Annotated in this window: 53 protein-coding genes and 1 pseudogene (2 of these 54 cut by a window edge); 27 read left to right on the forward strand and 27 right to left on the reverse strand. The window is 65.5% G+C overall.

Annotated elements, in window-relative coordinates:
* Positions 1–63, forward strand: the 3' portion of a protein-coding gene (locus BC1002_RS04345) for an aldehyde dehydrogenase family protein (RefSeq protein ID WP_013088861.1). It extends 1,374 nt beyond the left edge of the window; only the last 63 of its 1,437 coding nucleotides appear in the window; the start codon falls outside the window, past its left edge; it ends in the stop codon at positions 61–63.
* A gap of 340 nt (positions 64–403) precedes the next feature.
* Positions 404–1,858 carry a DEAD/DEAH box helicase gene (locus BC1002_RS04350; protein ID WP_013088862.1) on the forward strand — a complete coding sequence of 485 codons (1,455 nt, stop codon included), beginning with the start codon at positions 404–406 and terminating at the stop codon, positions 1,856–1,858.
* Between the two features lie 107 nt (positions 1,859–1,965).
* Here BC1002_RS04350 and gluQRS read toward each other — a convergent pair whose 3' ends face one another.
* Positions 1,966–2,856 (reverse strand): tRNA glutamyl-Q(34) synthetase GluQRS, encoded by an 891-nt coding sequence (gluQRS, locus tag BC1002_RS04355; RefSeq protein WP_013088863.1) that lies wholly within the window; start codon positions 2,854–2,856, stop codon positions 1,966–1,968.
* 52 nt (positions 2,857–2,908) lie between these two features.
* The gene (locus BC1002_RS04360) at positions 2,909–3,772 is read right to left on the reverse strand and encodes a sulfurtransferase (protein WP_013088864.1); all 864 of its coding nucleotides are present in this window, start codon (positions 3,770–3,772) and stop codon (positions 2,909–2,911) included.
* A gap of 304 nt (positions 3,773–4,076) precedes the next feature.
* On the opposite strand from BC1002_RS04360, the gene dnaE reads away from it, so the two are divergent.
* Positions 4,077–7,667, forward strand: coding sequence for a DNA polymerase III subunit alpha (gene dnaE / locus BC1002_RS04365; protein WP_013088865.1), 3,591 nt, complete (start codon positions 4,077–4,079; stop codon positions 7,665–7,667).
* 58 nt (positions 7,668–7,725) lie between these two features.
* Here dnaE and BC1002_RS04370 read toward each other — a convergent pair whose 3' ends face one another.
* A complete protein-coding gene (locus BC1002_RS04370) occupies positions 7,726–8,487 on the reverse strand; it encodes a glycosyltransferase family 2 protein (RefSeq protein ID WP_013088866.1) in 762 nt (253 codons plus the stop codon).
* 244 nt (positions 8,488–8,731) lie between these two features.
* On the opposite strand from BC1002_RS04370, the gene msbA reads away from it, so the two are divergent.
* Positions 8,732–10,525: a lipid A export permease/ATP-binding protein MsbA gene (msbA, locus tag BC1002_RS04375; protein ID WP_041734305.1), complete on the forward strand. Its 1,794-nt coding sequence runs from the start codon at positions 8,732–8,734 to the stop codon at positions 10,523–10,525.
* Positions 10,526–10,676: 151 nt separating this feature from the next.
* Positions 10,677–11,726, forward strand: coding sequence for a glycosyltransferase family 2 protein (locus tag BC1002_RS04380; RefSeq protein ID WP_041734587.1), 1,050 nt, complete (start codon positions 10,677–10,679; stop codon positions 11,724–11,726).
* Positions 11,727–11,774: 48 nt separating this feature from the next.
* On the opposite strand, the gene BC1002_RS04385 is transcribed toward BC1002_RS04380, so the two are convergent.
* The gene (locus BC1002_RS04385) at positions 11,775–12,800 is read right to left on the reverse strand and encodes a glycosyltransferase family 2 protein (RefSeq protein ID WP_013088869.1); all 1,026 of its coding nucleotides are present in this window, start codon (positions 12,798–12,800) and stop codon (positions 11,775–11,777) included.
* Between the two features lie 181 nt (positions 12,801–12,981).
* On the opposite strand from BC1002_RS04385, the gene BC1002_RS04390 reads away from it, so the two are divergent.
* On the forward strand, positions 12,982–14,076 hold the full coding sequence (locus BC1002_RS04390) for a glycosyltransferase family 4 protein (RefSeq protein ID WP_013088870.1): 1,095 nt from the start codon (positions 12,982–12,984) through the stop codon (positions 14,074–14,076).
* 45 nt (positions 14,077–14,121) lie between these two features.
* Here BC1002_RS04390 and BC1002_RS04395 read toward each other — a convergent pair whose 3' ends face one another.
* Positions 14,122–15,423, reverse strand: coding sequence for an O-antigen ligase family protein (locus BC1002_RS04395; protein WP_013088871.1), 1,302 nt, complete (start codon positions 15,421–15,423; stop codon positions 14,122–14,124).
* A gap of 288 nt (positions 15,424–15,711) precedes the next feature.
* Between BC1002_RS04395 and BC1002_RS04400 the strand changes: the two genes are divergently transcribed.
* On the forward strand, positions 15,712–16,557 hold the full coding sequence (locus BC1002_RS04400) for a glycosyltransferase family 2 protein (RefSeq protein ID WP_013088872.1): 846 nt from the start codon (positions 15,712–15,714) through the stop codon (positions 16,555–16,557).
* Between the two features lie 42 nt (positions 16,558–16,599).
* Here the strand turns inward: BC1002_RS04400 and BC1002_RS04405 are convergent, their stop codons facing one another.
* The 3 genes from BC1002_RS04405 to BC1002_RS37600 form a co-directional block, all read right to left on the reverse strand.
* Positions 16,600–16,926 carry a hypothetical protein gene (locus BC1002_RS04405; protein ID WP_013088873.1) on the reverse strand — a complete coding sequence of 109 codons (327 nt, stop codon included), beginning with the start codon at positions 16,924–16,926 and terminating at the stop codon, positions 16,600–16,602.
* Positions 16,927–17,023: 97 nt separating this feature from the next.
* Complete coding sequence (locus BC1002_RS04410; protein WP_013088874.1) at positions 17,024–17,584, reverse strand: ester cyclase; 561 nt, start codon at positions 17,582–17,584, stop codon at positions 17,024–17,026.
* A gap of 17 nt (positions 17,585–17,601) precedes the next feature.
* Positions 17,602–17,778, reverse strand: a complete 177-nt coding sequence (locus BC1002_RS37600) for a hypothetical protein (protein WP_157874647.1) — start codon at positions 17,776–17,778, stop codon at positions 17,602–17,604.
* Between BC1002_RS37600 and BC1002_RS04415 the strand changes: the two genes are divergently transcribed.
* Positions 17,777–18,709: a recombination-associated protein RdgC gene (locus BC1002_RS04415; RefSeq protein WP_013088875.1), complete on the forward strand. Its 933-nt coding sequence runs from the start codon at positions 17,777–17,779 to the stop codon at positions 18,707–18,709. The two genes, BC1002_RS37600 and BC1002_RS04415, sit on opposite strands and share 2 nt — an antisense overlap.
* Positions 18,710–18,712: 3 nt before the next feature.
* On the opposite strand, the gene BC1002_RS04420 is transcribed toward BC1002_RS04415, so the two are convergent.
* The 5 genes from BC1002_RS04420 to BC1002_RS04440 all read right to left on the reverse strand — a co-directional run bounded on the left by BC1002_RS04420 (position 18,713) and on the right by BC1002_RS04440 (position 23,669).
* A complete protein-coding gene (locus tag BC1002_RS04420; protein ID WP_238537917.1) occupies positions 18,713–19,363 on the reverse strand; it encodes a FecR family protein in 651 nt (216 codons plus the stop codon).
* A 260-nt stretch (positions 19,364–19,623) separates the two neighbouring features.
* Positions 19,624–20,844: an MFS transporter gene (locus BC1002_RS04425; protein ID WP_013088877.1), complete on the reverse strand. Its 1,221-nt coding sequence runs from the start codon at positions 20,842–20,844 to the stop codon at positions 19,624–19,626.
* 87 nt (positions 20,845–20,931) lie between these two features.
* Positions 20,932–21,405 carry a VOC family protein gene (locus BC1002_RS04430; RefSeq protein ID WP_013088878.1) on the reverse strand — a complete coding sequence of 158 codons (474 nt, stop codon included), beginning with the start codon at positions 21,403–21,405 and terminating at the stop codon, positions 20,932–20,934.
* Positions 21,406–21,472: 67 nt separating this feature from the next.
* On the reverse strand, positions 21,473–21,958 hold the full coding sequence (locus BC1002_RS04435; RefSeq protein ID WP_013088879.1) for a VOC family protein: 486 nt from the start codon (positions 21,956–21,958) through the stop codon (positions 21,473–21,475).
* A gap of 148 nt (positions 21,959–22,106) precedes the next feature.
* Entirely contained in the window at positions 22,107–23,669 is a 1,563-nt protein-coding gene (locus BC1002_RS04440) for an SH3 domain-containing C40 family peptidase (RefSeq protein WP_238537918.1), read from the reverse strand.
* Between the two features lie 158 nt (positions 23,670–23,827).
* Between BC1002_RS04440 and BC1002_RS04445 the strand changes: the two genes are divergently transcribed.
* Positions 23,828–24,253, forward strand: a complete 426-nt coding sequence (locus BC1002_RS04445) for a TOBE domain-containing protein (protein WP_013088881.1) — start codon at positions 23,828–23,830, stop codon at positions 24,251–24,253.
* A 37-nt stretch (positions 24,254–24,290) separates the two neighbouring features.
* Here BC1002_RS04445 and BC1002_RS04450 read toward each other — a convergent pair whose 3' ends face one another.
* The gene (locus BC1002_RS04450; protein ID WP_013088882.1) at positions 24,291–24,728 is read right to left on the reverse strand and encodes a hypothetical protein; all 438 of its coding nucleotides are present in this window, start codon (positions 24,726–24,728) and stop codon (positions 24,291–24,293) included.
* Between the two features lie 534 nt (positions 24,729–25,262).
* On the opposite strand from BC1002_RS04450, the gene BC1002_RS04455 reads away from it, so the two are divergent.
* Positions 25,263–25,763 carry a GAF domain-containing protein gene (locus tag BC1002_RS04455; RefSeq protein WP_013088883.1) on the forward strand — a complete coding sequence of 167 codons (501 nt, stop codon included), beginning with the start codon at positions 25,263–25,265 and terminating at the stop codon, positions 25,761–25,763.
* Positions 25,764–25,945: 182 nt separating this feature from the next.
* Positions 25,946–26,649, forward strand: a pseudogene (locus BC1002_RS04460) (mechanosensitive ion channel family protein); the annotation flags it as partial.
* An 86-nt stretch (positions 26,650–26,735) separates the two neighbouring features.
* Here the strand turns inward: BC1002_RS04460 and BC1002_RS04465 are convergent.
* Together BC1002_RS04465 and BC1002_RS37605 are read right to left on the reverse strand one after the other, a co-directional pair.
* Positions 26,736–27,149, reverse strand: a complete 414-nt coding sequence (locus tag BC1002_RS04465) for a VOC family protein (protein ID WP_013088885.1) — start codon at positions 27,147–27,149, stop codon at positions 26,736–26,738.
* 248 nt (positions 27,150–27,397) lie between these two features.
* Positions 27,398–27,694 carry a hypothetical protein gene (locus BC1002_RS37605; protein ID WP_162094066.1) on the reverse strand — a complete coding sequence of 99 codons (297 nt, stop codon included), beginning with the start codon at positions 27,692–27,694 and terminating at the stop codon, positions 27,398–27,400.
* Between BC1002_RS37605 and BC1002_RS04470 the strand changes: the two genes are divergently transcribed.
* Positions 27,687–28,226, forward strand: a complete 540-nt coding sequence (locus BC1002_RS04470; RefSeq protein WP_238537920.1) for a hypothetical protein — start codon at positions 27,687–27,689, stop codon at positions 28,224–28,226. The two genes, BC1002_RS37605 and BC1002_RS04470, sit on opposite strands and share 8 nt — an antisense overlap.
* Positions 28,227–28,448: 222 nt before the next feature.
* Here BC1002_RS04470 and rng read toward each other — a convergent pair whose 3' ends face one another.
* From rng to upp, 9 genes are all read right to left on the reverse strand, one after another.
* On the reverse strand, positions 28,449–29,918 hold the full coding sequence (gene rng / locus BC1002_RS04475; RefSeq protein WP_013088887.1) for a ribonuclease G: 1,470 nt from the start codon (positions 29,916–29,918) through the stop codon (positions 28,449–28,451).
* Between the two features lie 9 nt (positions 29,919–29,927).
* Entirely contained in the window at positions 29,928–30,557 is a 630-nt protein-coding gene (locus BC1002_RS04480; protein WP_013088888.1) for a Maf family protein, read from the reverse strand.
* Between the two features lie 255 nt (positions 30,558–30,812).
* Positions 30,813–31,283, reverse strand: a complete 471-nt coding sequence (rlmH, locus tag BC1002_RS04485) for a 23S rRNA (pseudouridine(1915)-N(3))-methyltransferase RlmH (protein WP_013088889.1) — start codon at positions 31,281–31,283, stop codon at positions 30,813–30,815.
* A 36-nt stretch (positions 31,284–31,319) separates the two neighbouring features.
* On the reverse strand, positions 31,320–31,769 hold the full coding sequence (gene rsfS, locus BC1002_RS04490; protein WP_013088890.1) for a ribosome silencing factor: 450 nt from the start codon (positions 31,767–31,769) through the stop codon (positions 31,320–31,322).
* 4 nt (positions 31,770–31,773) lie between these two features.
* Positions 31,774–32,529 carry a nicotinate-nucleotide adenylyltransferase gene (locus tag BC1002_RS04495; RefSeq protein WP_013088891.1) on the reverse strand — a complete coding sequence of 252 codons (756 nt, stop codon included), beginning with the start codon at positions 32,527–32,529 and terminating at the stop codon, positions 31,774–31,776.
* 10 nt (positions 32,530–32,539) lie between these two features.
* Entirely contained in the window at positions 32,540–33,463 is a 924-nt protein-coding gene (hemF, locus tag BC1002_RS04500; RefSeq protein ID WP_013088892.1) for an oxygen-dependent coproporphyrinogen oxidase, read from the reverse strand.
* 286 nt (positions 33,464–33,749) lie between these two features.
* Positions 33,750–35,033 carry a phosphoribosylamine--glycine ligase gene (gene purD, locus BC1002_RS04505; RefSeq protein ID WP_013088893.1) on the reverse strand — a complete coding sequence of 428 codons (1,284 nt, stop codon included), beginning with the start codon at positions 35,031–35,033 and terminating at the stop codon, positions 33,750–33,752.
* Between the two features lie 104 nt (positions 35,034–35,137).
* On the reverse strand, positions 35,138–35,866 hold the full coding sequence (locus tag BC1002_RS04510; RefSeq protein ID WP_013088894.1) for a YebC/PmpR family DNA-binding transcriptional regulator: 729 nt from the start codon (positions 35,864–35,866) through the stop codon (positions 35,138–35,140).
* A 605-nt stretch (positions 35,867–36,471) separates the two neighbouring features.
* The gene (gene upp, locus BC1002_RS04515) at positions 36,472–37,122 is read right to left on the reverse strand and encodes a uracil phosphoribosyltransferase (protein WP_013088896.1); all 651 of its coding nucleotides are present in this window, start codon (positions 37,120–37,122) and stop codon (positions 36,472–36,474) included.
* A 216-nt stretch (positions 37,123–37,338) separates the two neighbouring features.
* Here upp and BC1002_RS04520 point away from each other — a divergent pair, with 216 nt between their 5' ends.
* The 15 genes from BC1002_RS04520 to BC1002_RS04590 all read left to right on the forward strand — a co-directional run bounded on the left by BC1002_RS04520 (position 37,339) and on the right by BC1002_RS04590 (position 53,252).
* Complete coding sequence (locus tag BC1002_RS04520) at positions 37,339–38,118, forward strand: SDR family oxidoreductase (RefSeq protein WP_013088897.1); 780 nt, start codon at positions 37,339–37,341, stop codon at positions 38,116–38,118.
* Positions 38,119–38,169: 51 nt separating this feature from the next.
* Positions 38,170–38,559, forward strand: a complete 390-nt coding sequence (locus BC1002_RS04525; RefSeq protein WP_013088898.1) for a methylglyoxal synthase — start codon at positions 38,170–38,172, stop codon at positions 38,557–38,559.
* Positions 38,560–38,605: 46 nt separating this feature from the next.
* Positions 38,606–39,580: a quinone oxidoreductase family protein gene (locus tag BC1002_RS04530; RefSeq protein ID WP_013088899.1), complete on the forward strand. Its 975-nt coding sequence runs from the start codon at positions 38,606–38,608 to the stop codon at positions 39,578–39,580.
* A gap of 177 nt (positions 39,581–39,757) precedes the next feature.
* On the forward strand, positions 39,758–39,868 hold the full coding sequence (locus BC1002_RS04535) for a hypothetical protein (protein ID WP_013088900.1): 111 nt from the start codon (positions 39,758–39,760) through the stop codon (positions 39,866–39,868).
* A complete protein-coding gene (kdpF, locus tag BC1002_RS04540; RefSeq protein WP_013088901.1) occupies positions 39,868–39,960 on the forward strand; it encodes a K(+)-transporting ATPase subunit F in 93 nt (30 codons plus the stop codon). Before BC1002_RS04535 ends, kdpF begins: the two co-directional genes overlap by 1 nt.
* Positions 39,957–41,762, forward strand: coding sequence for a potassium-transporting ATPase subunit KdpA (gene kdpA, locus BC1002_RS04545; RefSeq protein ID WP_013088902.1), 1,806 nt, complete (start codon positions 39,957–39,959; stop codon positions 41,760–41,762). Before kdpF ends, kdpA begins: the two co-directional genes overlap by 4 nt.
* Before the next feature lie 87 nt (positions 41,763–41,849).
* Positions 41,850–43,973 (forward strand): potassium-transporting ATPase subunit KdpB, encoded by a 2,124-nt coding sequence (gene kdpB, locus BC1002_RS04550; RefSeq protein ID WP_013088903.1) that lies wholly within the window; start codon positions 41,850–41,852, stop codon positions 43,971–43,973.
* A 58-nt stretch (positions 43,974–44,031) separates the two neighbouring features.
* Positions 44,032–44,610, forward strand: a complete 579-nt coding sequence (gene kdpC / locus BC1002_RS04555) for a potassium-transporting ATPase subunit KdpC (protein ID WP_013088904.1) — start codon at positions 44,032–44,034, stop codon at positions 44,608–44,610.
* A 148-nt stretch (positions 44,611–44,758) separates the two neighbouring features.
* Complete coding sequence (locus BC1002_RS04560) at positions 44,759–47,614, forward strand: DUF4118 domain-containing protein (RefSeq protein ID WP_013088905.1); 2,856 nt, start codon at positions 44,759–44,761, stop codon at positions 47,612–47,614.
* A complete protein-coding gene (gene kdpE / locus BC1002_RS04565) occupies positions 47,607–48,305 on the forward strand; it encodes a two-component system response regulator KdpE (protein WP_013088906.1) in 699 nt (232 codons plus the stop codon). Before BC1002_RS04560 ends, kdpE begins: the two co-directional genes overlap by 8 nt.
* Positions 48,306–48,407: 102 nt before the next feature.
* A complete protein-coding gene (sugE, locus tag BC1002_RS04570) occupies positions 48,408–48,728 on the forward strand; it encodes a quaternary ammonium compound efflux SMR transporter SugE (RefSeq protein WP_013088907.1) in 321 nt (106 codons plus the stop codon).
* A gap of 233 nt (positions 48,729–48,961) precedes the next feature.
* Positions 48,962–49,573 (forward strand): DUF4126 domain-containing protein, encoded by a 612-nt coding sequence (locus BC1002_RS04575; RefSeq protein ID WP_013088908.1) that lies wholly within the window; start codon positions 48,962–48,964, stop codon positions 49,571–49,573.
* 101 nt (positions 49,574–49,674) lie between these two features.
* The gene (locus tag BC1002_RS04580) at positions 49,675–52,164 is read left to right on the forward strand and encodes an ABC transporter permease (RefSeq protein WP_085954262.1); all 2,490 of its coding nucleotides are present in this window, start codon (positions 49,675–49,677) and stop codon (positions 52,162–52,164) included.
* 37 nt (positions 52,165–52,201) lie between these two features.
* A complete protein-coding gene (locus BC1002_RS04585) occupies positions 52,202–52,615 on the forward strand; it encodes a group II truncated hemoglobin (protein WP_013088910.1) in 414 nt (137 codons plus the stop codon).
* Positions 52,608–53,252 carry a DUF924 family protein gene (locus BC1002_RS04590; RefSeq protein ID WP_013088911.1) on the forward strand — a complete coding sequence of 215 codons (645 nt, stop codon included), beginning with the start codon at positions 52,608–52,610 and terminating at the stop codon, positions 53,250–53,252. Before BC1002_RS04585 ends, BC1002_RS04590 begins: the two co-directional genes overlap by 8 nt.
* A gap of 54 nt (positions 53,253–53,306) precedes the next feature.
* On the opposite strand, the gene BC1002_RS04595 is transcribed toward BC1002_RS04590, so the two are convergent.
* Both BC1002_RS04595 and BC1002_RS04600 read right to left on the reverse strand, forming a co-directional pair.
* Positions 53,307–55,274, reverse strand: coding sequence for an ArnT family glycosyltransferase (locus BC1002_RS04595; protein ID WP_013088912.1), 1,968 nt, complete (start codon positions 55,272–55,274; stop codon positions 53,307–53,309).
* Between the two features lie 282 nt (positions 55,275–55,556).
* Positions 55,557–55,953: the 3' portion of an SDR family oxidoreductase gene (locus BC1002_RS04600; RefSeq protein ID WP_013088913.1), read on the reverse strand. 350 nt of this gene lie beyond the right edge of the window; the window shows 397 of its 747 coding nt (coding positions 351–747); the start codon falls outside the window, past its right edge — the gene reads right to left on this strand; it ends in the stop codon at positions 55,557–55,559.

Genomic DNA, 55,953 nt, shown 5'->3' on the forward strand with positions numbered 1-55,953 from the left:
GTGCGCTACGCGATCGAGGATATGACCGAGCTGCGGCTGATGGTGATGCGCGAGACGTGGTGAGCGGGGCGATTTGACGTTGGGCGGCGCGCGCGGTGGCCGACGAACGCCGCGCACCGCCCAGGCGCCCGGCTGTCATGCCACTGTCGTCTCTGCGCACTACGCCGGGACCGAAGCAACGGCCGCGAGCCGCCGGCCAGCCGGCCGTCGCGAGCGTTTTTGCTGAAGTGCTACAATACTGGGCTTTCGGCGGGTGTTTCCGCCAACCGGAGCCGGCCGCATTAACCGAACTCAGACGGGTCTCGCGCGGAACGACGTGGCTCCGCCTTCATCCTGATGCCCTCCGCGGCCCCGACCGCTGCCGCGCGCATCCGCGCCACGCGCCTTTTTAGCGAAAGCCACCATGTCCGACACAGCCGTCACGCCCAGCACCGAGACTTTTGATCAATTCGGCCTCGCGCCCGACATCCTGAAGGCCATCAAGGAATCGGGCTACACATCGCCCACGCCGATCCAGGCGAAGGCGATCCCGGTCGTGCTGGCGGGCCGTGACGTGATGGGCGCCGCGCAGACCGGTACCGGCAAGACTGCGAGCTTCTCGCTGCCGATCATCCAACGTCTGCTGCCGCAAGCCAATACGAGCGCATCGCCGGCACGCCATCCAGTGCGTGCGCTGATCCTCACGCCGACCCGCGAGCTCGCCGACCAGGTCGCCGCGAACGTGCAGGCCTACGCGAAGCACACGGCGCTGCGCAGCGCTGTCGTGTTCGGCGGCGTCGATATGAATCCGCAGTCGGACCAGCTGCGCCGCGGCGTCGAAATCCTGATCGCGACGCCGGGCCGTCTGCTCGATCACGTGCAGCAGAAAACCGCGAACCTGGGCCAGGTGCAGATGCTCGTGCTCGACGAAGCCGACCGCATGCTCGACATGGGCTTTCTGCCCGACCTGCAGCGCATCCTGAACCTGCTGCCGAAAGAGCGCCAGACGCTGCTGTTCTCCGCAACTTTCTCAGGCGAAATCAAGAAGCTCGCCGCGACCTATCTGCGCAACCCGCAGACCATCGAAGTCGCGCGCAGCAACTCGACCGCGACCAATGTCACGCAGGTCGTCTACGAAGTCGCCGAGGGCGACAAGACCGGCGCGGTCGTGCAACTGATCCGCGAGCGCGGCCTGAAGCAGGTGATCGTGTTCTGCAACAGCAAGATCGGCGCGAGCCGGCTCGCGCGCAGCCTCGAACGCGACGGCGTGGTCGCGACCGCGATTCACGGCGACCGCTCGCAAAGCGAGCGCATGCAGGCGCTCGACGCGTTCAAGCGCGGCGAAGTCGAGGCGCTGGTCGCGACCGATGTCGCCGCGCGCGGTCTCGATATCGCCGAACTGCCGGCGGTGATCAACTTCGACCTGCCGTTCAACGCCGAAGACTACGTGCACCGGATCGGCCGTACCGGCCGCGCGGGCGCATCGGGCGACGCGCTGTCGCTGTGCAGCCCGAACGAGCGCAAGCAACTGGCCGACATCGAGAAGCTGATCAAGCGTCCGCTCGACTTGCAGCGCCTGACCGTCGAGGCGCCGGTGCGCCATCATCACGATGATCGTTCGCTGCGCCGTGAGCGCAGCGAATCGCGCGACGAGCGCAGTCGCCGTCGCAGCGGCGGGGCGTCGGGTTCGTATGACCGTCCGCATCATCATCGCGCGCAGCCGATCGACGATTTCTTCCTGAAGCCGTACGAGCCGTCGCCGGCATCGGTGCGCAAGGTCGAGGAGACGGCTGCGCCGCAAAAGACGGCGCCGAAGCGGCAACTGGCTGCGTTGCTCGGTGGCTTCGGCATGCCGAGGAAGACGCCTTCGTCTTCGTAAGGCGGGCTGTTGGGTTCAGAGCTCGGGGTGCAACGCCTCGAGCTGAAAAGCGGTGGGGCCGTGCGGTTCGATGTCTCGAAAAGCGCAGCAGGCTCCGCGCATGCGCATCATCTCGATACGCGAATGTTCATCCGTTCTGCCCAGGCCGCGGTTGCGGCGCTATAGAACTGCTCCAGCGTTGCAGGCACCCCGTTTCCCAGTTCCAGTCCCAGATGCCGTGCCGCCGCGATTAACGCTTCGAGCGGCTTGTCGCTATCGAGCGCGGTCGCGCCGGTCTGTTTGCTCAGCTTCTCGCCGTGCTCGTTGGTGACGACCGGCACATGCAGATATTCGGGCGTCGCCACGCCCAGGCAACGCTGCAGATAAATCTGCCGCGCCGTCGAGTCCATCAGATCCGCGCCGCGCACGATGTGCGTGATGCCCGCGTCCGCATCGTCCACTACCACCGCCAGCTGATACGCCCATTGATCGTCCGCGCGGCGCAGCACGAAATCGCCGACCTCGGTCGCGAGGTTTTGCGTCTGCGGACCCTGCCAGCGGTCGTCGAACGTGATCACGGCGGGCTCGCCGTCGGGCACGCGCAGGCGCCACGCGCGCGCGGGCTTGCCGTGCAGACCGGTGCGGCAGGTGCCGGGGTAGGCGAGCGTCGTGTTGCGCGCGTGCGCGTGCAATAGAGAATCGGCGATTTCCTTGCGCGTGCAGCCGCAGGGATAGACGAGACCGGTCGATTTCAACCGCTCCAACGCCTGCTGATAGTGCGCGATGCGCTGGCTTTGCCAGACCGGCGTTTCGTCAGCACGCATGCCGAAGCGTTCGAGTGTCGCGAGGATGTCCTCGGCGGCACCGGGCACCGTGCGCGGTCCGTCGATATCTTCGACGCGCACGAGCCACGCGCCGCGCTGCGCGCGCGCGTCGAGCCAACTCGCGAGCGCGCTGACCAGCGAGCCGAAATGCAGCGGGCCGGTTGGCGACGGTGCGAAGCGTCCGCGATAGGTCATGGTGTGGGCACGACAGGTGAGGCGCCCGCGGCGCGGGGCACCTCGGCTGTCCTTACGCGGCGCACGCGGCCTTGCCGTCCGGATGGCACGCAGGGCAGGTCTTGCCCGCGACGTACATCGGCGATTGCTGTTGCTCGGGGGTGACCACCGCGCGGCAGCCGAAGCATTGCGCGGTCGCGGTCGGTTCGAGTTGCGGATTCAGCGCGGTGCGATAGTCGAACACGAAGCAGTCGCCGTGATAGTGCGCGCCGCCCACTTCCTCGAAGTATTTGAGGATGCCGCCTTCGAGCTGGTACACGTTCTCGATGCCGACGTCCTTCATATGGATCGCGGCCTTCTCGCAGCGGATGCCGCCCGTGCAGAACGACACGACCGTCTTGCCTTCGAGGTCGGCGCGGTTGTTCTCGATCACCTCGGGAAATTCGCTGAACTTCGTGATCCGATAGTCGAGCGCGTTGTCGAACGTGCCGACGTCGACTTCGAACGCGTTGCGCGTGTCGAGCATCACGACCGGACGGCCTTCGTCATCGTGACCGCGGTCGAGCCAGGTCTTCAGCGTGGGCGCGTCGACGAACGGTGCGCGGCCCAGCTCAGGGCGGATCGCCGGCTTTTTCATCGTGATGATTTCGCGCTTGAGCTTGACCAGCATGCGCGTGAACGGCTGCTTGTCCGACAGGCTTTCCTTGAACTGCAGATTCGCGAACTTGCCTTCGAACAGCGCGTCGTGGCGGATGTAGTCGATGAACGCGTCGGTGTTCTCGCGGGTGCCGGCGATGAACAGGTTGATGCCTTCCGGCGCGAGCAGGATGGTGCCGCGCAGACCGAGCGCATTGCAGCGTTCGGTGACGAACGGGCGCCAGGCGGCGGTGTCTTCGATGGTCGCGAATTGATACGCGGCGAGATTGACGATACTCATGTGTGTTCTGCGGTAAAGGTGGCCGGCGTGGCGAGGGGGCGGCGGGTCGTGCCGCCGCTGTTGCGCCCCGAATAAGACCCGGGGTTTGGCGCACGGTTTTGCGCGCGTTTGCCGCGCATCTGCCAGTTAAATGGCCAGGCCGAAACAGGCGAAACCTCTATTATCCCTCAACCCGGGATTTTCCCCGAGCTGGCCGAATGGCTAACGGGTTGCGCTAGCGCAAACAAGGTTCTCGCCGAGCTCGTCCTGGCCGGATGGCCAACGCGCCGTTTTGACCTGAAATCTGCGGAAGGGTGGGGTTACAATGTCGCCCATGTCAGATCCCCGCTTCGTCCATCTCCGCGTTCACTCCGAATTCTCGATTGCCGACGGCATCGTGCGTCTCGACGACATCGTCGCGGCGGCGGCCAAAGACGGTCAGGGCGCGCTCGCGCTCACCGACCTCGGCAACGCGTTCGGCCTCGTCCGTTTCTACAAGGAAGCGCGTGGCAAAGGGGTCAAACCCATTGCCGGCTGCGACGTCTGGATCACCAATCCGGACGACCGCGACAAGCCTTCCCGTCTGCTGCTGCTGGTCAAGGACCGCCGCGGTTACCTGAACCTCTGCGAATTGCTCAGCAAGGCCTCGCTGACGAATCAGTATCGCGGCCGCGCGGAAATCGAAGCCGGCTGGCTCGAAACCGGTTTGGGCGAAGGGCTGCTCGCGCTGTCGGGCGCGCAGCAGGGCGACATCGGTCTCGCGTTGGCGGCGGGCAATGAAGAGGCGGCGAAGCGCAATGCACGGCATTGGGCGAAGGTGTTTCCGGGCGGCTTTTATATCGAGCTGCAGCGCTACGGTCAGCCTGGCGGCGAGCAGTACGTGCAGCAGGCGGTCGCGCTCGCTGCATCGCTGAAACTGCCGGTCGTCGCGACGCACCCGATGCAGTTCATGACGCCGGACGACTTCACCGCGCACGAAGCGCGCGTGTGTATTTCCGAAGGCGATATTCTCGCGAATCCGCGTCGCCAGAAGCGCTTCACGTCCGAGCAGTATTTCCGCACGCAACAGGAAATGGCCACGCTGTTCGCGGACATTCCGTCCGCGCTCGCGAACACGGTACAGATCGCCAAGCGCTGCAATCTGACGCTCGAACTCGGCAAGCCGAAGCTGCCGCTCTTTCCGACGCCCGACGGCATGTCGCTCGACGACTACCTGGTGCAGCTGTCGAAAGAGGGCCTCGAAAAGCGGCTCGAACAGCTGTATCCGGACGAGGCCGAGCGCGACGCGCAACGCCCGACGTACTACCAGCGCCTCGAATTCGAGTGCGGCACGATCATCAAGATGGGCTTTCCGGGCTACTTCCTGATCGTTGCGGACTTCATCAACTGGGCAAAGAACAACGGCGTGCCGGTTGGCCCTGGCCGGGGTTCGGGCGCCGGTTCGCTAGTCGCCTACGCGCTCGGCGTGACCGATCTCGATCCGCTGCGCTACAACCTGCTGTTCGAGCGTTTCCTGAATCCGGAGCGGGTGTCGATGCCCGACTTCGATATCGACTTCTGCCAGCACGGCCGCGATCGCGTGATCCAGTACGTGAAGGAGAAGTACGGCGCGAACGCGGTGTCGCAGATCGCGACGTTCGGCACGATGGCGGCGAAGGCGGCGGTGCGCGACATCGGCCGCGTGCTCGATCTCGGCTACATGTTCACGGACGGCGTCGCGAAGCTGATCCCGTTCAAGCCGGGCAAGCACGTGACGATCGCCGACGCGATGAAGGAAGAGCCGCTGTTGCAGGAGCGCTTCGACAACGAAGACGAAGTGCATCAGCTGCTCGAACTCGCGCAGCGCGTGGAGGGCCTGACGCGTAACGTCGGTATGCATGCGGGCGGCGTGCTGATCGCGCCCGGCAAACTGACCGATTTCTGCCCGCTCTATACGCAGGGCGACGACAGCGGCGTCGTCAGCCAGTACGACAAGGACGACGTCGAAGCGGTCGGCCTCGTGAAGTTCGACTTTCTGGGCCTGACCACGCTGACCATTCTCGATTGGGCCGAGCGCTATATCCGCCGCCTCGATCCGTCGAAGCAGGACTGGTCGCTAGGCCAGGTGCCGCTCGACGACCCCGCGTCGTTCTCGATCCTGAAGAAAGCGAATACGGTCGCCGTGTTCCAGCTGGAAAGCCGCGGCATGCAGGGCATGCTGAAGGACGCGCAGCCCGACCGCTTCGAGGACATCATCGCGCTCGTCGCGTTGTATCGCCCGGGTCCGATGGACCTGATTCCGAGCTTTTGCGCGCGTAAGCACGGCCGCGAAGTGGTCGAGTACCCGGACCCGCGCGTCGAACCTGTTCTGAAAGAGACCTACGGCATCATGGTCTACCAGGAGCAGGTGATGCAGATGGCGCAGATCATCGGCGGCTACTCGCTGGGCGGCGCCGACCTGCTGCGTCGCGCGATGGGTAAGAAAAAACCCGAGGAGATGGCCCAGCACCGCGAGATTTTCGCGGAAGGCGCGGCCAGGAACGGCCTCACGCGCGAGAAGTCCGACGAAATCTTCGACCTGATGGAGAAATTCGCGGGCTACGGCTTTAACAAGTCGCACGCGGCTGCCTACGCGCTGCTCGCGTACTACACCGCGTGGCTAAAGGCGCACCATCCGGCCGAATTCATGGCGGCCAACATGTCGCTCGCGATGGACGACACGGACAAGGTCAAGATCCTGTTCGAAGACTGTCTCGCGAACAAGATGGCCGTGCTGCCGCCGGACGTGAACCTGTCCGCCTATCGGTTCGAGCCGGTCGCCGAAGCCGATGGCAAGCGCTCGCGCACGATCCGCTATGGTCTCGGCGCAATCAAGGGCAGCGGCCAGAACGCGATCGAAGAAATCCTGCGCGCGCGCGAGGACGGCCGCTTCATCGATATCTTCGATTTCTGCAATCGCGTCGATCGGCGCATCGTCAATCGACGCACGATCGAGGCGCTGATTCGCGCCGGCGCGTTCGACACATTGCATGCGAACCGCGCGCAGCTGATCGCTTCGGTGTCGCTGGCGATGGAAGCGGCCGAGCAGGCGGCGGCCAATGCGCTGCAGGCGGGTCTGTTCGACATGGGCGACGCGCCGTCGCAAGGCCACGAACTCGTCGACGAACCCGAGTGGCCGGAAAAGCGCAAGCTGCAGGAAGAAAAGGCCGCGCTCGGTTTCTACCTGTCGGGCCATCTGTTCGATGCGTACAAGGACGAAGTGCGCCGCTTCGTGCGTCAGAAGATCGGCGAGCTGAAGGAAGGGCGCGACAAGCTGGTCGCGGGCGTGATCGTGTCGCTGCGCACGCAGATGACCCAGCGCGGCAAGATGCTGATCGCGCTGCTCGACGACGGCACCGGCCAGTGCGAAGTGACGGTGTTCAACGAGGTCTTCGAAGAGCACAAGCAGCTGTTCAAGGAAGACGAACTGCTGGTCGTGCAGGGCCAGGCGCGTAACGACGCGTTCACGGGCGGCATCCGCTTCACTGTCGAAACGGTGATGGATCTCGGCCGCGCGCGTTGCCGCTACGCGGACTCGCTGAAGGTGCAGATGAACGGCAACGCGGACGCGCAGGCATTGCGCCGGGTGCTTGAAGCGCACACCGCCGGCAAGGACGAGCCGGCCGCGGCAACCGCGCCGGCGGCCGTCACACGTGGCAACGGCGGCGGCAACGGCGGCGGCAATGGCGGCGGCCGTGGCGGCTTCGGCGGCGACGGCGGCCGTCAGCGTCAGGCGGTGCAGATTCCGAACGGGCTTGCGGTGCAGGTGGTGTATCGCAGCGAGCATGCGCAAGGCGAAATGCGTCTGGGCGACGCGTGGCGCGTGAAGCCGACCGACGAACTGCTCGCCGCGCTGCGCGGCGAGTTTGCGGGAAGCTCGATCGAGATCGTGTATTGAGCGAGGTCCGCGGTGTGGGTCGGCCGGTGCCGTGGGTACCGGCTAATCCGAGCTCGGCTTATCGCCCGCCCGTTTTTTCCAGCCGCGCCAGCTTCAGAAACCGGTAGTACACCGTCTCCGCATTGAACAGCGCGATCATCAGCCCGGTGCGGCCGTCCAAAAAACCGCGTCGCAGCAGATAAGTCCGTACGAACGCCCACAGCCCGCGCCCGATCGCAAGACGAATGCTGCCTTTCTGCCCGGCCTCGTAACGCTGCCGTGCGCCGGCCGTCGAATACGCGTCGAGCTTGCGCAGCACGCCCTCGTAGTCCTCGTACGAGTAGTGCATCAGCTTGCCGGTCAGGCGTTGCGCGGGCGTATCGAACACGAGGCGCTCGTGCACGAGATCGTCGGAGAAGCGCGCGGTGCCGCGTTTGAAAAGGCGCGGAATCCAGTCCGGATACCAGCCGCTGTGATGGACCCATTGGCCGCAGAAGCTCGACAGACGGTCCACCGCATAGACGTCGGCGGTGGGCGCGGCGAGCGCCGCGCGGATCGATGCAGCAAGTTCCGGCGTGACGATTTCGTCGGCGTCGAGCGACAGGACCCAGCTGGTGGTCAGTGCCTCGACCGCACGATTCTTTTGCGGGCCGAAGCCCGGCCAGTCCGTTTGTTCGATCACGCGTGCGCCGTGCGCGCGGGCGATGTCGGCGGTGCCGTCGGTGCTGCCGCCGTCGATCACGACGATCTGGTCGGCGAAGGCCACGGCTTGCAGGCATTCGGCGAGCCGCGCCGCCGCGTTCCGGGTGATGATGGCAACGCCGAGAGTGGTTTCTTGCATACCTGAGTTGCGTGGAGGACGAAGTGACGGAGCGGGCCCCGCGACCCGGCAATCGAGCAGCGAGTATACACATCGCATCCGGCCTTACACCACTGCGCCGATCCGCCAAGGTGCTGCGCGCATGCCGTCGCGCGCCGAGCGCCGGCCGTCATCTGCAACCGATTACAATGCTCTTTTTTGATATTTCACGCGGCCGCCCAACCCTGCGCCGCGTGCTCGCCGTTCCGCATTTCCAGAGGATTCCTTGAGCGCGAAGCCAACGTTAAGCAAACCCATGGGTTCAGGCGATGCGTCGTCGCCGGCCGTCGTCCTGCGGCGCCTGTGGCCATTCATCAAGCCGCTACTGTGGGTCGTGCTCGGCGCGATCGTCGCGATGGCGGTGAGCGCCGGCACCGACGCCGCCATTCCCGCACTGCTCAAGCCACTGCTCGACAAGGGCTTCGGCTCGCACGCGGTCGACAAGACCAAGTGGCTCGTACCGATCGCGGTGATCGGCCTCGCGCTGATTCGCGGCGTGTCGCAGTACGCATCCGGCTATCTGCTCGCGTACGTGTCGAACAAGATCCTGCTGGAACTGCGTCTGAAGATGTTCGACCGCATGATCCACACGAGCGTCGCGTTCTTCCAGCGCGAAACCGCGAGCACGGTGATCAACGCGATCGTCTTCGAGGTCAACCAGATTCTGAACGTGCTGCTGAGCGTGATGGTTACGCTCGTGCGCGACTCGCTGACGGTGATCTTCCTGCTCGGCTATCTGTTCTATCTGAACTGGCGCCTGACGTTGATCGTCGCGGTACTGCTGCCGGGCATCGGCTGGCTGGTCGGCAAGATCAATCGCCGGCTGCGGCGCCTGAACCGCGAGCATCAGTTGCTCACGAACGAGCTGTCGTACATCGTCGAAGAGACGGTGGGCGGCTACAAGGTCGTCAAGGTGCATAACGGCGAGCAGTACGAGATGGACCGCTTCAACTCGATGAGCCGGCGCCTGCGCGGCTACGCGATGCGCATGACGGTATCCGGCGGCCTCGCGCAGCCGTTGACGCAGTTCCTCGCGTCGATCGCGCTCGCGGTCGTGATCACGATCGCGGTGGTGCAGTCGTCGTCGGATCAGACGACGGTTGGCGGCTTCGTCGCGTTCGTCACGTCGATGCTGCTGATCATCTCGCCGCTCAAACATCTGATGGACGTGAACCAGCCGTTGCAGCGCGGCATGACGGCGGCCGAGCTGATCTTCGGTCTGATCGACGAGCCGGCGGAGCCGAAAGGCGGCGGCAAGCCACTCGCGCGCGCGCGCGGCGAGGTCGAGTTCCGCGACGTGTCGTTCACCTACGGCACCAGCTCGACGCACAACCGTCACACGCTCGATCAGGTGTCGTTCAAGGTCGCCCCTGGCGAGATGGTCGCGCTTGCGGGTCCGTCGGGCAGCGGCAAAACCACGCTCGTGAACCTGCTGCCGCGTTTCTTCGATCCTACCGGCGGCGCGATTCTGGTCGACGGCGTCGCGCTGCCCGAGTACGACCTGCATGGGCTGCGCAGCCAGATCGCGATGGTGAGCCAGGACGTCGTGCTGTTCAACGACACCATCGCGCACAACGTCGCGTACGGCCAGGAGGTCGATGCGGAGAAGGTCAAGGCGGCGCTGCGGGCGGCGAACCTGTGGGACACCGTGCAGGCGATGCCGCAGGGCATCGAGACGCTCGTCGGCGACAACGGCATGATGCTTTCCGGCGGCCAGCGCCAGCGTCTCGCGATCGCGCGCGCGATCTACAAGGACGCGCCGATCCTGATTCTCGACGAAGCGACGTCGGCGCTCGATTCCGAGTCCGAGCGCCACGTGCAGGCGGCGCTCGAAACGCTGATGAAGGGCCGCACGACGCTCGTGATCGCGCACCGGCTGTCGACCATCGAGCGCGCCGACCGCATCCTCGTGATGGAAGCGGGGCGGATCGTCGAGCGTGGCAGCCATCGCGAGCTGCTCGAGCAGGACGGCTTGTACGCGCATCTGCATCGCATCCAGTTCCAGCAAAGCCCGGTTTGATCCGGCACATTGCGGCACCCAACCGCTGATTCGCCGATCCGGCCCATTGTCTGGGCCGGTGTTGCGTTTAAGTCTCAATTTATTGCGCTTTTTCGGCGCTAATCGCATGCTGGCGGGCAATCACGGTCCGCCTGGCGGAAATCGACTGCCCATGTTTGACGACGATCCGAGCAAGCCGCTCGTCTCCATCGCGCTCGCGACGTACAACGGCCGCACCTATCTGCCCGAGCTGCTGGCTTCGCTCGAAGCGCAGAGCTGGCCGCATCTCGAAGTCGTGGTATCCGATGACGCCTCCCGCGACGGCACCCGCGAACTGCTCGCATCCTATACGGGACGCGTGCCGGTGCGGCTCGTCGGCGATGGCACGCGGGCCGGCATCGTCGGCAATTTCGAGCGCGCGCTCGCCGGCTGCCGCGGCGACTACATCGCGCTTGCCGACCAGGACGACGTCTGGGCGCCCGAGAAAGTCGCCAATCTGATGCGGGAGGTGCGGCGCGCGGAAAGCGCGGGCGACGGCGCCGCCACGCCGGCGCTCGCGTTCTGCGACATCGAGCTAGTCGACTCGACGCTGTGCCGTCTGTCGCGCTCGCTGTTCGATATCACCGCGAAGTCGCGCTGCGCGACGCGCTTGCGCGATTTTCTGCTGAGCAACCATGTGCCCGGCTGCGCGATGCTTGTCAATCGCGCGGCGCTCGAACGCGCGCTGCCGTTCCCGCCCGGCATCGTGATGCACGACTGGTGGCTCGCGATGGTGGTCGCGTCGTTCGGCCAGATTCGCCACGTCGCGGCGCCGCATCTGAAGTATCGGCAGCATGACGGCAACGCGGTCGGCGCGAGCGCGACCAACGAGCGCGCGGTGCGTGATGAATGCGGCGCCGAGGCGGCACGGCGGCGCGGCGCGAGCCGGCGGCGGCAGATCGAGGCCATCGCGGATCAGGTGCGGGTGTTCGCGCGCCGCTTCGGCGCCGAGCTGCCCGTCGATGCGCGCCATGACATGTATGCGTTTTCGCGTGGTGTCGCGAGCTGGCGCGGCGCGTTCGAGTTCGTGATGATCAGTCACACCGGCGAGACCTTCGTGCGCTCGGTGAAGATGCTGCGGCGCTTGCGCGCGAGTGTGCTGAGCTTCGGCGTCGAGGTGCGACGGCCGAGTCTCACTCGACGCTTCCGGCAGCGGCGGGGCGAGTCGCGCCGACTTTCGTGAGCCGCCTCCCGTCGAGTCGCAAAGCGCTGTCAGACCATACCGTCGTTCTCAGGCCTTGGTGCTCCGCACGACTCGCTTGAGCCAGATGCCCGGTGCATAGACCACGGGGCAACTCGCATACAGGAACATCCGAATCCGCAGCCCGAGCTTCACGCCGGCGCTGCGCGTCACGAGGCCGATGCGTTCGCCGAGGGTGCGCGCTTCGAACATCGCGTGAATGAACTGCTCGCGCGCGAGCTTCGGCGCCATCGCTGCACGCATGCGTTCGCCGACACCGGCGATCTGAGCGTCGCGTTGCAATTGCGCGAGTTCCGCGAGTCCGTAGCGATTGCTCTGCCGCATCCGCGCGACCAGTTCGTCGACGGACTGGTAGCGGCGCTTGCGCGACAGCCCGCCGCGCCGGTAGCGCACCAGCGGCTCGCGCAGACTGATCGCGCCGCCCGACAGGATCGCGCGCAGCACCATGATCTGATCCTCGGCCGCCGCGCCCGGCAGCATCGGTCCGAAGCGCTCGATCAGGCGTCGCGACCACGTATGCGCGGCGCCGATCAGCCACGGACGCTCGACGAGCCAGTCGTCGAAGCTGTGATAGCGGTCGAGTTCGGTCGGGCTCACGCGCTCGTGCACGTGACCCGATTCGTCCATGTCGGCGAGATCCGTCGCGATCAGGTCGGGGCGGCGCCCGTGCGCGAGCCAGCAGTCGACGACGCGCTCGCAGCGCTCGGGCGCCGACATGTCGTCGCCGGCGGCGACGAACAGCAACTCTCCCTGTGCGAGCTGCGCGAGTTGCGACAGGTGCGCGCTGATGCCCTGGTTCGCGGTATTGCGCCGCGCGATCACGCGATGCGGCCCGCTGTAGCCGGCGAGCGCCGCCTCGATTGCGGCGTAGGTGGCGTCGGTGGACGCGTCGTCGGAAACGATGATTTCGAGCGGTTCGTAGGTTTGCGCGAGCGCGCTGCGCACAGCGTCGCCGATCTGCTCTGCCTGGTTGTAGGCGATCACGAGCATCGAGACGAGAGGGCGGGTGGTGTCGGCCGTTGCAGGGGTTGCGAGGTGCGGCAGGCTATCGGTCATGGAGTCGGGGCGAAGGCGATTGGCCTAGATTCTAGCCGCTGACGGCCACGCCGCGCGACGCACACGGCAATCCCGAACCCCGCGAGCTGAACGCGGCGAAACCCATCCTTTACAATTGCCGCTGCCCCGAAACTGCGCACCCACGGCCTCGCCCGCGCGTGCGCCTCACCGAGACCGATCCTTGTCAGAGCCGACCCTCGACCCGAACCGCCGGCCCCTCACCGACATCGCACTGACCGCCCAGGCACTGAAGAACAGCGGCGGCGCCGAGCGCTACACGCGCGACGTGATCGCCGGCCTGCATCGGCTCGGTCTGCGCCCGACGCTATTCGCGCGCGAGATCGACCAGGCGCTCCCCGAGGCCGCGTGGATCGATGCGCAGCCGCTCAACGTGCGCTGGGCGCCGCGCAAGCTGCGCAACCTCGCGTTCGACTGGCGTCTGAAGCAGCGTTTGAAGCGGCATCGTCCGGCGTGCGTGTTCTCGATCAATCACTCGACGCATGCCGACGTCGCGTTGTGCGGCGGCACGCATCCGGGTTCGCTCGAAGCCGCGGGCCGCACCGCGCGCCGCAGCGACGAATGGCAGATCGAGCTTGAGCGGCGCGTCTATACGCGGGCGCGCGCGATCGTCGCGCATTCGCAATTGATGAGCCGCGAGTTGCAGCGTTTCTATGACGTCGCGGCCGAGCGCATCGACGTGCTCTATCCGCCCGTCGATACCGCACGCTTCAAGCCGCTCGACGCCGCCGCGCGCGCGGCCGTGCGCCGCCAGCTCGGGGTGCCCGACGATCGCGTGATGTTCGCGTTCTCGTCGACGAGTCACGAGCGCAAGGGCTATCCGTTGCTCGAAGCGTTTTTCTCGCGCACGACGCTGCCGGTCTGCCTCGTCGTCGCGGGCCGCCCGGTGCCGAAAACCGGCGACACGATTCGTTACGCGGGTTACAGCAAAGAGATCGAGAAGTTGTTCGCGGCCGCCGATTTCACGGTCGTTGCGTCGGCGTACGAGCCGTTCGGGCTCGTCGGTGTCGAGTCGGTGATGTGCGGCACGCCGCTCGTGATCGCCGACAACGTCGGCTCGGCGGAGACCGTGACCGGCGCCGCGAAGATCGGGTTTTCGCGGCAGTCCGAGGGCAGTTTCGAGCGCGCGATCGGGCAGGCGGTCGAGCGCGTGAAGAGCGGCGCTGCGCGCATCGCGGCGCCGCGCGACAGCCTCGTGTACGACCCGAGCGTCGACGCACACGTCGCGGCGCTTTACGAGGTGTTCACGCGAGGATGAGGGCGGCGCTCCGTGCTCGGGCCGCCGCTTCTCGTCGAATCAAAATCAGTCGCGCGGCTGCGTTTCGCGCACGACTGCGGCGGGCGTCGGGTCGGCCCGCGTTTCGCTTCGCAACTCGCGCTTGCGTGCATCGATCATCGCCAGCAGCGTCGCGACCAGCAGCGCGAGCAGTACCGTCACCATGACCGGCACCAGCACGTCGATCGTGAGCCCGAAGATCACCGTGCTCGACGCGACCGCGAGACCCGAATACGACGCGGCGCGAATCGCCGGGTCGCTCGCATGCCGGTGTCGCCAGAAATACACCGTCATGCCGTAGTAGAACAGCAGCAGACAGATCACGCCGACCGCGCCCATCTCGGCGAGCGTCGAGAAGAAGTCGCTATGCGCGCGTTCGTTGACGATCTCGGCCTTCACCTCGCCGCGCTTGGCCATCGCGCCGAGCTCGTTGACCAGATGGCCCTTGCCGACGCCCCACACCGGATGCCGCTCGACGATTATCCGCGACGCGTTCCACAGTTGCAGGCGCAGACCGGTGGCCGTGAAGTCTTCGCCCTTTTGCATCATCGATACATCGTTCGGCACTTCGGCGAAGCGCTTCTGAACCCGTTCGGTCGACAACACTCCGCCCGCGCCGATCACGATCACGAGCGTCGCGACCAGCAGGCGCTTTTTCCGCGTGAACCAGTGGTACTGCATACCGAGCAGCACAACGAACACAGGCACCGCGAGCCAGCCGCCGCGCGTGCCCGACAGAAACGACGCATAGCCGCCCGACACCAGCGCGAGCACGCGCGGCACGAGCACGCGCCAGTCGCGCGGATTGTCCCAGCCGAGCGTGAACACGGACAGGAACGCGAGCAGCAGCGCGGTATCGCCGAACGGAATCGCGTTCGTGTACGAGTTGTTCAGCCGGTTCGCGTCGGTCCAGCCGCCGGGCGGCGGATTCAGGATCGCCCATGCGCCGACCGCGAGCGCGCCGGCGGCGCAGCCCCAGCCGATCATGCGCAGATTGCGCGACGGCAATTGGCGCAGCAGCAGGAACACCAGCAGCGCGAACACGAAGCGGGCGACCGAGTCGAATTCGCGTGGCAGCCAGTAGCCGAGCGCCAGCTGCTGCGCGCCGATCCCGACGACGAACGCGAGCATGCCGATCGTGTACCAGCGATAGGTTCGCAACGCGGAGAAATAGCCCGGCATGCGCCGGTTGACGATGGCTGCGCCGAGCGCGAGCGCGACGAGTGCGAAAAAGCAGTAGCCGGTGCCGCCGCGCCACATCAGATTGACCGCGGGCGCGAGAAACAGCAGAGCCGACGTGAGCCAGACCAGACTGGAAGCAAAAATCATAGGTCTAAGTTATCGATGAGCACACTACCGTTCCGGTGGTGAAATTGCAGGGGACGCCGGACCATTTGAGGTTTTCAAGACGGCAGAGCGATCCGGATTATAACCATGCGCTTCCTTGCGAAATGCTTGCTGCCGCACGCGGTAAGGTTCCGTCGGCCCGCGGTATGCGGCGTGGCGGCGGGGCGGCGCCTGTCGTGCGCTCAGGCGGGGGGCGGTACAATCGCGCGACATTCATGGCCGGGGCGCGGCGCATGCCGCGCCCCGCGCCCAGCTCAACGGACCGACTCGATGTTCTCAATCATCATCCCGACCTGGAACAACCTGCCTTATCTGCGCCTCGTGATCAAAAGCCTGCGCCGTCATTCGACGTATCCGCACCAGATCATCGTGCACGTCAACGACGGCTCGGACGGCACGCTCGCGTGGGTGCGCGACGAGGGCATCGAGCACACGGCGTCGCCCGGCAATATCGGCATCTGCCACGCGGTCAATATCGCGGCGGCGCGCGCGACGCAGGACTACATCGTCTACATGAACGACGACATGTACTGCTGTCCCGGCTGGGATGAAGCGCTCGTCAAGCGTCTCGCGCAGATGCCGGCCGACGGGCTGTTCATGCTGTCGGGCACGATGATCGAGCCGGTCGATTCGGGCAATCCGTGCGTGGTCGTGCGCGACTTCGGACGCGATGCGCAGGTGTTTCGCGTCGACGAACTGGTCGCTGCCGCGCCCAGCCTCGTGCGTGCCGACTGGCGCGGCGCGACGTGGCCGCCGACGCTCGTGCATCGCGACTGGTGGTTCAAGGTGGGCGGCTACAGCAGCGAGCTGAGCCCCGGCATGAGCAGCGACAACGATTTCTCGATGAAGCTGTGGGACGCGGGCTGCCGCGTGTTCGTCGGCGTCGGCGACAGTCTCGTCTATCACTTCCAGCAGAAGAGCACCGGCAAGATCGTGAAGAACGACGGGCGCCGCCAGTTCCTCAACAAGTGGGGGATGACGCAGGCGACGTTCGACCGTTATTACCTGCGCCGCGGCACTGCCATCGATGGCGCGCTCGCGGTCAGCGAGCCGGAGCGCAGCGGCCGGCTGCGTCGTGCGCTGCTGAAGTCGCGCATCAAGCGCGCGTTGGGCTGACCGGCGTCGAGCCGAAAACGGCTGCTCGACGCGCTGCGGGTATCAAACGCCGCCCGTCACGAGCGGCAGCACCGTCAAGTCCGGATGCGTGCCGTCGACGATGCTGCGTCCCACGTGCACCGCTTCGTAGAGCGCGTCGTCGACGCTCGCGAAGCTCTCCTCGCCATCCGCGTGAAATGGCACCGCATGGCCCGGAAGCTGAGGATTGGCGCCCGGATGGCAGACGTAGCCCAGATACGTGTAGCGGCTGTTTTGCGCGGCCGCGTCGGCGGCATGCGCCGGGTCGGGCGGGTCCTTCGGAACAGGCGATACGTGTATCTCGAAGCCCTCGTATTGCACTGTCTGCCAACTTGCGGTTTGGTCGGCCATGACCGCCTCCGTCTGGGTCTGTCCTGTCCAAAAGTCTAGGTGATTTGCCGCCAAAACGCGCGGACACGCGGCTACGGCAAAACCATGACGGCTGCGCCTACGGTTGGATCGCGCCGAGCTGCTTCAGCACCGTCAGATTGTCCTCGAGGTGCCAGTTTTCGACGATCCGGCCATCCTGCACGCGATACAGATCGAACGCCTGGAAATCGACGGTCTGGCCGTTGCCCTTCCGGTTCTGAAACTCGCCCGTGAAGTGGCCACGAAAGTGCAAATGCACCGACGCGCGGTCGCCGGCCACGACGAGATCGTCGATGTCCGCGTGCAGGTCGGGCACGGCCGCGCGAAATCCCTTCGACGCCCGCAGCGGACCGCTCGGGCCTTGCGGGCGGCCGTCCGGCAGCGTCCGGTCGATGAACTCGGGCGACAGCGCGAGCCGCGCGTACGCTTCGTCACCGGTGTTCCAGAAACCAGCGTAGCGGCGCGCGGCGAGCACGACCGCGGCGCTTTGCGGGGAGCTACGGTCGAGTGCGAGATGGTGCGGCGTGGGCAGCGTGGCGTCGTTCGCGCTTGGCGCGGAATCCGCGGCGTGTGCGCCGAGCGCCCCAGCCAGGCTGACAGCGACGACAGTCTGACGAACAAGATGGGTTGTGTTGCTCATGTTGCGCTCCTCCGAAGTCAGTTGATGAAGCGCATTCTGCTGACATCGATGGCGTTTGATAATTGGCCTGTAGCTGGAAGGATTTTCGCTTTATTTTTGAAAATAGCTTTGTCAATGATCGCGTCGGCCAGAACGCCCCGGCTGGTTCTCGTCGGATAAAATGCTGCGCTTTGCCAAAATCCGACTTCGCTCATGTGGTTCAAAAACCTTCAGCTGCACCGTCTGCCCGCTCCGTGGTCCGTTACCCCTGAACAGATGCAGAAGTGGCTCGCGCCGTATGCGTTCGCGCCCGGCCAGAGCGTCGAGATGCAGGCCCAAGGCTGGGCGCCGCCGCGCGACGGCGACTCGCTCGTCTACGCCATGAACGGTCAGATGCTGCTGACGTTTCGTGCCGAGAAAAAGCTGCTGCCCGCGTCGGTGGTCACCCAGATCACGCGCGAGCGCGCGGCCGAGCTCGAGGAACAGCAGGGCTTCAAGCCGGGCCGCAAACAGATGCGTGACCTGAAGGAGCAGGTCACCGACGAGTTGCGGCCGCGCGCGTTCAGCATCCGCCGCGATACGCGCGTGTGGATCGATTGCACGAACGGCTGGCTCGTGATCGACGCGGCGTCGCAGGCGGTCGCCGACGATGTGCGCGGTCTGCTCGTCAAGTCGATCGACCAGTTGCCGTTGATGACGGTGCGCGTCGCGCAGTCGCCGGTCGCGGCAATGACCGGCTGGCTGCTCGACGGCGACGCGCCGGCCGGTTTCACGCTCGATCAGGACACCGAGCTGCGTTCGCCCGCCGAGGGCAACGCGACGGTGCGCTATGTCGGACACGCGCTGGACGCCGAAGATATGCGCCGTCACATCGAGGCGGGCAAGCAATGCATGCGGCTTGCGATGACGTGGAACGATCGCGTGTCGTTCGTGCTGACGCCGTCGCTGACGATCAAGCGCATCGCGCCGCTCGACGTGCTCAAGGAAGCGAGCGACCCGACCGCGCAGAACGACGACGAACGCTTCGATTCCGACGTCGCGCTGATGACGGCCGAACTCGACCGCATGCTGCGCGATCTGATCGATGCGCTGGGCGGCGAGCAGGGCGAGCAAGGGTTCGCGTTGCCGCAGGCCGTGGCGGCTTGAGCGTCAGATTCTCGCGCTGTCGATCGCTTCGACGAGGGTCCAGTAAGGGGTGATCGAACGCAGACGGATCGGGTAGGTCCGCTGCAGCAGCGCGAGCGTCGCGTCGGTATCGGTGAGCTGATAAATGCCCGACACGCGCAGATCGGCGACGTCCGCGGCACAGCGCAACACGCCGGCGTGATAGCGCGCGAGTTCGTCGACGAGGTCCGCGATACGCATGTCGTTTGCATCGAGCAGGCCACGCGTCCACATCGCCTCGCGTGGGTCGAGCGTGTGCGGTGCCGCGATGCCGTCGCGCGTGAAACCATCCCGTTGCTGCACGCCGAACTGCGTGCCACGCGCCTCGACGACGCCTTCGGCCGTTTGCACGAGTAAAGGCGGATGAGTTGCTCGCGTGCCTACTGTGCCGCGGACATCGCTCAGGGGCCGCCCCATGGTTTCCCCTTCCAGCAGATGACCGCGTCGAACGTTCGCTTCGAACGCGGCGTCGATCGCGCTCGCGCTGCCCAGCGTGATTTGTGTGCCGTCCTCAAGCAATGCGTCGTGCAGTTCGCCGGTCGCGGTGCGGAAGTCGGCGGTCCATGTGCGCCACGGCAGGCGGCTCGTGAGCCAGCCCGCGGGCGCGGCGATGGCGAGCCACGACAGTCGCTTCAACGCGCGTCGCCGTCCCGTCGACATGCATCGCCGGCATGGGTGCAGGCGAGTTCCCGGTTGCGTTTGAACCTGTCGTGCATCATGACTTTCCGTTCGAGCATGAACCCAGGTAAAACTCCGTGCGCTGCCGCACCTTCGATGCAGAGGAAAAAATGACAGCCGTATCAAAGGCTTGCGGCTTTTTCAGGGAAGTTATGCACAGATTTGCCAACAAAAACTGTGGGTAACTTTGCGCGTGTCGTCCCGCCGTCGAAGCGCTGTCAGTCTTCGAGCGCCCACGCGCGCTTGCGGCGCAGCAGCGCCGAGCCGATCGATACCGCGGCGCCAATGCCGCCCATCGTCAGCGACAGCGCGACGATCAGTGGGCCCGTTTGCGTACGGGCGGAGAACACGCCGACCAGCAGGCCGGCGAGCGGCTGCGTCAGATTGTTCAGCAAAATCGCGACGCCGATCGTCTTGCCGTAGTCCTCGGGCGGAATGATCTGCAAACGGGCGCTGCGAATGTAGACGTTGAACATCTTGTCGAAGCCGACGATCAGCAGAAAGCCGAGCGCATAGCCCCACGGCGACGCGCTCGCGCCCGCGATCACGCCACCCACGCAGATCGTTACGAACGCGACGAGACCGAGCGCGCGCGCGGGCCAACCGGCGCGCGCCACCGTCAGCAGCACCAGCACCGTGGCGATCGCGCCGGCCGTTTGCAAAGCTGCGTAGTAGCGGTTGGATTGCGCATGCAAGCCCGTCACCATCGCCGCCGATGTCGCGAGCGTGACGCCGATGACGAGGTTCTCCGCGGCCGCGAGCATGATGACCTTCTTCAGGCCCGGCAGCGCCCACACGTGCTTGAGCGCGATGCGCAGCGGCGTGCTCCAGTGAGCGGCGCGCGCGAGCGATTGAGCGGACCCGGACGAGGGCGCGCAAAAACCGCTGAGTCGCTGCCAGACGAACAGCGCCGCGTCGGCGCACAGAAACAACGCGCCGGTCGCGGCGACCACCGATTCCCAACGCCACACACCGAGCAGGAGCGCGGCAAGCATCGGTCCGAGCACGAAGCCGAGCTGATCGGCCAGTTGCGAGTACGCGAGCACCTTCTGAATCTGCTGCGTGCTGAAGATCTGCGGCAGCATCACCTCGCGCGCGACGAGCCCCTGGCTCGTCATTACCCCGCACGCGGCCGACAGCGCGATCAGCCAGCCGATGCCGCCGAACAACGCATATGCGGCGATACCGCCGAAGCATGCGAGCGCGCGCGCCGCCTGGCTCAGCCGCATCAGACGCAGCGGCGGGAAGCGGTCGCAGAGCGCGCCAAAGAATGGGAACACGAGGTAGCGCGGCAGCGTTTCGATGAAGAACGCGAGGCCCGACCACGAGACCTGGCGCGTCGTTTGATACACGACGAGCGGCACCAGAAAGAGCAGGATCTGATCGGCGAGACGCGCGATGAACAGCGAGCAGAAGAACGCCTGATGGTTGACGCGCACCGTGATTGTCTCGCCGAGTTGGGTCGAGACCGATCCTATCAAAAGATCGCGCGAGGCGAGGCGCGGCGCCCCGCGCCTGACACCGTGTTACTCGCCGCGATACGCCTGTTCTAGCGTCGCGATATCGAGCTTGACCATCTTCATCATCTGCGCCATCACGCGGCTTGCCTTTGCGCGATCCGGGTCGCGCAGCATCTGCAGCAGCACGTTCGGCGTGATCTGCCACGACACGCCGAAGCGGTCCCGCAGCCAGCCGCAGGCCACCGGCTCGCCGCCGTCGAGCAGCTTCGACCAGTAGCGGTCGAGTTCTTCCTGCGACTCGCAGTGAACCATCAGCGAGATGGCCGGCGTGAATTTATATTGCGGGCCACCGTTGAGCACCATGAACTCCTGGCCTTCGATTTCGAAGGTGATGGCGACAACCTCGCCCGCCGGTCCGGGGCCGGCGTCCGTGGAGTGCAGCGTAGTGGCGATTCGCGAAGCCGAAAACACCGACGTGTAGAACGCCGCGGCTTCTTCCGCATTGCCGTCGAACCACAGGCACGGCGCGATTTTCTGCATGACGTTGCTCCTTCGGGACGTGTGTCGGCGGGGCCGGGCGTGAGTTCGCCCGACGCCCACCTTCAGGTCACTTCTTCTCTTGGGACGAACAATCCATCGCGGCCATCGCCTTCTGGATTTCGTCGGTGCTCAGGTCGCGCTTGTGCGTCGCGAGCGACCAGCTGTGGCCGAACGGGTCCTTCACCTGGCCGTAGCGGTCGCCCCAGAACATATCGGTGACGGGCATCGTGACGGTCGCGCCTGCGTCGACCGCCTGTTTGAAACTGGCGTCGACGTCCGGTACGTAGTGGTGAATGGTGACCGGCGTGCCCTTCAGCGTATTCGGGCCGAAGGTTTGGTGCTCGGGCCATTCGTCGGTCAGCATCAGCATCGAGTCGCCGATTTTCAGGGTCGCGTGCATCACCTTGCCGTCGGGGCCCGGCAGACGGACCTGTTCGACGGCGTTGAAGGCTTTCGTGTAGAACGCGATCGCTTCGGCGGCGTTCTTGCAGATCAGGTACGGCGTGAGCGAGTGCATCCCTTCCGGGATCGGTTTGACTGCGGCGCTGGACATGACGGTGACTCCTTGAAGTAACGGTTCCTCAGTGGAAAGACCGGCTGCGTGAGCTGGGTCTTCAACGTTACGACGAGTTTGTGACCGCTGGATCGACACCCCGAGAAAAATATTTTGGGCCCTTGCGAGGGTGAGTCGCCCTCGCCATTCACCCCGCCGGATTGTCCTCGTCCGCTGGCGGCGCGGACGACGGCGCCGCGCTGCCGCCCGGTGCGCCGAGGATGCTGATCTGGAACGTGCGCGTCGCGGCGAGCGACTGAAGCGTCGCATCTTCGGGGATGCGCTCGTCGAGCGGCAGGATCACCGAGCCGCCGATCACCGCGCGCCGGCTGTTGTCGGCCGGACGCAGGCCCCACACGTCCTGATAGACGACGGGGACCGTGGCGCCGTTGCGCGTCGTGTTGCCGAGGTACAGCATCACGTGGCCGCCGATGTAGATCAGCGTGCGCAGCGGCACCCCATGCCGCGCCAGATAGTCGAGCCGCTCGGCAGGCGTCGAGTCCGACAGATCGATCATGCGGCCGGCGCTCATCTGTGTCGACGAATGGCGCGGCAGCCATACGCCGAACGCGGCGAAGATGCTTTGCAGTTCCGACGAACAGTCGTTGTAGAGGCCGCTATTGCCCCAGCCGTACGGCCGGCCGATCAGCGCCTTCAATAGCATCGCGAGATGGCGTGGCGTCGCGGTGAGCGGCATCGGCGTGATCTGCATGGCGTCGAGCGACGCGGTGCGGATCAGCGCGCCACCATCGACGTCGCGTGCGGGAACGAGGAACCGGAGCGTGGCTGCGTTGGCGGTGGTCGCCGCTGGCGATGCCGAGGCACCCGTCACCAGCGGCAGCATCGTCCCGGCCGGTGCGTTGAAGCGGAATACGCCGCGGCTGTCGCTGACCGCCGCCGACGCGACGATCACCGCCCCCAGCGAGTTGCCGGCCGCCGCGCGCCATCGATCGATGAAACGATCGTCGGCAAACGCGACGCCGTCGCTGCGCACCCAGCCCTGCACGTCAGGCGTCTGCACGTAATGCCATGCACTGTCGACGCTGCTGCCGAGCACATAGAGCGGCGTACCCGGCCGCACCGCTGAAATCTGCAGGTTGTCGAACGGATAGCCTTCGCCGGCCAGGTGACGGTCGTAGAACGACGGATCGGTGGTCGGCAGCTCGCGCACCATCAGGTTGCCGGTCGCGATCGCGCGCCGCTCGGGCCGATACCCCGGCGCTTGCGTGAACTGCGCGACGTCGGTGTTGCGCGCGATCGCGTCGATCCACGCCTTGTCGTGCGGCCGGAAGTTTTCGCCGTAACCGATGACGCTGCCATGTTTGCCGGTATTGTCGAACTTTTCGATGCGCCGCTGTTGCAGTGCGGCAATGTCCTCTCCCTGTTCGCGAAACACGCGCGTCGTGATCCACGTTGGATTCCATGGCGACGGCGCATTCTCGCCGGTGCCGAAGTAGCGCGCGAACAGCGCGTCGAAATGCGCGCGCTGCTCGGCCGCGCTGAGAAACGGCCGGTCGTAGTCGGGGCTGTTCGGATCGAGCCAGTGATCGACGTTCTGGTCGTAATGGGCGAGCGGAAACAGCGTGACGTTGTCGGCGAACGCGTGCGTGCCATGCGGCGGCGTTGGCGTGCCGCACGCGACGAGCGTCGTGACGACGGCGCATAGCATGGCGGTGCGGCAGGCACGACGGGAGAGAACGGCGACTGACATAAAGATTCGGCGTATGAGGTGCAAGGCCACGATGATACGGTGTAGGCGATATCCGCGGCGCATCGGATGTTCCGTGGCGGCGCGCGAGGCATCCGCTACACTCGCTTTGTCCGTCCACCGGCGCGTTGCCACGCGCTTCAATCGACAGGGAGCACGCTATGAAAACCAGCGCACGCAATCAGTTCAGCGGCGAAATCACCGATGTCAGGCACGGTGCCGTCAACGACGAAGTCACGCTGCGCACGTCGAACGGTCTCGAGATCGTCGCGATCATTACGCACGGCAGCGCGAAATCGCTCGGGCTCGCGGCTGGCAAGCAGGCGTTTGCACTCGTGAAGGCATCGTCGGTGATCGTGATGGTCGATGTCGCGAAGCACCAGGTGTCGGCGCGCAACTGCATCGAAGGGACCGTCGCGGCCGTGACCAAGGGCGCGGTCAATTCGGAAGTGACGATCAGTGCAGGCGGCGCACAGATCGCGGCGATCATCACGAACGACAGTGTCGAGCGTCTTGGTCTCGCGAGCGGCAAGCCGGCAACGGCGATTTTCAAGGCGTCGAGCGTGATCATTGGGGTCGATCAGTAGCAGGCCCAAGGCTCTGGGACGGGTACTCAGCGAGCTCTCACTGATCCCGCAGCGCGCGAACGATGATGCCGTCCCATCCGAAAACGATCCTGTTAGCGTCCATCCGGAAAACCGCAAAACAATTGTCGCTATCTACGACAACGGTTGTAGCGGGCAATCCGGTTTCATTCATGCGAAGGCCGAACTGATACTTCAACGCCGAAAGCGTGTCGATTCGTTTGACGGTAAAGCCTGTGTTTGGCTTGCAGGTTTCACTGTCGAAGCTCATGGATTGCGGCGTAATTGTCATCGTCATGCCGAGAAGCCGTTTTGCTTCGGGGATGCCACCAGAAATATCGGCGTAGTCAATGACATCGGTCACGACCCAATTGCCGACGAAATCATTAATCGTCGCGTGTGGCGTTTGTGCCGCGCACACGCTCGCCGACGCGGTCAGTGTGAGAGCTACATATGCAAAAAACTTGTGGCCTGTCATTGTGCGGACTGCCGGAAGGGCGCGGATTCTCGTTGGCGGCGGCTCGTTAGTCCCCGGCTTCTCTTCGCAGGACCGATCTTTCGGCCATTGCGATCGCGCGGGGTAATCATCACATCTTCCGCCGTACACGGACCGAAGTGGGCTAATATGCCGATGCCCCAGGTGCAATTACGATTCTTTGGTGCATCGTTGTAGTAGCGCATAACGACGCCTTCATTTATACGAAGGGCGCTATAGCCTGCTTCATTCATGGATTTATCTGAATTTGCGTTTGGCATCGAGTATCTTAAAAAGCAGATCGAACGGAGTGGTTAATATAACAAAATAGAACTCGCGAAAATCAGTTCGAGTTAAAATAATGCGAAATGAGTTATTTATAATATTAAGATAGAAACTAAAAAGGGCAAATTGAGAATGGAAGGGGCGCGACCGTAGACGAGCGGCGCGCGTCACCGTAGTCGACATCCGCGCGCGGGGATTGCGCTTGCTTTAAACTTTGCCGTTTATCATCCCGCTCTGCTCACGGACACTATCATGTTCGAAGTTTCCTCCACCTCGCATCTGCCGAAAGCCGCGCAATATGAAGAACTGGTTGCGCAGGCGCGCGCGCTCCTGGCCGGCGAAACGGACTGGATCGCCAACGCCGCGAATTTCTCGTCGTTCGTCTTTCATTCGTTGAGCGATCTGAACTGGGCCGGCTTTTACTTTCATGACGGCCGCGAACTGGTGGTCGGCCCGTTCCAGGGCAAGCCCGCGTGCGTGCGCATTGCACTCGGCAAGGGCGTCTGCGGTACGGCCGCGCAAACCCGTCAGACCCAGGTCGTGCGCGACGTGCACGAGTTTCCCGGTCATATCGCCTGCGATTCGGCGTCTCAGTCGGAAATCGTCGTGCCGCTGGTCGCGCCCGACGATACGCTGATCGGCGTGTGGGATGTCGATAGCCCCGTCGTCGCGCGCTTCGACGAGGACGACGCGAAGGGCATGGAAGCGTTGTGCGCGGTGTTCATCGAAGCAGCGCTGCCGCGCGGCGTGTAGTTCGCGAATCGCGCCGAGCGCGGCGCGCAGCACTGAGGTGCAGCAAGTGCATCTCAATCTTTGAGACGATCGAGCGCATTTCCGTGATGCCGTCGAGATCGACGTGCGGTCTGCAAGTCGCGTACCGCATCTTGCGACGGATGGACAGGAACGCGTCGTGCTTGCTCTGCTCGGTATCGATCAAGCGAATCAAGCCGACGATGAACGACTCCCTCTACCGATTCTTTCATCTTCAGCCGTCACTGCTGGTCACACTGACGCACGACGTCGTTCATATCGCGATTGCCGTGCTGATCCTCGTGGTCGGCTGGTGGTTGTCGAACCGCGTCGGCGCGATGTTCGCGAAGGCGCTCGAACGCACGCATGCGGACCCGACCCTCCCGCCGATGCTCGCCGCAATGGGCACGTGGGCCGTGCGCGTGCTCGCCTTCATCGCGGCGCTCGGTGAAGTCGGGATCGCGACTGCGAGCGTATTGGCCGTGCTCGGCGCGGCTGGACTCGCGATCGGCCTCGCGCTGCAAGGTACGCTGCAGAACATCGCGGCCGGCATGATGCTGTTGTTGCTGCGACCGTTTCGCGTCGGCGACGTGATCGAGGGCAGCGGCGCGGCGGCTGGCATCGTGCACGAGGTGGAGCTGTTCACGACGCGGATCGAACGCGGCGACGGCAACATCGTGTTCGTGCCGAATAGCCAGATCTGGAGCAATCCGGTGATCAACTACAGTTGCTGCGGCACGCAGCGCATCGAGGTCGACGTTGAACTCGCGCAGCGCAAGGACGTGGATGCGGCGATCGGGCATTACAACGAGAAGCATCCCCATAGCGCACTGAAATATCACTCGCCTCGCGAGTTTCGGCGCTCGATGATTCAGCAACCTTAGTGTGACGCTGTGTCCGGAGTTACAGGGTCGACTCCAATCTGCATGACCGGGCGCAGGCCGTGTTGGAGCAGGCGGGGTGTGAGGTGGCGGCTTAGGCCTGGAGAGGTTCGGGTTCCGCGGTATGGCATACGGCCTCGATGCGATTGCCGGCCGGGTCGATCAGAAATGCCGCGTAGTAGCCGGGGTGATAGTGGGGCCTCGAGCCAGGTTGGCCGTCGGATTTGCCGCCACTCGATAGTCCCGCTTTGAAGAATGCATCGACGTGCGCGCGGGACGGCGCTTTGAAGCACCAGTGACGTTTGCTATCCGTTATTTCATTTGGATCGAGATACACGGCCAGATAGGTCGATGAGGTGTCGTCGATCGTGCAACGCTCGCCGTAGCCTAAGGCGGTGGGGCGGTCGAAGACTTTGCTCGCGCCGAGGGCTGTCATGATGGCGTCGTAGAAAGGGCGGGCTGCGTCGATGTCGGGAACGCCGATCGATACGTGATCGAGAAGCTGCATCAGATGTCTCCCTCTGGAAGTTGCGCTGAGTTTATACGTTCCACTCGTTGCAACAGGCATTTCCTCACTCAATCGCCAAGGTCTTCGTCCATAAGCGGCTGGCCGGCTCATGCCGAATCTATCTGGACTCCAGGGCGCTTCGACGCGCGCATGGCGATGCTTTATTGGTTCCGGGTGGTCGACCAGCAAACAAGAATGTCATCGATTCTTTCGGTTCTATCGCGCTGTCTCCAGCTTTCTGCTACTCGCTACAGCGGCCGAAATTGCCGAGACTGGCGGCTGACGATGGCCTCTCGATCTGGTTCGCCCGCCCGGGCGACATGTTGCCCGTTGGAACCATTGTTACGCCGGTACCAACGCCGCTTGGCAATGCGCAGGCGTTCGACTATCAGCCGGATATGCCGGCGGGCGTTTCCTTCGAGATCGCCAAGACTCCAAACAATGGCGAGCCGGGCACGTGGTACACGAATGCGGGCAGCGGGCAGATGCGTCTGTACGGGGACGATGGTAAGGCGGTTGTCGATTTTGATTTTGACCATGACCATGGTCAGGGCATCCCTCACGCGCACAATTGGGATCGCGGAGTACGAGGCCCAGGCCTGCCTTTTTCCTGTTGCCGTGAGTTTTATCGGAGCTTATATGGACACGGGCACATACACCGATATTCGAAACGTTGTGGACTTTCCAAGCTTTCACGATGCGGAGCTAATTGGGATTGACCACGATCCCGCGGCGCGTGCCTTGGAGCTTCGCTTTCGCCGGGTTGGCGGTGAAGTCGAAGAGCTAAGATTTGCTGGCGTGATCGGGCAACGCATGATTGATTTCGCCGGGCAGAATGTCGTGTCGAGGCTTTTGATCTCGCCGCGGTACGCGTTTTCACTCGGGGAGGTTCGGACGTGGATCCAGTGGATCGATAGTCGCGACGACTCGAAGGGGGCCACGCTCAGCGAGCAGAAGGGCGATGAGTACGTCCAGAAACTGAGGGCTGGAGCTTGCCTGTTATTTGTTCTGGAGCCGTCGTGTGGTGCTGAAATGGCCGTGCTTTGCGAATCACTTTCGCTAAAGACGAGAATCTGAATCGGGTGCATCGCGCGCACGCCGACCATGCCCACCTCGATGCGAATGACCATCGAAACGACAACAAAATCAAAAAAGGTGATCCAGGCGTTGCGCCCAGACCACCTTTCGATTTCCTCTCCGGCGGTGGTGACAATGACGAGCCGCCCGACGCAATGGGCGGCCCGGTCGCGATTGATGCTCTACGCGGTATTAATGATCCGGCCCGATCCGGGGCAATACCTACATCAGCACAATATCGTACTGCTCCTGGCTCAAATTCGACTCCACCTGCAACGACACCGGCTTGCCGATGAAATCGATCAGCATCGCCAGATGCTGCGACTCTTCCTCGAGAAACAGATCGATCACCTGCTGCGAAGCGACCACGCGAAACTCGCGCGGATTGAACTGTCGTGATTCGCGCAGAATCTCGCGCAACACGTCATAGCACACGGTGCGCGCAGTCTTCACTTGCCCCTTGCCCTGGCAAACCGGGCACGGTTCGCACAGCACATGCGCGAGCGACTCACGCGTACGCTTGCGCGTCATCTCGACGAGCCCGAGTTGCGAAAAGCCATTGACGGTCACCCGCGTGCGATCGCGCGACAACGCTTTCTTCAGTTCCCCTAGCACCTGGTCACGATGCTCGGCGTTCTCCATATCGATGAAATCGATGATGATCACGCCGCCCAGGTTGCGCAGCCGCAGTTGCCGCGCGATCGTATGCGCGGCCTCGAGGTTGGTCTTGAAGATCGTGTCGTCGAAGTTGCGCGCGCCGACGTAACCGCCGGTGTTCACATCGATCGTCGTCATCGCCTCGGTCTGGTCGATCACGAGGTAGCCGCCCGACTTCAGGTCCACGCGACGCGACAGCGCGCGCTGAATCTCGGCCTCGATGTTGTACAGGTCGAACAGCGGCCGCTCGCCGGTGTAGTGATGCAGCTTCGACGATACCGCCGGCGTGAACTCGGCCGCGAAATCGGCGAGCATCTGATGCGTCTCGCGCGAATCGACCTGGATGCGTGACGTTTCATCATTGACGAAATCGCGCAGCACGCGCTGCGCGAGATTCAAATCCTGGTAGAGCAGGCTGGTCGGCGGCATGCGCTGCGCCTGCGAAAGAATCGTCGCCCACGTCTTGCGCAGATACGCGACGTCGGCGGCAAGTTCTTCGCTCGTCGCATCTTCGGCGATCGTGCGCACGATGTAGCCGCCTTTCTCGTCGGCGGGCAGCACGGCGGTCAGGCGCGCGCGCACGGCCTCGCGTTCGGCCTCGCTTTCGATCTTCTGCGAAATGCCGATGTGCGGTTCCTGCGGCAGATAAACGAGCGTGCGCCCGGCGATGCTCACTTGCGTGGACAGCCGCGCGCCCTTCGTGCCGATCGGGTCCTTGACGACCTGCACCATCAGCGTCTGACCTTCGAAGACGATCTTTTCGATCGGCTGATGCGGTGCCTGGTGTTGCGCTTCGCCGGCAATACGCGGATGCCAGATGTCGGCAACGTGAAGGAAGGCCGCGCGTTCGAGGCCGATGTCGATGAACGCCGATTGCATGCCCGGCAGCACGCGCACGACCTTGCCGAGATAGACATTGCCGACGCGCCCGCGCGACAGCGTTCGTTCGACATGAAGTTCCTGGACGGCGCCCTGTTGAACGAGCGCGACGCGCGTTTCCTGCGGCGTGACATTGATCAGGATTTCTTCATTCATGGTGTTGTTCTAGAAGTCGATGCGCGCTGCACGCAGGAGGGCAGCGGTTTCAAAAAGCGGCAAACCCATGATACCCGAATAGGACCCGTCTATATGCTCGATAAACTCCGCCGCGCGTCCCTGCACGCCATACGCACCCGCCTTGCCGAGCGGCTCGCCGCTCGCCGCGTAGCGACGCAACGCGTCTGCGTGCACTGCAGCAAAACGCACCTTCGACACCGACAACGCCGCGGGCAGCAGCGTGCCGTCGGCATCGATCACGGCGAGCGCGGTCAGCACTTCGTGCGTGCGGCCCGCGAGGCGTGTGAGCATCGCGACCGCATCGTCGGCGTCGATGGGCTTGCCGAGAATCGCGTCGTCGATCGTGACGGTGGTGTCGGCGACGAGGATCGGCCGCACCGCGTGACCAGCGGCCACGAGGCGCGCGCGCGCCGCATGCGCTTTCGCGATGCATACGCGCCGCACATAGTCGCGCGCGTGTTCGCCGGGCCGTTCGGCTTCGAGCGCTTCGGCGTCTTCATCGGGGCGCGGCAGCAGCAATTCGAACCGCACGCCGAGCTGTTGCAACAGCTCCTGGCGGCGCGGGCTTTGCGAGGCGAGGTAGACGAACGGATGCAGCGAAGCGGTGGGCGTGGGCATGAACGGGTCTCGATGGAGCGGGAAACGGATGGCGTGGAGGCGGTGAGCGCGGGTGGGCGTGGAAGAGTGGGCTGGGCCCGTTTGATTCGGCGACGCGATCGACGCGCGGCATCCATTCACGGCAACGATGCACCGCGCGTCGGGCGCATCATCGCATGAAGTGGTTGCAATACGCTTAAGCGTAGGGAGCGGAGCACCCGCGGCCTGTCATCGACAACGATCGATCGCCAGACGCCGCCGCACTGGCTCGAGCACTCACGCGCGATGATACGGGTGATTTTGCGTGATGGTCCACGCACGGTACAGCTGTTCGGCCAGCAGCACGCGCACCATCGCGTGCGGCAGCGTGAGGCTCGACACGCGCAGCATCATATCGGCGCGTACCTTCAGCTCGGGATCGAGACCGTCCGCGCCGCCGATCAGAAAGGCCACGTCGCGACCGTCCTGCTGCCAGCCCGGCAACGCGCCCGCGAGTTGCATCGTGGTCCAGTCCTTGCCACGTTCGTCGAGCGCAACGATGCGTGCGTTCTTCGGCAACGCGGCTTCGATCTTCTGCCGCTCGGCGGCCATCACGCTTTCGGCCGAACGGCCCGACGAGCGCTGCTCCGGTTTGATCTCGCGCAGCTCTATGCGCAGCTCGGGCGGCATGCGCTTCGCGTATTCGTCGAAGCCGGTCGCGATCCAGTCCGGCATCTTGTGGCCGACGGCGAGGATATGCAGTTTCATTGCGAAGGAAGTAGCGGTGCGCCTGACCCGCCCCGCTTACTTGCGGCGCGCGGTGGTCTTGCGCGCGGGCTTCGCGGCCGGCGCTTCCTCGTCTTCCTCGTCGTCGGGCTCGCTTGCGCGCGCGCCGCCGAACGGACTCGGCGTCGACAGCTTGATACGCACCGGCTTGTCGCCCCAGATTTCCTCGAGGTTGTAGTACTGGCGCAGCGCCGGCTGCAGGATGTGGACGATCGCGTCGCCGCAATCGACCAGCACCCATTCGCCGATGTCCTCGCCCTCGGTGCTGACGATCTCGCCGCCGGCTTCCTTCACGCCTTCGCGCACGCTGGAGGCGAGCGCTTTGGTTTGCCGGTTCGACGTGCCGCTCGCGACGATCACGCGATCGAACAGCGAGGTCAGGTGGCTGGTGTTGAACACTTTGATGTCTTGCGCCTTGACGTCTTCAAGAGCGTCGACGATTACGCGCTGCAGTTTGCGAATATCCATGGAGTTACCGGTGGTACAGATGATGTTGAAGAATATAGTCCCACACCGCGGCGGGGACGTGACTCGTGGCCTGATTTTGGGTTGCGTCACTCGTACCCGCGTGGGCCAGCCGCTGGTCGACCTGCTCGCGCAGATGCGCGCGAATGTCGGTGGCGGAAACGTTGAACGCGAGCGTCGTGTCGATCAGCAGATGGCCGCAGCGCGTGGCCTGCAGCACCTCGGCTTTGGCGCGGCGCGCGGCGATTTCCCTGGCCACCGCGGGGGCGACCGACGCGAGGTCGAAGCCGGGCCGCGTGGCCGCGCCGATGTGCGCGAGCTCGAACAGGCGCCGCCAGTCGCGCCACGTGTCGAGATGCACCAGTTGATCCGCGCCGATCAGCAGTGTGATCGAGGCGTCGTCGCCTTCGCGCTCGCGCCAGCGTTGCAGCGTATCGACCGTGTAGGTCGCGCCTTCGTGCTCGATTTCGTCGGTCGCGACGCACACCGTCACGCCGGGGATCGCGAGCGACGCGGCCGCCGCGCGCGTCATCGCGAGCCGATGTTCGGCGGGCGATACGTCGGCTTTCTGCCAGGGCTGGCCGGCCGGCAGCAGCACCAGTTCGGTCAGCCGCAGCACGTCGGCGAACCGCCGCGCGAGCGCGAGGTGGCCGTCGTGGATCGGATCGAAAGTGCCGCCCAGAAGACCGATTCGGCGGGGCAGGGCGACAGGGTGAGCGTTCGGCTTCAGGTGAGGATCCTTTGTCGTGACCGTAAGCGACACGGGTGGCGCGTCACACCCACTCGCGCGGCACGAGGAAATCGCTGTACAAGCGAGCTTCCGGCGTGCCCGGCTCGGGGTGCCAGTTGTAGCGCCAGTTCACCACGGGCGGCATCGACATCAGGATCGATTCGGTGCGTCCGCCGCTCTGCAGCCCAAATAGTGTGCCACGGTCGAAGACCAGATTGAACTCGACGTAGCGGCCGCGCCGGTAGGCCTGGAACGCGCGTTCGGCTTCGCCGTACGGGGTGTTGCGGCGCCGCTCGATGATCGGCAGGTACGCCTTGAGAAAGCCTTCGCCGACGCTTTTGAGCATCGCGAACGATTGCGCGAAGCCCGGCGCCGAGAAATCGTCGAAGAAAATCCCGCCGATGCCGCGCGCCTCGTTGCGGTGCTTCAGGAAGAAATATTCGTCGCACCAGCGCTTGAAGCTCGGGTACAGGTCCGCGCCATACGGCGCGAGCGCGTCGTGGCACACCTGATGGAAATGCCGCGCGTCCTCTTCGTAGCCGTAGTAGGGCGTAAGATCCATGCCGCCGCCGAACCAGAACACCGGCTCTTCGCCTTCCCTGGTCGCAATGAGCAGGCGCACGTTCATGTGCACAGTCGGGCAGTGCGGGTTGTGCGGATGCAGCACGAGCGACACGCCCATCGCCTCGAAACCGCGCCCGGCCAGTTGCGGCCGCGCGGCGCTCGCCGAACCCGGCAGCGCGTCGCCGGCGACGTCCGAGAAGCCGATGCCGGCGCGCTCGAAGAACTGGCCGCCTTCGAGAATCCGCGTGACGCCGCCGCCGCGCAGCTTCTCGCCGGGCCCGCGCTGCCAGGCGTCGGTCGCGAATGCGGTGCCGTCGAAGGCGCCCAGCGTGTCGGCGATATGCGATTGCAGGCCTTGCAGCCAGCTGCGCACGGCTTGTGCGTCGTAGCTCGAATTGCTCATGAATGCAGGTTCTGAGGGCGGCACGCTCGTGATGCCGCGGGTTCTTCGAAAGAGGGCGAAGGTCGCGTTCGCGCCGGGTTGGCTGCCCGGACGCTCGGGCCGCACGTTCGGATTGCGCGGACGCCGGGGACCGATGGGCGAGGCGGCTTGCCGCTTCAGTCGGTCCGCGGGCTCCGTGCCCGTGTCGCGACGAGCGCGAAAAATGCAGTGTAGCGCGCGTCGTGTCGCGCGCCCGCGGCGCGCTGTCGCGCGTGGGCGCCGCTCGCACGGCGCCCGGCGGCACCGCTTATTTGCCGTCGTGCTTGCGATTGAGCGCGCGATAGCCAATGTCGCGGCGGTACTGCATGCCGTCGAACGCGATCTGGTTGATCGTGTGATAGGCGGCCGCCTGCGCGGTGCGCACCGAATCCGCCAGACCGACGACGCACAGCACCCGCCCGCCCGAGGTGGTCAGCTTGCCGTCCGTCAGCGTGGTGCCGGCGTGGAACGTGACGGAATCCGCGGTTTCGGCGGGAATGCCGTTGATGCGGTCGCCCTTCCTCGGCGTGTCCGGATAGTTGTGCGCGGCGAGCACGACGCCGAGCGCGGTGCGGCGGTCCCATTCGAGCTCGACGGTGTCGAGCGTGCCGGCGATCGCGTGTTCGACCACTTTCGAGTAGTCGCCCTTCAGACGCGCCATGATTGGCTGCGTTTCAGGGTCGCCCATCCGGCAGTTGAATTCGAGCGTCTTCGGGTTGCCTTGCGCGTCGATCATCAGGCCCGCGTACAGGAAGCCGGTGTAGCGGATGCCTTCCTTCTCCATGCCGCGCACCGTCGGCAGGATGATTTCGCGCATCACGCGCGCATGCAGCTGCGGCGTGACGATCGGCGCGGGCGAATAGGCGCCCATGCCGCCCGTGTTCGGGCCCTGGTCGCCGTCGAGCAGACGCTTGTGATCCTGGCTCGACGCAAGCGCGAGCACGTGCTTGCCGTCGACCATCACGATGAAGCTCGCTTCCTCGCCGGCGAGGAACTCCTCGATCACGACGCGCGCGCCGGCGTCGCCGAGCTTGTTGTCCGACAGCATCATGTCGACCGCGGCGTGCGCTTCTTCCAGCGTTTGCGCGACCACCACGCCCTTGCCGGCGGCTAGGCCGTCGGCCTTGATCACGATCGGCGCGCCCTTGGCGTCCAGATAGGCGTGCGCGGCGGCGACGTCGGCGAAGGTTTCGTACTCGGCGGTCGGGATGCCGTGACGCTTCATGAACGCCTTGGCGAAATCTTTCGAGCTTTCGAGCTGAGCGGCTTCTTTAGTCGGTCCGAAGATCTTCAGACCGCGCGAGCGGAACAGGTTGACGATGCCCGCCGCGAGCGGCGCTTCCGGCCCGACCAGCGTGAACGCGATCTGTTCTTTTTCGACGAAATCAGCGAGCGCGGCCGGCTCGGTGATGTCGACGTTGAGCAGGCGCTCATCCTGAGCGGTGCCGCCGTTGCCGGGCGCGACGTAGACGAGCTGGACCCGCGGCGATTGCGCGAGCTTCCATGCCAGCGCATGTTCGCGACCGCCGGAACCGACGACGAGTAACTTCATGTGAATCCCCGAGACTTAAAAACCATAAACGGCCGAGCGCTGTGCTCGGCCGTGCAATAAACCATCAACAGCAAGGACAAACGATGCGAAAGCCCGGCGCGCCATCACTCGCCGGCGATCGACGCGTTTGTATAGACTTCCTGCACGTCGTCCAGATTTTCCAGCGCGTCGAGCAGCTTCTGCATTTTCACGGCGTCGTCGCCGGTGAATTCGACTTCGGTCTGCGGCTTCATCGTGACTTCCGCCAGTTCGGCCTTGAAGCCCGCCGTTTCGAGCGCTGTCTTCACCTTCGAAAAATCGTTCGGCGGGCACAGCACTTCGATACTGCCGTCCTCGTTCGTCACGACGTCGTCCGCGCCCGCTTCGAGAGCGGCTTCCATCAGCGCGTCTTCGGCGGTGCCGGGCGCGAACAGGAACTGGCCGACGTGATCGAACATGAACGACACCGAGCCGTCCGTGCCCATGTTGCCGCCGTTCTTCGAGAACGCGTGACGCACTTCCGCGACCGTGCGGGTGCGGTTGTCGGTCATCGTGTCGACGATCACCGCCGCGCCGCCGATGCCGTAGCCTTCGTAGCGGATTTCCTCGTAGTTCGCGCCGTCCGCGCCGCCGACACCACGCTGGATCGCGCGGTTGATGTTGTCTTTCGGCATGTTGGCGTCGTACGCCTTGTCGACCGCGAGCCGCAGACGCGGGTTCGAGTCGATTTCGCCGCCGCCCAGACGCGCCGCAACCTGGATTTCCTTGATGAGCCGCGTCCAGACCTTGCCACGCTTGGCATCGGCCGCTGCTTTCTTATGCTTGATGTTGGCCCATTTCGAATGACCCGCCATACTTTTCTCCGTCGCGCGCGCCAGCGGGGCGCACGCATAGTGCAATTGTCGTTGCGATGTCGGGCGCCTCGCGGGTTGCGCCTCGCGTGTCGTGTCCCGATCCCAAACCGTCAGGTGAAAGGCTGCCGGCCGCTCGTGCTCGTTGCTCATGTTCGCCCGTCGGCGCGGCCACTCCTGCCGCCGATCCAAGCCTGGCCGTTCCCGCGCGTCGTTCCACGCTGCCCGCCGGTAGGCGTTCGAGCCGGTTCATACATGAGCCGCGGCCCAAGCGGGGCCGCAGGGCGGCAGCGCGATGGGAGCGGGGCAGCTTGCGCGGCCAGGCGCCGCATGACCTGATGCGAAGGCGCGGGGCGCCGGTCGAAATTGCAGACGGTGGTGCGAGTGATCTTGCGGGTCGAGCCGCTCGTCGAGCGGATTCGAATTTTATCACGCCGCGACGGTGCGGCAGCGGGGCCGCGGCGCGAAACCGGCCGCGAATGCAACGAAATCGAAGCGAAAACGACCGGAGGCGGCGCCGATGTGTCGCCGGGACCGCCGGATGCCGTCGAAAGCGGGGCCGCTTCAGGGCAGGGACACTGCCGAGCCACCCCGCCGGCGCCTGCGTATCAGTTCTTCGTACCGAACAAGCGGTCGCCCGCGTCGCCGAGGCCCGGCACGATGTACGCATGCTCGTTCAAATGCGAATCGAGCGACGCGACGAACAGCTTGACGTCCGGGTGCGCGTCCTGGAACACCTGCACGCCCTCGGGCGCGGCGACGAGCGCGAGGAACAGGATGTTCTCGGCGGCCACGTTGCGGCGCTTGAGCACATCGACCGCGTGCACGGCCGAGTAGCCGGTCGCGACCATCGGATCGCAGAGGATGAACACGCGGTCTTCGAGATCCGGCAGCCGCACCAGGTATTCGACCGGCCGATGATCCTCCGCGCGATACACGCCGATGTGGCCGACGCGCGCCGACGGCACCAGCTCGAGCAGGCCGTCCGACATGCCGACGCCCGCGCGCAGCACCGGCACGATCGCGAGCTTCTTGCCGGCGATCACCGGCGCGTCGATCTCGACGAGCGGCGTGGTGATGCGGCGCGTGGTCATCGGCAGGTTGCGGGTGATTTCGTAGCCCATCAGCAGCGTGATTTCGCGCAGCAACTCGCGGAACGTGCGCGTCGACGTGTCCCGGTCGCGCATGTGCGATAGCTTGTGCTGGATCAGCGGGTGATCGAGGATGAAAAGATTGGGGAAACGGCTGTCCTGGGTCATGGCGGGCTCGCGCGCGGCGGCAAGGTGGATCGGTTCGGCGCGCTCATCCGTTGCGTCCGTCCGCGCCCGAAGCTCGGACGAACAGTGGAAATGTGCGCCACCGCGCAAGTTTACCGAAAGAGTACCGCCCGGCGATACCTGCGATTGCAGCCGCGCGGCACAGTCCGGCACCGATTCTTCTAGAATCTGGGGAAACTTCGCCACGAGGGCATACACATGGATTTGGGAATCGCAGGACGTACCGCGCTGGTTTGCGCGGCGAGCAAGGGTCTGGGACGCGGCTGCGCGGAAGCGCTCGCCGCCGAGGGCGTCAACCTGACGATCGTCGCGCGCACCGCCGAAACGCTCGAAGCGACCGCCGAGGCGATCCGCAAGCAGAGCGGCGTCGAGGTGAAGACCGTCGCATGCGACATCACCACCCCCGAAGGACGCGCCGCCGCGCTCGCCGCCTGCCCGCAGCCGGACATCCTCGTCAACAACGCGGGCGGGCCGCCGCCGGGTGATTTCCGCGACTTCACGCACGACGACTGGATCCGCGCGCTCGAAGCCAACATGCTGACGCCGATCGAGCTGATCCGTCAGACCATCGACACGATGAGCGCGCGCGGCTTCGGGCGCATCGTCAACATCACGAGCTCGGCGGTGAAGGCGCCGATCGACGTGCTCGGTCTGTCGAACGGCGCGCGCTCTGGCCTGACCGGTTTCGTCGCGGGTCTCGCGCGCAAGGTCGCGCCGACCGGCGTGACGATCAACAACCTGCTGCCGGGTCTGTTCGATACCGACCGCATCGCGGTCACGTTCGAGGCGCAGGCGAAGACGCACAACATTTCCATCGACGAAGCGCGCAAGCAGCGCATGCAGACGATCCCCGCCGGGCGCTTCGGCAATCGCGAAGAATTCGGCCGCGCGTGCGCGTTCCTGTGCAGCACGCATGCTGGCTACATCACCGGGCAGAATTGGCTGATCGACGGCGGCGCTTATCCGGGCACGTACTGAACCGCCACATCACAACAACGATATTCACAACGGTTTGAGGAGTCTTACGTCATGAGCACCCGCATTGCGCTGATCGCGCACGATCACAAGAAGGACGACATCGTCAAACTGGCCGGCGAATACGTCGACACGCTCGCGCGCTGCGAGATCGTGGCGACCGGCACGACCGGCGGACGCATCAGCGACGCGCACGGCCTCACGGTCGAGCGCATGTTGTCGGGCCCGCACGGCGGCGACCTGCAGATCGGCGCGCAGCTCGCCGAGGGGCGCGTCGACATGGTGATTTTCCTGCGCGACCCGATGACGCCGCAGCCGCACGAGCCGGACATCAACGCGCTGGTGCGCGCGTGCGACGTGCACAACATTCCGTGCGCGACGAACATCTCGACCGCGCGCATGGTGCTCGACGTGCTGACGCTGCGCCTGTCCGGCGAGGCGTGAGCGCGCGCGTGGCCGCACCTACATCCGTACAGATCAAGGAGACATGATGGCCAAGGCAATCCGATTCGACAAAACCGGCGGCCCCGAAGTAATGAAATGGGTGGACGTCGAGGTGGGCGAGCCCGGCGCGGGCGAGATCCGCATCCGCCAGACGGCGGTCGGTCTCAACTATATCGACGTGTACTTCCGCACCGGTCTGTATCCGCTGCCGCTGCCGGGCGGGCTCGGCATGGAGGCGGCCGGCGAGGTCAGCGCGCTCGGCTCGGGCGTGACCGGTCTGAAGGTCGGCGATCGCGTCGCGTATGTCGCGCGGCCCCCCGGCGCGTATGCGCAGGAGCGCGTGCTGCCCGCCGCGCAGGTCGTCAAGCTGCCCGATGCGATCAGCAACGAGCAGGCCGCGTCGGTGATGCTGCAAGGCTTGACCGCGCAGTATCTGCTGCGCCGCACGTATCGGGTAAAGGCCGGCGACACGATCCTGATTCAGGCCGCGGCGGGCGGCGTCGGCCTGCTCGTGTGCCAGTGGGCGAAGGCGCTCGGCGCGACGGTGATCGGCACGGTCGGTTCCGACGAGAAAGCCGAGATCGCGAAAGCGCACGGCTGCGATCACGCGATCGTCTATACGCGCGAGAACTTCACGAAGCGCGTACGCGAGATCACCAACGGCGCGGGCGTGCCGGTCGTCTACGATTCGATCGGCAAGGACACCTTCGAAAAGTCGCTCGACTGCCTCGCGCCGCTCGGCCTGTTCGTGAGCTTCGGCAACGCGTCGGGTCCGCTGCCGCCGATCGATTCGTCGGAATTCGCGGGACGCGGCTCGCTGTTCTTTACGCGACCGACGCTCTTCACCTATATCGCCAAACGCGCCGATTACGAGGCGATGTCGGCCGAACTGTTCGACGTGCTGAGCTCGGGCAAGGTCAAGACGAGCATCAATCAGCGCTATGCGCTGCCGGACGTCGGCCAGGCGCATGCGGACCTCGAAGGGCGCCGCACGACGGGGTCGACGATCCTGCTGCCGTAAAAAACTTCGCGGGCTCCGGCCGCGCTACCCGACCCCTACGAAGGCCGTTTCATCGCGAGATGAAACGGCCTTTTCCGTTTACGCGATTTTTACGCGCACCCCGCAATCTTTGACCCGACCTTTAGGCGGATCGGCATACCGTTCCATCTATCCAAAATCCGTAAATGGGGAACAAGAATGGATGTGCTGTATGTCGGTGGCTTGGCGCTGTTTGCCGTGCTGACCTTTGGGCTGATTGGCGGCTGCGAGAAGCTGATGCAGTTGCGTCGCGGACCGGGAGCACGCTAATGACCTGGATGCTGTGGCTGGCCGGCGCGTCCACCGCGCTGCTGTTCGTTTATCTCGTGTATGCGCTGCTGCGCGCGGAGGACATTGAATGACCACGAATGATGTCCTGCAGGCGAGTCTTTTTATCGTCGTGCTACTGGCCGCCGCGGTGCCGGTGGCGAGCTATCTGGGCGCCGTGATGGACGGCAGTTCACGGGTGGTGCGCTTCGGCGCGCCGCTCGAACGGCTGCTTTACCGTATCGCGGGCGTCGATCCTGCGGCGGAAATGGGCTGGAAGCACTACGCGATCGCCACGGTCGCGTTCAACGTGCTCGGCGTGGTGTTCCTGTACGTGCTGCTGCGCGTGCAAGGGTGGCTGCCCGGCAATCCGCAGCAGTTCGGCGCGATGTCGGTCGACGGTGCGTTCAACACCGCGGTCAGCTTCGTGGCGAACACCAACTGGCAGGACTACACGCCCGAGCAAACGGTCAGCTATCTGACGCAGATGCTCGGCCTGACCGTGCAGAACTTCCTGTCGGCGGCGACCGGCATCGTCGTCGTGATGGCGCTGATTCGCGGCTTCGCGCGTCATACCGCGCAGACGATCGGCAACTTCTGGGTCGATATCACGCGCGTGACGATGTACGTGCTGCTGCCGATGGCGGCGATCGTCGCGGCACTGCTGATGAGCCAGGGCGTGATCCAGAACTTCAAGGCGTATCAGGAAGTGCCGACGCTGCAGACCACCACCTATGCCGCGCCGAAGCTCGACGCGCAAGGCAATCCGGTCAAGGACGCGAAGGGCAATCCGGTGACGGTCGACACGCCCGTGAAGTCGCAGACCATCGCGATGGGCCCGGTCGCGTCGCAGGAATCGATCAAGATGCTCGGCACCAACGGCGGCGGCTTCTTCAACGGCAACTCCGCGCATCCGTACGAAAACCCGACTCCGGTCTCGAACTTCCTGCAGATCTTCTCGATGCTGATCATCCCGGCGGCGCTCGCGCTCGTGTTCGGCCGCGTGATCGGCGATCGCCGGCAGGGCGTGGCCGTGCTCGCGGCAATGACGATCGCGTTCGGCGTGTGCGTGTTCGGCGAGATCAGCGCTGAGCAAAGCGGCAATCCCGCGTTCGCGGCGCTCAACGTCGATCAGTCGGCGAACGCGCTGCAGGCCGGCGGCAACGCGGAGGGCAAGGAAACGCGCTTCGGTATCGCGCAGTCGGGCATCTTCACGGTCGCGACGACGGCCGCTTCGTGCGGTGCGGTCGCCAATACGCACGATTCGTTGACGCCGATCGGCGGGCTGTACCCGATGCTGCTGATGCAGCTCGGTGAAGTGATCTTCGGCGGCGTCGGTTCCGGGCTGTACGGGATGCTCGTGTTCGCGCTGCTCGCGGTGTTCGTCGCGGGGCTGATGATCGGCCGCACGCCCGAGTACGTCGGCAAGAAGATCGAGGCGTACGAGATGAAGATGGTGTCGATCGTCGTGCTGCTCACGCCGCTGCTGGTGCTGGTGGGCACCTCGATTGCGGTGCTCACCGATGCGGGCAAGGCGGGCATCCTGAACCCCGGCCCGCACGGCTTCTCCGAAATTCTCTACGCGTTCAGCTCGGCCGCGAACAACAACGGCAGCGCGTTCGCGGGCCTCACGGTGAGTACGCCGTTCTACAACTGGCTCACCGCGATCGCAATGTGGTTCGGCCGCTTCGGCACCATCGTGCCGGTGCTCGCGATCGCTGGCTCGCTCGCCGCGAAGAAGCGCATCGGCGTCACCGGCGGCACGCTGCCGACGCACGGCCCGCTGTTCGTCGTGCTGCTGCTCGGCACGGTGCTGCTGGTCGGCGCGCTGACCTATGTGCCGGCGCTCGCGCTCGGTCCCGGTGTCGAGCAATTGATGATGATCGGCGTGAAGTGACGCGGGGCCGCGATCAATGACGCCCAACGGCCGAACAGGCGCTTGCACGCGCAAGCTTGCAAGCGCACAAGGATATTCGAGGATTCAATGACTGAACATAACGCTACGCGGTCCATGTTCGACCCGGCGCTGATGCGCCCGGCGATCGTGGACTCCTTTAAAAAGCTCACGCCGCGCACGCAGTTTCGCAACCCGGTGATGTTCTGCGTGTACGTCGGCAGCATTCTGACGACCATTCTGTGGATCGCCGCGCTCGGCGGTCAGGCCGAGGCGCCCGCGGGCTTCATTCTCGCGGTCACGCTGTGGCTGTGGTTCACGGTGCTGTTCGCGAACTTCGCGGAGGCGCTAGCCGAAGGCCGCTCGAAAGCGCAGGCCGCGTCGCTGCGCAGCGCGAAGAAAGACGTGATGGCCAAGAAGCTCAACGAGCCGCATCCGAAGTCGCCGATACGCATCACGACCGCGACCGATCTGCGTAAAGGCGACGTCGTGCTGGTCGAAACTGGCGACGTGATTCCGGCCGACGGCGAAGTGATCGACGGCGTCGCATCGGTCGACGAATCGGCGATCACCGGCGAATCGGCGCCAGTGATCCGCGAGTCGGGCGGCGACTTTTCATCGGTGACGGGAGGCACGCGCGTGCTGTCGGACTGGATCGTCGTGCGCGTCACGGCGAACCCGGGCGAGGCGTTCCTCGACCGCATGATCGCGATGGTCGAAGGCGCGAAGCGTCAGAAGACGCCGAACGAAATCGCGCTGACCATCCTGCTCGTCGCGCTGACGATCGTGATGCTGCTCGCCACCGCGACGCTGCTGCCGTTCTCGATCTTCTCGGTCGAAGCCGCTCACCTGGCAAATTCGGCGGGCCACGTGGTGACGATCACCGCGCTCGTCGCGCTGCTCGTGTGTCTGATCCCGACGACGATCGGCGGCCTGTTGTCGGCGATCGGCGTGGCCGGCATGAGCCGCATGATGCAGGCGAACGTGATCGCGACCTCGGGTCGCGCGGTCGAAGCGGCCGGCGATGTCGACGTGCTGCTGCTCGACAAGACCGGCACGATCACGCTCGGCAACCGCCAGGCGTCGCAGTTCCTGCCCGCGCCGGGTCTGAGCGAAGAGGCGCTCGCCGATGCCGCGCAGTTGTCGTCGCTGGCTGATGAAACGCCGGAAGGCCGCAGCATCGTCGTGCTCGCGAAGCAGCGCTTCAATATCCGTCAGCGCGACATGGCCTCGCTGCATCCGGTGTTTCTCGCGTTCACCGCGCAGACCCGCATGAGCGGCGTCGATCTGTCGCCGCAAGGGACGCCCGCCGGAACGCACGGCCGTGAAATCCGCAAGGGCGCGGCCGATGCGGTCAAGCACTACGTCGAAGCGAACGGCGGCCGTTTCCCGAACGAAGTCAGCAATGCGGTCGCCGAGGTCGCGCGACGCGGCAGCACGCCGCTCGTGGTCGCCGAGAAGGGCGAGCAGGGCGCGCGCGTGCTCGGCGTGATCGAGCTGAAGGACGTCGTGAAGGGCGGCATCAAGGAGCGCTTCGCCGAGTTGCGCAAGATGGGCATCAAGACCGTGATGGTGACGGGCGACAACCGTCTGACCGCCGCCGCGATCGCGGCCGAAGCGGGCGTCGACGACTTTCTCGCCGAAGCGACACCCGAAACGAAGCTCGCGACGATCCGCGCGCACCAGGCCGAAGGACGTCTGGTCGCGATGACCGGCGACGGCACCAACGACGCGCCCGCGCTCGCGCAGGCCGACGTCGCGGTCGCGATGAACACCGGCACGCAGGCGGCGAAAGAGGCCGGCAACATGGTCGACCTCGATTCGAATCCGACCAAGCTGATCGAGATCGTCGAGATCGGCAAACAGATGCTGATGACGCGCGGTTCGCTGACCACGTTCTCCATTTCCAACGACGTCGCCAAGTACTTCGCGATCATTCCGGCCGCGTTCGCATCGACGTATCCGGCGTTGAATGCGCTGAACGTGATGCATCTGGCGACACCGACCTCGGCGATCATGTCGGCGGTGATCTTCAACGCGCTGATCATCGTGCTGCTGATTCCGCTCGCGCTGAAGGGCGTGCGCTATCGCGCGCTCGGGGCGGCGATCCTGCTGCGCCGCAATCTGCTGATCTATGGCCTTGGCGGGATCATCGTGCCGTTCATCGGCATCAAGCTGATCGATATGGTGCTTGCCGGGTTCGGCTGGGTTTGAGTGCACAACGCGTCGCTACGCAATAACCAGCCTTGATGAAAAGGGAAAGAGACCCATCATGAAAAATCTGTTTCGTCCGCTGATCGTGATCTTCGTGGTGCTGACCGCGGTCACCGGACTCGCTTATCCCGCGGTGATGACCGCGTTCGGCCAGGCGGCGTTCCACGAAAAGGCCAACGGCAGCCTGATCGAGCGGAACGGCAAGGTGCTCGGCTCGCAGCTGATCGGCCAGCAGTTCGACGCGCCCCAGTACTTCTGGGGCCGGCTGTCGGCGACGAACCCGATGCCGTATAACCCGCAGGCCTCGGGCGGCTCGAACCTCGGGCCGAACAACCCGGCGCTGCTCGACGAGATCAAGGGCCGTCTCGCCGCACTGAAGGAGGCGGGCACCGACATGTCGAAGCCGGTGCCGGTCGATCTGGTCACGTCGTCGGGCAGCGGGCTCGATCCGGAGATCAGTCCGGCCGCGGCCGCGTACCAGATCGAGCGGGTCGCGCAGGCGCGTCACCTTGCGCCGAACGACGTGCAGGCACTCGTCGAGCGCTACACGACGGGTCGCCAGTTCGGCGTGCTCGGCGAGCCGCGCGTGAACGTGCTGAAGCTCAACCTGGCGCTCGATGAAATGACCCGCGGTTGACACGGAACGCAACGACAACGCATCAGCCCATTGCGGTTCATCGATAAGACAGCGGCGTCCGCGTGGCGCCGCTGCGCCATTTGCGGGCCGGCGCGGGCCGTGCCACCATGCAGACACCGCCGCTCGCACGACTATGACATCACTGAGCATGAACCGCCCCGATCCTGACGAACTGCTCGAGAAACTGCAGCGCGACGAAGAAAAACGCCTGCGCGGCAGGCTGAAAATCTTCTTCGGCGCGTCGGCAGGTGTCGGCAAGACCTATGCGATGCTGCAGGCCGCGCGCCGCCGCAACGAAGAGGGTGCCGACGTGCTGGTCGGCATCGCCGAAACGCATGGGCGCAGCGAAACCGCCGCGTTGCTCGCGGGGCTCGACGTGCTGCCGCTCGCGCACATCGAGTATCGCGGCCGCAAGCTCGGCGAGTTCGATCTCGACGCCGCGCTCGCGCGCAAGCCGCAGCTGATCCTCGTCGACGAACTCGCGCATTCGAACGTGCAGGGCGCGCGCCATCTGAAGCGCTGGCAGGACGTCTACGAACTGCTCGACGCCGGCATCGACGTGTATACGACCGTCAACGTGCAGCACCTGGAGAGCCTGAACGACGTGGTCGGCCAGATCACCGGCATCCGCGTGTGGGAGACCGTGCCCGATCGCGTGTTCGATCATGCCGACGAAGTCACGCTCGTCGATCTGCCGGCCGAGGAACTGCTCGACCGCATGCGCGACGGCAAGGTGTATATGGCGCAGCAGGCCGTGCGCGCGGTGCGCAACTTCTTTCGCAAGGGCAACCTGATCGCGCTGCGCGAACTCGCGCTGCGCCGCACCGCCGATCGCGTCGACGCGCAGATGCGCGAATACCGCGCCGATCGTTCGATCCAGCGCATCTGGCAGGCGCGCGAGCGGCTGCTGGTGTGCGTGGGTCCTGGTCCCGAAGCGCCGGCGCTGGTGCGTTCGGCGGCGCGCCTCGCCGCGAGCCTGAGGGCCGACTGGCTCGCGGTGTATGTCGAAACACCCGCGTTGCAGCGCCTGCCCGACGCGCGCCGCGCACGCACGCTGAACGCGCTTAAGCTCGCCGCCGAACTGGGCGCCGAAACCGCGACGCTCGCCGCCACCGATGCGCTCGACGCGCTGATCGGTTACGCGCAGGCGCGCAACGTATCGAAGCTGGTGGCGGGCGCCTCGTCGCGCGCGGGCATCAGCCGCTGGCTGCGCCGGCCGCTTGGCGAGCGGATCGCCGAGAAGAGCGGCGATCTCGATCTCACGCTGATTCGCGTGACGTCGGAGCGCGACAGCGGCGAGCAACGGCGGCTGTTGAACACGACCGCGAACGCGTGGCGCGAGGCGTTGAGCGCGGCGCGCGAGCGTCGCTCGCCGCCGCGCGCGTATGCGTTCGCGCTTGCGATCGGCGCGGCGATCACGATGCTGTCGAGCCAGTTGATCGACCGCATCGATCTGACCAACCTGGTGATGCTGTATCTGCTCGGCGTGATCTTCACCGCGGTGAAGCTCGGGCGCGGGCCGGGTGTTGTGCTTTCGTTCGCGAGCGTCGCCGCGTTCGATTTTTTCTTCGTGCCGCCGCGCATGTCGTTGTCGGTGTCCGATACCCAGTACCTGCTGACCTTCTTCGGCATGCTGCTGACATCCCTCGTGATCAGCCATCTGACGTCGAGCCTGCGCCGCGAGGCGAGCGTCGCGCGACACCGCGAGCAGCGCACCGGCGCGATGTACGAGATGGCGCGCGAGCTCGCCGCGGCGCTCGCGACCGAGCAGATCGTCGGCATCGGCACCCGGCACTTGAGCGAAGTGTTCGGCGCGCGAGTCGCGATCCTGCTGCCGGACAGCGCCGATCAGGTCAAACAGAAAATCGAGGACCCCGACCCGGCGATCACGCTCGAAGGCGACGCGCTCGACCTCGACGTCGGCCAGTGGGTCTACGATCAGCAGAAGCCGGCCGGCCACGGCACCGACACGCTGCCGGCCGCCGCGGCGCTGTATCTGCCGCTGAAGGCGCCGATGCGTACGCGCGGCGTGCTCGCGGTCGTCGTGCGTGACGAGCGCGAGCTGACCGTGCCGGAACAGCGGCGCATGCTCGATGCGTTCGCCGCGCAGATCGCGCTCGCGCTCGAACGCGTGCATTACGTCGACATCGCGCGCGATGCGCTCGTCAACATGGAGTCGGAACGACTTCGCAATTCGCTGCTGTCGGCGATTTCGCATGATCTGCGTACGCCGTTGACGACGATCGTTGGGTTTTCGTCGATGCTCGCGCAGGGGAGGGGAGGCCAGGGGCCGACCGATCCGCAATCCGCCGCGCATCGTAACGACGAACTCGTCGAGGCAATCCACGAAGAAGCGCTGCGCATGACCGGCATCGTCACTAACCTGCTCGACATGGCGCGCCTGCAGGCCGGTAGCCTGCAGCTGAACCAGCAATGGACGCTGCTCGAAGAGACCGTCGGCGCCGCGCTGCGCGCGTGCAGGCGCGTGCTCGCCGATCATCCGGTGCAGGTCACGCTGCCCGCCGATCTGCCGCTGCTGCATCTCGACGCGGTATTGATGGAGCGGCTGTTCTCGAACCTGTTCGAGAACGCGGCCAAATACACGGCGTCGGGCACGCCGCTCGCGATCGGCGCGCAGCAGATCGACGCGGGCGGCGTGCCGTTCGTGCGCGTGACGATCGACGACAACGGCGCCGGCCTGCCCGCCGGCATGGAAGCGCGCGTGTTCGAGAAGTTCACGCGCGGCGAGAAGGAATCGGCGAAACCGGGAATCGGCCTTGGGCTCGCGATCTGCCGCGCGATCGTCGAGGCGCACGGCGGTACAATCGGCGCGCTCAACCGGATCGCCGCGGATGGTCATGTCGAGGGCGCGCGCTTCTGGTTCACGCTGCCGGTCAAGACGCCGCCCGAGGCCCCCGAGACGTTCGATACGCTCGAAGACGAAGACACCCCCGCCGACACCGCCGCCGACCTCAACCCGCTCACCCGACCCGCCCATGAGTGACCTGAGCATTACCGTCGTTCTGATCGAAGACGAAAAGCAGATTCGCCGCTTCGTGCGCACGGCGCTCGAAGGCGAGGGAATCGCCGTGTACGACGCCGAGACCGGCAAGCAAGGGCTCGTCGAAGCGGCGACGCGCAAGCCCGATCTGGTGATCGTCGATCTGGGCCTGCCCGACACCGACGGCCTCGACGTGATCCGCGAGCTGCGCGGCTGGAGCGAGCTGCCGGTGATCGTGCTGTCGGCGCGCACCCAGGAAAGCGAAAAGGTCGCCGCGCTCGACGCCGGCGCCGACGACTACCTGACCAAGCCGTTCGGCGTGTCCGAGTTGCTCGCGCGGATTCGCGCGCATCTGCGGCGGCGCAATCACGGCGGCGCGAACGAATCGCCGCAGGTGCGCTTCGGCGCGGTCACCGTCGACCTCGCGTTGCGCCAGGTCACGCGCGACGGCGCCGCGATCCATCTGACGCCGATCGAATACCGGCTGCTCGCGACGCTCGTGCGCCACGCCGGCCGCGTGCTCACGCACCGGCAGTTGCTGCGCGACGTGTGGGGGCCGTCGCATGTCGAGAGTCACCACTATTTGCGCATCTACATGGCACACCTGCGCGGCAAGCTCGAGCGCGATCCGGCGCAGCCGGAGCATATCGTCACGGAGACGGGCGTCGGGTATCGGCTGGTGGGCGCGGCGTGAGTTGGTCCGCGATGCCGCTCCGTTATAATTCGCCGACGTAAGGACGACCTTACGCTTCTATCAATCATCGGGGACGGCCCCATTTTTTATGGAGCTGTTTCGATGTCCTGGTTTCTACTGTTGATCGCCGGTCTGCTCGAAGTCGCGTGGGCGGCCGGTCTCAAAACTTCCGAAAGTTTCACCCGCTTCTGGCCGTCGGTCTTCACGGTCGTGACCGCGCTCGGCAGCTTCGCGCTGCTCGCGCTCGCGATGCGGCAGTTGCCGCTCGGCACGGCCTATGCGGTGTGGACAGGGATTGGCGCGGTCGGCGCGTTCGTCTTCGGCGTAGTGATGATGGGCGAGGCGTTGACGGTCGCGCGCGTCGCCAGTGCGTCGCTGATCGTGATCGGCCTCGTCGGCCTGAAGCTGTCGTCGGGGCACTGACTCTTCGGCCACGTCCGCCCGGCGCGCGGCCGCCATGGCCTGCAAGCCACAGCGCGGCCTCGCCGCTCTACGTTCTGCGAATCATCGTAGCTATAATGAGACAGCAACGACGTTGAGATTGCCCGCGGCCTGGCTGGCGCGGCCGGCTTGGCAAGCCTGACGGCTTCGGCGCGGAATCCCCCGCTGGTTTCCCGCCGCGGCGTCAGGCAAGCACAAAGCGCGTGGAGGCGGCCATGCTTGAATCACTTTCGCTTGCAGCGGGCCTTTCATGGGGCAGCGGTTTGCGCCTCTATCTAACGGTCCTTTTGGCCGGCGTGTTCGAACGTCTTGGCCTGATCCACTTGCCGAACACGTTGTCCGCGCTGTCATCGCCATGGGTGATCGGCGCGGCAGCCGTGCTGACGCTGGCCGAATTCCTCGCCGACAAGATCCCCGCGTTCGATTCGCTGTGGGACGCGCTCCACACCTTCATCCGTATTCCGGCCGGCGCCGTGCTGGCCGCCGGCGCGCTAGGCCACGCCGATCCGACGCTGCTGACCGTCGCCGCGCTCGCGGGCGGCACGCTCGCCGGCACTGCGCATCTCGCGAAGGCGGGCACCCGCGCGCTGATCAATCTGTCGCCGGAGCCGGTGTCGAACGTCGTCACGTCGACCGCCGAGGACGGTCTCGCGGTCGGCGGGGTACTGCTGGCGCTATTCGTGCCACTCGCGTTTCTGGTCTTGATGGTAGGCTTTCTGCTACTCGCGGCGTGGGCATTGCCGCGATTGTGGCGTGGCGTGCAGGGCGGTTTTCGCGGCATGGCCACCCACATGGTGTCGCGATTGGCGAGGAGCAGGCACGATTGAGCGAAGCACTACCAGGATCTAAGGCGGGTTCAAGAACGCGCGCCGACACCAGACCGGCGCGCCGGCTCGGCGGCATCGATCTGTTGCGCCAGGCCATGCGGATGACGGCGCGCGACTGGCGCGCGGGCGAACTGACGATGTTGCTGCTCGCGCTCGTGCTGGCGGTCGCGGCGTTGTCGAGCGTCGGGTTTCTGGGCGACCGGCTGCATCAGGGGCTCGAGCGCGATGCGCGACGCATGATCGCCGCCGACTTCATCGTGCGCGCGGATCATCCGGTCGACCCGCAATTCGCCGCCGAGGCGCACGCGCTCGGTCTGCGAACCGCCACCACGGCGATCTTTCCCAGCATGATCAATTCGACCGGCGCGTTGCCGGCGTCGCGGCTCGCCGCCGTCAAGGCGGTGTCGACGGGCTATCCGTTGCGCGGCGCGTTGCGCATCGCGGCGGCGCCGGGTGCGGCCGATCACCCGGCGACGTCGATTCCGGCGCGGGGCACCGTGTGGGTCGACCAGGAGCTGCTCGACGCGCTGAAGCTGAAGATCGGCGATGCGGTGAAGGTCGGCAATCGCAACTTCACGGTCGGCGCGCTGATCACGCGCGAGCTCGATCGCGGCTTCTCGTTCGTCAACTTTTCGCCGCGCCTGATGCTGCGCGCCGACGAAGTGCAGTCGACCGGGCTGATCACGTACGGCAGCCGCGTCACGTACCGGTTGCTGGTCGCCGGGTCCGACGATGCGGTCGCGCGCTTCGCGCAGTTCGCGCATGACCACGTCGACGCCGGCAAGATGCGCGGCGTCGCGCTCGAGTCGCTGCAGGACGGCCAGCCGCAGGTACGTCAGACGCTCGATCGCGCGGGCCATTTCCTGACGCTCGTGTCGCTGTTGACCGCGCTGCTCGCGGCGGTCGCGATCGCGATGGCCGCGCACCGCTTCATGCGCCGGCATCTCGACGGCTGCGCGGCGATGCGCTGTCTGGGCGTGAGCCAGTCCGCGCTGCGCGCGTTATTCACGCTCGAGTTCGTCGGGCTCGGCATGGTCGGCGGGGTGCTCGGCGTGGCGCTCGGTTTTCTGGGGCATCTCGCGCTGCTGACGTGGCTCGGCGGCCTGATCGACGTGGTGTTGCCGCAGCCGACGCTGTGGCCCGCGCTCGAAGGAATCGCGGCCGGCCTTGTGCTGCTGCTCGGTTTCGCGCTGCCGCCGCTATTGCCGCTCACACGCGTGCCGCCGGTGCGCGTGCTGCGACGTGAATGGGGCGACGAGGGCCGCACCGCGTGGGCCGCCTACGCGTTCGGCATCGTGCTGTTCGCGGGGCTGCTGATTCTCGCCGCCGGCGAATTGAAGCTCGGCGGCATCGTCGCGGGTGGATTCGCGGGCGGGCTGCTGGTGTTCGCCGGCATCGCGCGGCTTGCATTGTGGGGCGCGGCGCGCGTGGTGCGCAGCGAGCGGGTCAATGCGGGCATCGGCTGGCGCTATGCGCTCGCGTCGCTGGAGCGGCGCAGCAGCACTAGCGCGCTGCAGATCACCGCGCTCGGCATCGGCCTGATGTGCCTGCTGCTGATCGCGATGACGCGCAACGATCTCGTGCAGGGTTGGCGCAAATCGACGCCGCCCGATGCACCCAACGAGTTCATCATCGACATCCAGCCCGATCAGCGCGACGCGGTCACGCAGTATCTGGACGCGCACGGCATCGCCGGCGTGGAGTTGTCGCCGATGGTGCGCGGGCGGCTCGTCGCGATCAACGGCCAGGCAGTCAACCCGGACTCGTTCAAGGGCGCGGACGCGCGGCGTCTGGTGGACCGCGAATTCAACCTGTCGTACACGACGCAACTGCCCGACGATAACCGGATCGCCGCCGGCAGCTGGTTCGGCGATACGACGAAGCCGCAGATTTCGATCGAGCAGGGTCTCGCGAAGCTGATCAACGTGAAGCCCGGCGACGTGCTGCGCTTCGACGTGACGGGACTGACCATCGAGGCGCCGGTGACGAGCGTGCGCAAGCTCGACTGGGGGTCGTTCAAGGTCAACTTCTTCGTGCTGATGCCGCCCGCCGCGTTGCAGGACTTCCCGGCGACGTTCATCACGAGCTTCCATCTGCCCGCGGATAAACAGTCGACGATCGACGGCCTGATCGCCGAGTATCCCAATCTGACCGCGATCGATACCGGCCCGATCCTCGCGCAGGTGCAGCGCGTGTTGCAGCAGGTGATCGGCGCGGTGCAGTTCCTGTTCGCGTTCACGCTCGCGGCCGGCGTGCTGGTGCTGTACGCGGCGCTTGCGGGCACGCGCGATGAGCGTATGCGAGAATCCGCGCTGCTGCGCGCGCTGGGCGCATCGCATCGTCAGGTGCGGGCGGTGCAGGTGGCCGAATTCGTCGCGGTCGGTGCGCTGGCCGGCCTGATGGCGGCGCTCGGCGCGCAGATCATCGGCTCGATGCTGGCCACGCATGTGTTCGAGTTTTATCTGGATTTCGATCCGTGGTTGCTGCCGGCGGGCATTGGCGCCGGCATTGCGTGTGCCGGCGTCGGCGGGTGGCTGAGTCTGCGGCATGTGTTGGCGCGGCCCGCGCTGCAATCGCTGCGTGATGCGTGAGTTTTCTTTGTGATGTTTATTTGCTGTTGAGCAGGGTATGAGCGATTTGAATGACGAAGTGTCCTCGGACAAGCCGACCGCCTTCGAACTGGTGGGCGGCGAGGCGCGTGTGCGCGAACTGGTCGACCGGTTTTACGACCTGATGGATCTCGAGGCGGATTTCGCCGGGATTCGCGCGCTGCATCCGGCATCGCTCGACGGCTCGCGCGACAAGCTGTTCTGGTTCTTGTGCGGGTGGCTAGGCGGTCCCGATCATTACATCAGCCGCTTTGGGCATCCCCGTCTACGCGCGCGGCATTTGCCGTTTGCGATCGCGTCGAGCGAGCGCGACCAGTGGTTGAGGTGCATGGCGTGGGCGATGGAGGATATCGGCTTGCCGGAGCCGCTGCGCGAGCGCCTGCTCGGTTCGTTCTTCGAAACCGCCGACTGGATGCGCAACCGCAATGGCTGACACGCTGCCGCACGCCGCCTCGGCATCGTACTCGTTCGAAGCCGACTATGCGGCGCTCGAGCCGCGGGCGCGCGACGTTCTCGACTGCTGGTTCGGCGCACCGGGCACGCCGGAGCACGGCACCGAGCGCAAGCTGTGGTTCAAGCGCAATGACGCCGTCGATGCGATGCTGCGCGACCGTTTCGGCAACCTGATCGATGCGGCGAACGCGGGTGAGCTCGACGCATGGCAGGCCACGCCGTTGGGCGCGTTGGCGCTCGTGATCGTGCTGGACCAGTTTTCGCGCAACTGCCATCGTGGGACGCCGCGCGCCTTTGCGACCGACAGCAAGGCGCTGCAAACCGCGCAACGGATGGTCGCGAGCGGCGCCGATCGGCTGTTGCCAAGCGTGCAGCATCGCGCGTTCGCGTATTTGCCGTTCGAGCACGATGAAACGCTCGCGAGCCAGCAGGAGTCGCTGCGCCTCTTCAAACAGCTTGCGCAGGAGCAGGGCGGTGAAGGCTACTATCAATACGCGCTGCGCCACGCGAAAGTGATCGAGCGATTTGGCCGCTTTCCACATCGCAACGTGTTGCTCGGACGTGAATCGAGAGACGACGAGATCGCGTTTCTGCGCGAGCCCGGTTCGAGGTTCTGAATCAGCACGGACGCGCACGCGAAGCACTCGGCCGGCGCAATGTATTGCACGGCTTTACTCGTCGCCGCGTATCTTGCCCGCCACCGGCGTGCGCACGAATACGCGCAATAGCTCATCCGAATCGCCTGGCCGTGCGCCGGACCAGAACAGCCTCCATTCGCCGGCCGGCGGCCGCGCGTTGTCGCGGCGGCTTTCCTCGATCAGCCACGTGCAGGCCGTCGTGCGAGGATCTTCGCTCGGCTGATGCACGATGCCCGTGTAGTAGAAGAGCATCGGCGCTTCGGATTCGCCGAGCCCGGAGCTTGCCATGCAGTCGCCGTCGTTCCATTCGATATCCATCTTCGCGCCGAGGTCCCGGAACACCGAGCGGTAGCTTTTCGCGTAGTCGAGCCACGGCAGCAGCAGCGTGCTGACGAGCCCCCAAACGAGCATCGCGCCAGCACACCAGCTGAGCGCGCCGCGCCATTTGCCCGCGTACTTGAATGACGGCAGCAGCCACAGCCAGCCGATCGTCAGCGCCAGCGCGCCGATGATCAGCGCGGGCGAAATCGGCAGCACCCAGTCGAGCGGCAGCCAGCGGCCGAGCAGATGCAGCGACGTATGCGTGCTCGCGGGAGTCGTCATCGTCGACCAGACGATCCACACCAGCGCGGCCGCGCTGCCGAACAGCACGCGGCTCGTCATATCCCAGCCGGTATGCAGGCGCGCGGGCAAGCGCTCGATGCCCTGCATCGCGACCAGCGCGAGCGGCGCGATGAACGGCAGGATGTAGAGCTCGCGGACCGTCGCCGAGCTTTGCAGTACCGCGAAACCGATGCCCGCGAACAGCAGCGGCAACGCCACGCGCGGATCGCGCCAGCGCCGCCACGCGCCACCGGCGAGCGCGGCCAGCGCCAGCGGCACGACCGGAAAGCCGACGCTCAGCACGGTGCGCAGCACGAACAGGTGACTCTCGTTTTCGGAGCCGAGCTCGGCGACTGAAAAACCGAAGAAGCGCCCGACGTTGTTATCCCACAGCCACACCTTGAAGAGTGCCTCGGAGCGCAGGTAGAAGCAGATTGGCCAGATCAGCGCGAACGGCGCGCAGACGAGCGCGGCGAGGCTCAGCGCGCCCGCGAAGCCGCGGCTGCGGCATGCGGGATAGAGCAGCAGCGCCGCGCAGGTGGTGGCGCCGAACACGAGCGGCACGAATAGCCCCTTGGCGAGCAGCGACACGCCGACGCCCGCGCCGAACATCGTCGCGCCGCTGAGGATCGCGTGACGCCGCGCGCGGGCATCGAGCGGTTCGATCTGCTGGGTGGCCCGAGCATGCATCGGGAAATATGAGGCCGCGCTCTGATCGTCACGCAGATGCACGAGCACGAGTTCGAACAGTCCGCAAAAGCCGAGCGCGGCGCCGGCCATCAGCGCGACGTCGGTCATCATGTCGTGCACGTGCTTGACGACGACGAGCGTGCCGCCGAACAGCGCGAGCGTGCCGATCACGCGCAGGTCGAACCAGCTCGATGCCGCGACCGCGCGACGCGCGACGCGCGCGGTGTAGTACACCGTCAGGCCCGCGAATAGCGCGCTCGCGAGCCGCGCCGCATCGTGCAACGGCAGATAGCGGCCGAACATCCACGCGAGGCCGGTGGCGACCCAGTCGTAGATCGGCGGCTTTTCGACAAAGGGCTGGCCGGCATTGGTCGGCACGACGAGATCGCCGGTATCGAGCATGTGCTGGACGATGCCGAATGTGTAGGTTTCGTCCTGCTTCCACGGTTCGTGGCCGAGAATGCCGGGGACGAGCCACGCGCACAGGATCGCCAGCGCGACGAACCACAGCAGCGGACGGATCGCCGCGAGCGCGCGCCAACGCTGAAGGCCGCGCGTCGCGCGGTCGGCGGAAACGGCTGAGCCCGATGGGTGGGCGGTGCTGGCGCTAAGCGCGGCCTCTTGCGCACTGCCTGCTGGAGCGGCCGAGGTCGCGGCCGTCGCGCTGGCATTGTGCGCGCGCCAGCGCGTGGACTGCTCGTCTTGCATGAAAGTCTCTGTCAACGTACGTGACGGCGTTGGTCTCGTACTTATGTTTTGCTTACATCGCCTGCGAATGCATTCGATCCGGTCGATTGTAGCGCCGCATTATTACGGAAGATTACAGGTGCGCAGAGGCGCGCGCATTCAATGCGCGGCTATGTCGGTTCCTCGAAAAATCGATGGCGATTCGTGGAACGAGAGGAGGGGTGGAGCGCTGAAAAAGGCGCGGCCGTAGGGGACCGCACTATGCGCTTAAGGCTTGCGTGTCGCGCTGCACGCGACGTTCGCTCAACGACCGCCGGCGACGTCGAACAGCGCGCCCGTCACATATGAAGACGCGTCGCTGAGCAGCCATACGATGGCTTCGGCGACTTCGTCGGCGCGGCCCGGGCGGCCGAGCGGCGTGGTCACGCCCAGTTGTGCGGCGCGTTCGGGCTTGCCGCCGCTCGCGTGGATCTCGGTGTCGATCAGACCCGGACGCACCGCGTTCACGCGCACGCCCTGCGGGCCGAGTTCTTTCGCGAGGCCGAGCGTCATCGTGTCGATTGCGCCTTTCGCCCCCGCGTAGTCGACGTATTCGTTTGGCGAACCGAGCCGCGCCGCCGCCGATGAAACATTGACGATCGCGCCGCCCGATCCGCCGCGCTGGGTCGACATGCGCCGCGCCGCTTCGCGCGCGCACAGA

It is taken from the genome of Paraburkholderia atlantica (assembly GCF_000092885.1).
Lineage (GTDB): Bacteria > Pseudomonadota > Gammaproteobacteria > Burkholderiales > Burkholderiaceae > Paraburkholderia > Paraburkholderia atlantica.

What these genes read in the sequence shown, in the direction of transcription:
- BC1002_RS04350 (WP_013088862.1), top strand. Translation starts at nt 404, where the DNA reads ATGTCCGACACAGCCGTCACGCCCAGCACCGAGACTTTTGATCAATTC.
- gluQRS (WP_013088863.1), bottom strand. Translation starts at nt 2,856, where the DNA reads ATGACCTATCGCGGACGCTTCGCACCGTCGCCAACCGGCCCGCTGCAT.
- BC1002_RS04360 (WP_013088864.1), bottom strand. Translation starts at nt 3,772, where the DNA reads ATGAGTATCGTCAATCTCGCCGCGTATCAATTCGCGACCATCGAAGAC.
- dnaE (WP_013088865.1), top strand. Translation starts at nt 4,077, where the DNA reads ATGTCGCCCATGTCAGATCCCCGCTTCGTCCATCTCCGCGTTCACTCC.
- BC1002_RS04370 (WP_013088866.1), bottom strand. Translation starts at nt 8,487, where the DNA reads ATGCAAGAAACCACTCTCGGCGTTGCCATCATCACCCGGAACGCGGCG.
- BC1002_RS04380 (WP_041734587.1), top strand. Translation starts at nt 10,677, where the DNA reads ATGTTTGACGACGATCCGAGCAAGCCGCTCGTCTCCATCGCGCTCGCG.
- BC1002_RS04385 (WP_013088869.1), bottom strand. Translation starts at nt 12,800, where the DNA reads ATGACCGATAGCCTGCCGCACCTCGCAACCCCTGCAACGGCCGACACC.
- BC1002_RS04395 (WP_013088871.1), bottom strand. Translation starts at nt 15,423, where the DNA reads ATGATTTTTGCTTCCAGTCTGGTCTGGCTCACGTCGGCTCTGCTGTTT.
- BC1002_RS04400 (WP_013088872.1), top strand. Translation starts at nt 15,712, where the DNA reads ATGTTCTCAATCATCATCCCGACCTGGAACAACCTGCCTTATCTGCGC.
- BC1002_RS04405 (WP_013088873.1), bottom strand. Translation starts at nt 16,926, where the DNA reads ATGGCCGACCAAACCGCAAGTTGGCAGACAGTGCAATACGAGGGCTTC.
- BC1002_RS04410 (WP_013088874.1), bottom strand. Translation starts at nt 17,584, where the DNA reads ATGAGCAACACAACCCATCTTGTTCGTCAGACTGTCGTCGCTGTCAGC.
- BC1002_RS04415 (WP_013088875.1), top strand. Translation starts at nt 17,777, where the DNA reads ATGTGGTTCAAAAACCTTCAGCTGCACCGTCTGCCCGCTCCGTGGTCC.
- BC1002_RS37600 (WP_157874647.1), bottom strand. Translation starts at nt 17,778, where the DNA reads ATGAGCGAAGTCGGATTTTGGCAAAGCGCAGCATTTTATCCGACGAGA.
- BC1002_RS04430 (WP_013088878.1), bottom strand. Translation starts at nt 21,405, where the DNA reads ATGCAGAAAATCGCGCCGTGCCTGTGGTTCGACGGCAATGCGGAAGAA.
- BC1002_RS04435 (WP_013088879.1), bottom strand. Translation starts at nt 21,958, where the DNA reads ATGTCCAGCGCCGCAGTCAAACCGATCCCGGAAGGGATGCACTCGCTC.
- BC1002_RS04440 (WP_238537918.1), bottom strand. Translation starts at nt 23,669, where the DNA reads ATGTCAGTCGCCGTTCTCTCCCGTCGTGCCTGCCGCACCGCCATGCTA.
- BC1002_RS04445 (WP_013088881.1), top strand. Translation starts at nt 23,828, where the DNA reads ATGAAAACCAGCGCACGCAATCAGTTCAGCGGCGAAATCACCGATGTC.
- BC1002_RS04450 (WP_013088882.1), bottom strand. Translation starts at nt 24,728, where the DNA reads ATGACAGGCCACAAGTTTTTTGCATATGTAGCTCTCACACTGACCGCG.
- BC1002_RS04455 (WP_013088883.1), top strand. Translation starts at nt 25,263, where the DNA reads ATGTTCGAAGTTTCCTCCACCTCGCATCTGCCGAAAGCCGCGCAATAT.
- BC1002_RS04465 (WP_013088885.1), bottom strand. Translation starts at nt 27,149, where the DNA reads ATGCAGCTTCTCGATCACGTATCGATCGGCGTTCCCGACATCGACGCA.
- BC1002_RS04470 (WP_238537920.1), top strand. Translation starts at nt 27,687, where the DNA reads ATGACCATGGTCAGGGCATCCCTCACGCGCACAATTGGGATCGCGGAG.
- BC1002_RS37605 (WP_162094066.1), bottom strand. Translation starts at nt 27,694, where the DNA reads ATGGTCATGGTCAAAATCAAAATCGACAACCGCCTTACCATCGTCCCC.
- rng (WP_013088887.1), bottom strand. Translation starts at nt 29,918, where the DNA reads ATGAATGAAGAAATCCTGATCAATGTCACGCCGCAGGAAACGCGCGTC.
- BC1002_RS04480 (WP_013088888.1), bottom strand. Translation starts at nt 30,557, where the DNA reads ATGCCCACGCCCACCGCTTCGCTGCATCCGTTCGTCTACCTCGCCTCG.
- rlmH (WP_013088889.1), bottom strand. Translation starts at nt 31,283, where the DNA reads ATGAAACTGCATATCCTCGCCGTCGGCCACAAGATGCCGGACTGGATC.
- rsfS (WP_013088890.1), bottom strand. Translation starts at nt 31,769, where the DNA reads ATGGATATTCGCAAACTGCAGCGCGTAATCGTCGACGCTCTTGAAGAC.
- hemF (WP_013088892.1), bottom strand. Translation starts at nt 33,463, where the DNA reads ATGAGCAATTCGAGCTACGACGCACAAGCCGTGCGCAGCTGGCTGCAA.
- purD (WP_013088893.1), bottom strand. Translation starts at nt 35,033, where the DNA reads ATGAAGTTACTCGTCGTCGGTTCCGGCGGTCGCGAACATGCGCTGGCA.
- BC1002_RS04510 (WP_013088894.1), bottom strand. Translation starts at nt 35,866, where the DNA reads ATGGCGGGTCATTCGAAATGGGCCAACATCAAGCATAAGAAAGCAGCG.
- upp (WP_013088896.1), bottom strand. Translation starts at nt 37,122, where the DNA reads ATGACCCAGGACAGCCGTTTCCCCAATCTTTTCATCCTCGATCACCCG.
- BC1002_RS04520 (WP_013088897.1), top strand. Translation starts at nt 37,339, where the DNA reads ATGGATTTGGGAATCGCAGGACGTACCGCGCTGGTTTGCGCGGCGAGC.
- BC1002_RS04525 (WP_013088898.1), top strand. Translation starts at nt 38,170, where the DNA reads ATGAGCACCCGCATTGCGCTGATCGCGCACGATCACAAGAAGGACGAC.
- BC1002_RS04530 (WP_013088899.1), top strand. Translation starts at nt 38,606, where the DNA reads ATGGCCAAGGCAATCCGATTCGACAAAACCGGCGGCCCCGAAGTAATG.
- BC1002_RS04535 (WP_013088900.1), top strand. Translation starts at nt 39,758, where the DNA reads ATGGATGTGCTGTATGTCGGTGGCTTGGCGCTGTTTGCCGTGCTGACC.
- kdpF (WP_013088901.1), top strand. Translation starts at nt 39,868, where the DNA reads ATGACCTGGATGCTGTGGCTGGCCGGCGCGTCCACCGCGCTGCTGTTC.
- kdpA (WP_013088902.1), top strand. Translation starts at nt 39,957, where the DNA reads ATGACCACGAATGATGTCCTGCAGGCGAGTCTTTTTATCGTCGTGCTA.
- kdpB (WP_013088903.1), top strand. Translation starts at nt 41,850, where the DNA reads ATGACTGAACATAACGCTACGCGGTCCATGTTCGACCCGGCGCTGATG.
- kdpC (WP_013088904.1), top strand. Translation starts at nt 44,032, where the DNA reads ATGAAAAATCTGTTTCGTCCGCTGATCGTGATCTTCGTGGTGCTGACC.
- BC1002_RS04560 (WP_013088905.1), top strand. Translation starts at nt 44,759, where the DNA reads ATGAACCGCCCCGATCCTGACGAACTGCTCGAGAAACTGCAGCGCGAC.
- kdpE (WP_013088906.1), top strand. Translation starts at nt 47,607, where the DNA reads ATGAGTGACCTGAGCATTACCGTCGTTCTGATCGAAGACGAAAAGCAG.
- sugE (WP_013088907.1), top strand. Translation starts at nt 48,408, where the DNA reads ATGTCCTGGTTTCTACTGTTGATCGCCGGTCTGCTCGAAGTCGCGTGG.
- BC1002_RS04575 (WP_013088908.1), top strand. Translation starts at nt 48,962, where the DNA reads ATGCTTGAATCACTTTCGCTTGCAGCGGGCCTTTCATGGGGCAGCGGT.
- BC1002_RS04580 (WP_085954262.1), top strand. Translation starts at nt 49,675, where the DNA reads ATGACGGCGCGCGACTGGCGCGCGGGCGAACTGACGATGTTGCTGCTC.
- BC1002_RS04585 (WP_013088910.1), top strand. Translation starts at nt 52,202, where the DNA reads ATGAGCGATTTGAATGACGAAGTGTCCTCGGACAAGCCGACCGCCTTC.
- BC1002_RS04590 (WP_013088911.1), top strand. Translation starts at nt 52,608, where the DNA reads ATGGCTGACACGCTGCCGCACGCCGCCTCGGCATCGTACTCGTTCGAA.
- BC1002_RS04595 (WP_013088912.1), bottom strand. Translation starts at nt 55,274, where the DNA reads ATGCAAGACGAGCAGTCCACGCGCTGGCGCGCGCACAATGCCAGCGCG.